This window comes from Mycobacterium colombiense CECT 3035 (assembly GCF_002105755.1).
GTDB classification, from domain to species: Bacteria; Actinomycetota; Actinomycetes; order Mycobacteriales; family Mycobacteriaceae; genus Mycobacterium; species Mycobacterium colombiense.
In genome coordinates, this window is record NZ_CP020821.1 from 4,347,131 (window position 1) to 4,404,801 (window position 57,671).

Annotated in this window: 46 protein-coding genes and 5 pseudogenes (2 of these 51 running past the window's edge); 31 read left to right on the forward strand and 20 right to left on the reverse strand. The window is 69.1% G+C overall.

The features are described from left to right. The 9 genes in view from B9D87_RS20425 to B9D87_RS20465 are tightly spaced (at most 53 nt apart) and all read left to right on the forward strand, a layout consistent with a single transcriptional unit that may run on beyond the window. Positions 1–908: the 3' portion of a virulence factor Mce family protein gene (locus B9D87_RS20425; RefSeq protein ID WP_007769197.1), read on the forward strand. The gene continues 685 nt to the left of window position 1, outside the view; the window shows 908 of its 1,593 coding nt (coding positions 686–1,593); its start codon lies beyond the left edge, outside the window; the stop codon is at positions 906–908. Next, complete coding sequence (locus tag B9D87_RS20430; protein ID WP_007769194.1) at positions 905–2,518, forward strand: virulence factor Mce family protein; 1,614 nt, start codon at positions 905–907, stop codon at positions 2,516–2,518. Before B9D87_RS20425 ends, B9D87_RS20430 begins: the two co-directional genes overlap by 4 nt. 53 nt (positions 2,519–2,571) lie before the next feature. Continuing rightward, on the forward strand, positions 2,572–3,729 hold the full coding sequence (locus B9D87_RS20435; RefSeq protein ID WP_040629597.1) for a virulence factor Mce family protein: 1,158 nt from the start codon (positions 2,572–2,574) through the stop codon (positions 3,727–3,729). Continuing rightward, complete coding sequence (locus B9D87_RS20440; protein ID WP_007769189.1) at positions 3,723–5,273, forward strand: virulence factor Mce family protein; 1,551 nt, start codon at positions 3,723–3,725, stop codon at positions 5,271–5,273. The genes B9D87_RS20435 and B9D87_RS20440 overlap by 7 nt, the downstream gene beginning before the upstream one ends. Beyond that, positions 5,243–6,025, forward strand: a complete 783-nt coding sequence (locus B9D87_RS20445; protein ID WP_007769188.1) for an Rv1363c family protein — start codon at positions 5,243–5,245, stop codon at positions 6,023–6,025. Before B9D87_RS20440 ends, B9D87_RS20445 begins: the two co-directional genes overlap by 31 nt. Further along, on the forward strand, positions 6,022–6,993 hold the full coding sequence (locus tag B9D87_RS20450) for an RDD family protein (protein WP_007769187.1): 972 nt from the start codon (positions 6,022–6,024) through the stop codon (positions 6,991–6,993). Before B9D87_RS20445 ends, B9D87_RS20450 begins: the two co-directional genes overlap by 4 nt. Further along, positions 6,990–7,550: an Rv1363c family protein gene (locus B9D87_RS20455; protein WP_007769186.1), complete on the forward strand. Its 561-nt coding sequence runs from the start codon at positions 6,990–6,992 to the stop codon at positions 7,548–7,550. The genes B9D87_RS20450 and B9D87_RS20455 overlap by 4 nt, the downstream gene beginning before the upstream one ends. After that, a complete protein-coding gene (locus B9D87_RS20460; protein WP_040629448.1) occupies positions 7,517–8,260 on the forward strand; it encodes a hypothetical protein in 744 nt (247 codons plus the stop codon). The genes B9D87_RS20455 and B9D87_RS20460 overlap by 34 nt, the downstream gene beginning before the upstream one ends. 37 nt (positions 8,261–8,297) lie before the next feature. Further along, positions 8,298–8,999, forward strand: coding sequence for a YoaK family protein (locus B9D87_RS20465; RefSeq protein ID WP_007769184.1), 702 nt, complete (start codon positions 8,298–8,300; stop codon positions 8,997–8,999). On the opposite strand, the gene B9D87_RS20470 is transcribed toward B9D87_RS20465, so the two are convergent. From B9D87_RS20470 to B9D87_RS20485, 4 genes are all read right to left on the reverse strand, one after another. Then, positions 8,992–10,095 carry a phosphodiester glycosidase family protein gene (locus B9D87_RS20470; RefSeq protein WP_174320885.1) on the reverse strand — a complete coding sequence of 368 codons (1,104 nt, stop codon included), beginning with the start codon at positions 10,093–10,095 and terminating at the stop codon, positions 8,992–8,994. The two genes, B9D87_RS20465 and B9D87_RS20470, sit on opposite strands and share 8 nt — an antisense overlap. Before the next feature lie 83 nt (positions 10,096–10,178). Continuing rightward, positions 10,179–11,612, reverse strand: coding sequence for a YhgE/Pip domain-containing protein (locus B9D87_RS20475; protein ID WP_007769182.1), 1,434 nt, complete (start codon positions 11,610–11,612; stop codon positions 10,179–10,181). A gap of 51 nt (positions 11,613–11,663) precedes the next feature. Further along, a complete protein-coding gene (locus tag B9D87_RS20480) occupies positions 11,664–12,389 on the reverse strand; it encodes a pirin family protein (RefSeq protein ID WP_007769181.1) in 726 nt (241 codons plus the stop codon). 25 nt (positions 12,390–12,414) lie between these two features. Further along, positions 12,415–13,293, reverse strand: coding sequence for a helix-turn-helix domain-containing protein (locus B9D87_RS20485; RefSeq protein WP_007769180.1), 879 nt, complete (start codon positions 13,291–13,293; stop codon positions 12,415–12,417). A gap of 74 nt (positions 13,294–13,367) precedes the next feature. Here B9D87_RS20485 and B9D87_RS20490 point away from each other — a divergent pair, with 74 nt between their 5' ends. Next, a complete protein-coding gene (locus B9D87_RS20490; protein WP_080598490.1) occupies positions 13,368–14,501 on the forward strand; it encodes an NAD(P)H-dependent amine dehydrogenase family protein in 1,134 nt (377 codons plus the stop codon). A gap of 14 nt (positions 14,502–14,515) precedes the next feature. Here B9D87_RS20490 and B9D87_RS20495 read toward each other — a convergent pair whose 3' ends face one another. Together B9D87_RS20495 and B9D87_RS20500 are read right to left on the reverse strand one after the other, a co-directional pair. Further along, on the reverse strand, positions 14,516–15,925 hold the full coding sequence (locus B9D87_RS20495; RefSeq protein WP_007769176.1) for an alpha/beta hydrolase domain-containing protein: 1,410 nt from the start codon (positions 15,923–15,925) through the stop codon (positions 14,516–14,518). Between the two features lie 13 nt (positions 15,926–15,938). Next, positions 15,939–17,073, reverse strand: a pseudogene (locus B9D87_RS20500) (sigma-70 family RNA polymerase sigma factor). On the opposite strand from B9D87_RS20500, the gene B9D87_RS20505 reads away from it, so the two are divergent. The 4 genes from B9D87_RS20505 (at position 17,066) to B9D87_RS20520 (ending at position 21,380) form a co-directional block, all read left to right on the forward strand. Continuing rightward, entirely contained in the window at positions 17,066–17,860 is a 795-nt protein-coding gene (locus tag B9D87_RS20505; RefSeq protein WP_234010047.1) for an alpha/beta hydrolase, read from the forward strand. The pseudogene B9D87_RS20500 and the gene B9D87_RS20505 sit on opposite strands and share 8 nt — an antisense overlap. Positions 17,861–18,001: 141 nt before the next feature. Further along, positions 18,002–18,751: a DUF2786 domain-containing protein gene (locus B9D87_RS20510; RefSeq protein ID WP_007769164.1), complete on the forward strand. Its 750-nt coding sequence runs from the start codon at positions 18,002–18,004 to the stop codon at positions 18,749–18,751. After that, a complete protein-coding gene (locus B9D87_RS20515) occupies positions 18,748–19,260 on the forward strand; it encodes a TIGR04338 family metallohydrolase (protein WP_040629444.1) in 513 nt (170 codons plus the stop codon). Before B9D87_RS20510 ends, B9D87_RS20515 begins: the two co-directional genes overlap by 4 nt. After that, positions 19,257–21,380, forward strand: a complete 2,124-nt coding sequence (locus B9D87_RS20520; RefSeq protein WP_174320871.1) for a beta-glucosidase — start codon at positions 19,257–19,259, stop codon at positions 21,378–21,380. The genes B9D87_RS20515 and B9D87_RS20520 overlap by 4 nt, the downstream gene beginning before the upstream one ends. 42 nt (positions 21,381–21,422) lie before the next feature. On the opposite strand, the gene mymT is transcribed toward B9D87_RS20520, so the two are convergent. Continuing rightward, positions 21,423–21,569 (reverse strand): copper-binding metallothionein MymT, encoded by a 147-nt coding sequence (gene mymT, locus B9D87_RS20525; protein ID WP_040629595.1) that lies wholly within the window; start codon positions 21,567–21,569, stop codon positions 21,423–21,425. Positions 21,570–21,701: 132 nt separating this feature from the next. On the opposite strand from mymT, the gene B9D87_RS20530 reads away from it, so the two are divergent. Further along, a complete protein-coding gene (locus tag B9D87_RS20530) occupies positions 21,702–22,355 on the forward strand; it encodes an O-methyltransferase (protein WP_007769156.1) in 654 nt (217 codons plus the stop codon). A gap of 3 nt (positions 22,356–22,358) precedes the next feature. On the opposite strand, the gene B9D87_RS20535 is transcribed toward B9D87_RS20530, so the two are convergent. Then, positions 22,359–23,342 carry a nitronate monooxygenase gene (locus tag B9D87_RS20535; protein WP_007769153.1) on the reverse strand — a complete coding sequence of 328 codons (984 nt, stop codon included), beginning with the start codon at positions 23,340–23,342 and terminating at the stop codon, positions 22,359–22,361. A gap of 161 nt (positions 23,343–23,503) precedes the next feature. Between B9D87_RS20535 and B9D87_RS20540 the strand changes: the two genes are divergently transcribed. Beyond that, complete coding sequence (locus tag B9D87_RS20540) at positions 23,504–23,944, forward strand: SPW repeat protein (protein ID WP_044483380.1); 441 nt, start codon at positions 23,504–23,506, stop codon at positions 23,942–23,944. 69 nt (positions 23,945–24,013) lie between these two features. On the opposite strand, the gene ilvD is transcribed toward B9D87_RS20540, so the two are convergent. Continuing rightward, a complete protein-coding gene (gene ilvD, locus B9D87_RS20545) occupies positions 24,014–25,726 on the reverse strand; it encodes a dihydroxy-acid dehydratase (RefSeq protein WP_007769146.1) in 1,713 nt (570 codons plus the stop codon). A gap of 118 nt (positions 25,727–25,844) precedes the next feature. On the opposite strand from ilvD, the gene ricR reads away from it, so the two are divergent. The 5 genes from ricR (at position 25,845) to B9D87_RS20570 (ending at position 31,651) form a co-directional block, all read left to right on the forward strand. Next, positions 25,845–26,135, forward strand: a complete 291-nt coding sequence (gene ricR, locus B9D87_RS20550; protein WP_007769144.1) for a copper-sensing transcriptional repressor RicR — start codon at positions 25,845–25,847, stop codon at positions 26,133–26,135. Positions 26,136–26,281: 146 nt separating this feature from the next. Continuing rightward, positions 26,282–27,514, forward strand: coding sequence for an MFS transporter (locus B9D87_RS20555; protein WP_040629438.1), 1,233 nt, complete (start codon positions 26,282–26,284; stop codon positions 27,512–27,514). A gap of 117 nt (positions 27,515–27,631) precedes the next feature. Next, positions 27,632–28,672, forward strand: a complete 1,041-nt coding sequence (locus tag B9D87_RS20560) for a L,D-transpeptidase (RefSeq protein WP_040629436.1) — start codon at positions 27,632–27,634, stop codon at positions 28,670–28,672. A 143-nt stretch (positions 28,673–28,815) separates the two neighbouring features. Further along, positions 28,816–29,418: a TetR/AcrR family transcriptional regulator gene (locus B9D87_RS20565; protein WP_007769136.1), complete on the forward strand. Its 603-nt coding sequence runs from the start codon at positions 28,816–28,818 to the stop codon at positions 29,416–29,418. Then, positions 29,408–31,651 carry a molybdopterin-dependent oxidoreductase gene (locus tag B9D87_RS20570; RefSeq protein WP_007769132.1) on the forward strand — a complete coding sequence of 748 codons (2,244 nt, stop codon included), beginning with the start codon at positions 29,408–29,410 and terminating at the stop codon, positions 31,649–31,651. The genes B9D87_RS20565 and B9D87_RS20570 overlap by 11 nt, the downstream gene beginning before the upstream one ends. On the opposite strand, the gene B9D87_RS20575 is transcribed toward B9D87_RS20570, so the two are convergent. After that, the gene (locus tag B9D87_RS20575; protein ID WP_007769129.1) at positions 31,635–33,623 is read right to left on the reverse strand and encodes a M13 family metallopeptidase; all 1,989 of its coding nucleotides are present in this window, start codon (positions 33,621–33,623) and stop codon (positions 31,635–31,637) included. The genes B9D87_RS20570 and B9D87_RS20575 overlap by 17 nt on opposite strands. 41 nt (positions 33,624–33,664) lie before the next feature. Here B9D87_RS20575 and B9D87_RS20580 point away from each other — a divergent pair, with 41 nt between their 5' ends. Further along, on the forward strand, positions 33,665–34,348 hold the full coding sequence (locus tag B9D87_RS20580; RefSeq protein ID WP_007769126.1) for an Rv1363c family protein: 684 nt from the start codon (positions 33,665–33,667) through the stop codon (positions 34,346–34,348). Beyond that, positions 34,345–35,028 carry a hypothetical protein gene (locus B9D87_RS20585; protein WP_007769124.1) on the forward strand — a complete coding sequence of 228 codons (684 nt, stop codon included), beginning with the start codon at positions 34,345–34,347 and terminating at the stop codon, positions 35,026–35,028. Before B9D87_RS20580 ends, B9D87_RS20585 begins: the two co-directional genes overlap by 4 nt. Positions 35,029–35,034: 6 nt before the next feature. Here the strand turns inward: B9D87_RS20585 and B9D87_RS20590 are convergent, their stop codons facing one another. Both B9D87_RS20590 and B9D87_RS20595 read right to left on the reverse strand, forming a co-directional pair. After that, entirely contained in the window at positions 35,035–35,583 is a 549-nt protein-coding gene (locus B9D87_RS20590; RefSeq protein ID WP_040629432.1) for a hypothetical protein, read from the reverse strand. Further along, on the reverse strand, positions 35,580–38,624 hold the full coding sequence (locus B9D87_RS20595; RefSeq protein ID WP_007769120.1) for an MMPL family transporter: 3,045 nt from the start codon (positions 38,622–38,624) through the stop codon (positions 35,580–35,582). Before B9D87_RS20595 ends, B9D87_RS20590 begins: the two co-directional genes overlap by 4 nt. Before the next feature lie 351 nt (positions 38,625–38,975). Between B9D87_RS20595 and B9D87_RS20600 the strand changes: the two genes are divergently transcribed. Next, positions 38,976–39,527 (forward strand): hemophore, encoded by a 552-nt coding sequence (locus B9D87_RS20600; protein ID WP_007769118.1) that lies wholly within the window; start codon positions 38,976–38,978, stop codon positions 39,525–39,527. Here B9D87_RS20600 and B9D87_RS20605 read toward each other — a convergent pair. Beyond that, positions 39,524–40,693, reverse strand: coding sequence for a lysylphosphatidylglycerol synthase transmembrane domain-containing protein (locus tag B9D87_RS20605; protein ID WP_007769117.1), 1,170 nt, complete (start codon positions 40,691–40,693; stop codon positions 39,524–39,526). The genes B9D87_RS20600 and B9D87_RS20605 overlap by 4 nt on opposite strands. Before the next feature lie 169 nt (positions 40,694–40,862). On the opposite strand from B9D87_RS20605, the gene B9D87_RS20610 reads away from it, so the two are divergent. Continuing rightward, a complete protein-coding gene (locus B9D87_RS20610) occupies positions 40,863–42,011 on the forward strand; it encodes an AI-2E family transporter (RefSeq protein WP_007769115.1) in 1,149 nt (382 codons plus the stop codon). A 40-nt stretch (positions 42,012–42,051) separates the two neighbouring features. Here B9D87_RS20610 and B9D87_RS27600 read toward each other — a convergent pair whose 3' ends face one another. The 4 genes and pseudogenes from B9D87_RS27600 to trmB all read right to left on the reverse strand — a co-directional run bounded on the left by B9D87_RS27600 (position 42,052) and on the right by trmB (position 46,471). After that, positions 42,052–43,401, reverse strand: a complete 1,350-nt coding sequence (locus tag B9D87_RS27600) for an MMPL family transporter (protein ID WP_254425569.1) — start codon at positions 43,399–43,401, stop codon at positions 42,052–42,054. 521 nt (positions 43,402–43,922) lie between these two features. Further along, positions 43,923–44,912: pseudogene (locus B9D87_RS27605) on the reverse strand (MMPL family transporter); the annotation flags it as partial. A gap of 49 nt (positions 44,913–44,961) precedes the next feature. Beyond that, entirely contained in the window at positions 44,962–45,675 is a 714-nt protein-coding gene (locus B9D87_RS20620) for an NYN domain-containing protein (protein ID WP_007769111.1), read from the reverse strand. 13 nt (positions 45,676–45,688) lie between these two features. Further along, on the reverse strand, positions 45,689–46,471 hold the full coding sequence (gene trmB, locus B9D87_RS20625) for a tRNA (guanosine(46)-N7)-methyltransferase TrmB (protein ID WP_174320884.1): 783 nt from the start codon (positions 46,469–46,471) through the stop codon (positions 45,689–45,691). A 193-nt stretch (positions 46,472–46,664) separates the two neighbouring features. On the opposite strand from trmB, the pseudogene B9D87_RS20630 reads away from it, so the two are divergent. From B9D87_RS20630 to B9D87_RS20640, 3 genes and pseudogenes are all read left to right on the forward strand, one after another. After that, positions 46,665–47,758: pseudogene (locus B9D87_RS20630) on the forward strand (hypothetical protein). Further along, a pseudogene (locus tag B9D87_RS20635) lies at positions 47,755–49,319 on the forward strand (hypothetical protein). Before B9D87_RS20630 ends, B9D87_RS20635 begins: the two co-directional pseudogenes overlap by 4 nt. Before the next feature lie 137 nt (positions 49,320–49,456). Continuing rightward, a complete protein-coding gene (locus B9D87_RS20640) occupies positions 49,457–51,283 on the forward strand; it encodes a phosphoenolpyruvate carboxykinase (GTP) (protein ID WP_007769101.1) in 1,827 nt (608 codons plus the stop codon). A 17-nt stretch (positions 51,284–51,300) separates the two neighbouring features. Here the strand turns inward: B9D87_RS20640 and B9D87_RS20645 are convergent, their stop codons facing one another. Beyond that, complete coding sequence (locus tag B9D87_RS20645; RefSeq protein ID WP_007769098.1) at positions 51,301–52,410, reverse strand: sensor domain-containing diguanylate cyclase; 1,110 nt, start codon at positions 52,408–52,410, stop codon at positions 51,301–51,303. A gap of 243 nt (positions 52,411–52,653) precedes the next feature. Between B9D87_RS20645 and fadD4 the strand changes: the two genes are divergently transcribed. Together fadD4 and B9D87_RS20655 are read left to right on the forward strand one after the other, a co-directional pair. Next, positions 52,654–54,171, forward strand: coding sequence for a fatty-acid--CoA ligase FadD4 (gene fadD4 / locus B9D87_RS20650; protein WP_007769096.1), 1,518 nt, complete (start codon positions 52,654–52,656; stop codon positions 54,169–54,171). 3 nt (positions 54,172–54,174) lie between these two features. Then, positions 54,175–55,133, forward strand: a pseudogene (locus tag B9D87_RS20655) (enoyl-CoA hydratase/isomerase family protein). Here B9D87_RS20655 and B9D87_RS20660 read toward each other — a convergent pair. Next, on the reverse strand, positions 55,118–55,585 hold the full coding sequence (locus tag B9D87_RS20660) for a CD225/dispanin family protein (RefSeq protein ID WP_007769093.1): 468 nt from the start codon (positions 55,583–55,585) through the stop codon (positions 55,118–55,120). The pseudogene B9D87_RS20655 and the gene B9D87_RS20660 overlap by 16 nt on opposite strands. 129 nt (positions 55,586–55,714) lie before the next feature. Next, entirely contained in the window at positions 55,715–56,866 is a 1,152-nt protein-coding gene (locus B9D87_RS20665; protein ID WP_007769091.1) for an acyl-CoA dehydrogenase family protein, read from the reverse strand. Positions 56,867–56,977: 111 nt separating this feature from the next. Between B9D87_RS20665 and B9D87_RS20670 the strand changes: the two genes are divergently transcribed. Continuing rightward, positions 56,978–57,671, forward strand: partial view of a MaoC family dehydratase gene (locus B9D87_RS20670; protein ID WP_007769089.1) — the 5' portion only. Its footprint extends 323 nt past the window's final position; only the first 694 of its 1,017 coding nucleotides appear in the window; the start codon lies at positions 56,978–56,980; the stop codon falls past the right edge of the window.

Sequence of the window (57,671 nt, forward strand, 5' to 3'; positions counted from 1 at the left end):
ACGAGCGCGGCCAGGCCATCAACGCGCTGCTGGGCAACATCGCCGCGTTCTCCGAACAGGTCAAGGGCCTGATCAACGACAACCCGAACCTGAACCACGTGCTGGAGCAGCTGCGCACGGTGAGCGACATCCTGGTGCAGCGCAAAGACGACCTGGCCAACGGTTTCACCGAGGTCGGCAAGTTCCTGCCCTCGCTGAACGAGGCCATCGCGTCGGGACCGTTCTTCAAGGTGGTCCTGCACAACCTGGCCCTGTACCAGATTTCGCAGCCGTGGGTCGACGCCGCCTTCAAGAAGCGTGGCATCGACCCGGAGAACTTCTGGCGCAGTGCGGGGTTGCCGGCCTACCGGTTCCCCGACCCCAACGGCACCCGGTTCCCCAACGGCGCGCCGCCGCCGGCGCCGCCGGTGCTCGAGGGCACGCCCGATCACCCGGGTCCGGCCGTCCCCCCGGGATCGCCGTGCTCGTACACGCCGGCCAACCCGGGCGGCAACGTCACGGTGGGCGACGAGGGCCTGCCGCGGCCGTGGAATCCGTTGCCGTGCGCGGGTGCGACGTCGGGCCCGTTCGGTGGGCCGGGCTTCCCGGCTCCGGTCGACGTGATGACGTCGCCGCCGAACCCCGCGGGTCTGCCGCCGACGCCGGGCATCCCGATCGCGGGCCGGCCGGGTGACCCGCCGCCCGACGTGCCGGGCACACCGGTGCCGCTGCCGGCGCAGGCGCCCCCGGGCGCGCGCACCGAGAACCTCGCACCGGCCGGACCGGTGCCGCCGCCGTCGACGTTCGCGCCGGGATTCCCGCCGGGACCCGCGGCGCCGCCCGGGCCGGGCAACCAACTGCCGGCACCGTTCATCAATCCCGGCGGAGCCGGAGGCAGTGGCGCAGCGGGGGGAGGTAGCCAGAATTGAGCACCATCTTTGACATCCGCAACATCCGGCTGCCGAGGCTGTCTCGGGCATCGGTGATCATCGGATCGCTGGTGGTGATCCTGGCGCTCATCGTCGGCTACGTCGGCTGGCGGCTGTACGAGAAGCTGACCACCAACACCGTGGTGGCCTACTTCCCGGCGGCCAACGCGCTGTACCCGGGCGACAAGGTCCAGATCATGGGTCTGCGGGTGGGCGCGATCGACAAGATCGAGCCGGTCGGCGACAAGATGAAGGTCACCTTCCACTACGAGAACCAGTACCGGGTGCCGGCCAACGCCTCGGCGGTCATCCTCAACCCCACCCTGGTGGCGTCGCGGGCCATCCAGCTGGAGCCGGCCTACAAGGGCGGGCCGGTGCTGGCCGACAACGCGGTGATTCCCGAAGAGCGCACCCAGGTGCCGGTGGAGTGGGACCAGCTGCGCAACAGCATCACCAACATCATCTCCAAGCTCGGCCCCACACCCGAGCAGCCGAAGGGCCCGTTCGGTGAGGTCATCGAGTCGTTCGCCAACGGGCTGGCCGGCAAGGGCAAGCAGTTCAACGCCACGCTGACCAGCCTGTCGCAGGCGCTGACCGCGCTGAACGAGGGTCGCGGCGACTTCTTCGCGGTGGTGCGCAGCCTGGCGCTGTTCGTCAACGCGCTGCACAACGACGACCAGCAGTTCGTCGCGCTCAACCAGAACCTGGCGGACTTCACCACGCGGCTGGCGCATTCCGACAGCGACCTGTCCAACGCCATCCAGCAGTTCGACAGCCTGCTCACCACCGTGCGGCCCTGGCTGGACCAGAACCGCGGGGTGCTGGTCCAGGACATCAATAACCTGGAAACGGCGACGAACGCGCTGCTGCAACCGGATCCGCTGAATGGGCTGGAGACCGCGCTGCACGTGCTGCCGACGGCCGCGGCGAACATCAACCAGATCTATCACCCGTCGCACGGCTCGGTGGTGGCCATCCCGTCGATCACCAACTTCGCGAACCCGATGCAGTTCATCTGTAGTGCGATCCAGGCCGGCAGCCGGTTGGGCTACCAGGAGTCGGCCGAACTGTGCGCGCAGTACCTGTCGCCGATTCTCGACGCGATCAAGTTCAACTACCCGCCGTTCGGGTTGAACCTGTTCAGCACGGCCGAGACGCTGCCGAAGGAGGTCGCCTACTCCGAGGACCGGCTGCACCCGCCAAACGGCTATAAGGACACCACCGTCCCGGGCATCTGGGTGCCGGACACCCCGACGTCGCACCGCAACACCCAGCCGGGCTGGATCGTCGCCCCGGGCATGCAGGGGCAGCAGGTCGGGCCGATCACCGCGGGCCTGATGACGCCGGACTCGCTGGAAGAGCTGATGGGTGGGCCGAACATCGCGCCCGTCCAGTCGAACCTGCAGACCCCGCCGGGTCCGCCGAACGCCTACGACGAGAACCCGATCGTGCCGCCCATGGGGCTGAACGCTCCGGTGCCGATCCAGCCGCCACCGCCGGGGCCGGAGGTGATCCCGGGCCCGGTCGCTCCGACGCCGGCCCCGGTGTCCGTGCCCGCCCCGAACGCGGGCGGTCCGGCGGCACCCGCTGACTTTGGAGGTGGCCAGTGAGAGGCGCGACGAGCGCGTTTCGCGCGAGGAGCAAGCCGAACCGTCGGCTCGTTATCGCGCACCGGATCCGCCATCGGACCTGGCAAGGGCTGGTGCTGTTGGTCGCCGCCACGGTGCTGAGCTCGTGTGGCTGGAAGGGCATCTCCAACGTCGCGATTCCGGGTGGGCCCGGCAGCGGCTCGGGGGCCATGACCATCTATGTGCAGGTGCCCGACACCCTGGCGATCAACGGCAACAGCAAGGTGATGGTCGCCGACGTGTTCGTCGGCTCGATCAAGGCCATCCAGCTGAAGAACTGGATCGCCACGCTGACGCTGGGCGTGGACAAGCACACCAAGCTGCCCAAGAACGCCATCGCCAAGATCGGCCAGACCTCGCTGCTGGGATCCCAGCACGTGGAACTCGCCGCGCCGCCGAACCCGTCGCCGGAGATGCTCAAGGACGGCGACACCATTCCGCTGAAGAACTCGTCGGCGTATCCGACCACCGAGCAGACTTTGGCCAGCCTGTCGCTGATACTGCGCGGCGGCGGCATCCCGAACCTCGAGGTGCTGCAGAACGAGGTCTACAACATCTTCAACGGCCGCGGTGACCAGATCCGGTCGCTGCTCGGCAAGCTGGACACCTTCACCAACCAGCTCAACCAGCAGCGCGATGACATCACCCACGCCATCGACTCCACCAACCGGTTGCTGACCTACGTGGGCGGCCGGGCCGACGTCCTGGACCGAGTGCTCACCGACATCCCGCCGCTGATCAAGCATTTCGCCGACACCAAGAACTTGCTGATCAACGCCGTCGACTCGGTGGGACGCCTCAGCCAGTCGGCCGACCAGTACCTGTCGGAGGCGCGCGGTCCGCTGCACACCGACCTGCAGGCGCTGCAGTGCCCGCTGAAGGAGCTCGGCCGGGCCTCGCCGTACCTGATCGGCGCGCTCAAGCTGATCCTCACCCAGCCGTTCGACATCGACACGGTCCCGAAGATCTTCCGCGGCGACTACATCAACATCTCGCTGACGCTCGACCTGACCTACAGCGCCGTCGACAACGCGTTCCTCACCGGGACCGGTTTGTCGGGAGCCCTGCGGGCGCTCGAGCAGTCGTTCGGGCGCGATCCGGAGACGATGATCCCGGACGTGCGCTACACGCCGAACCCGAATGACGCGCCGGGTGGACCGCTGGTGGAAAGGGCGGACAGAAGCCAATGCTGACTCCCTTCATTCGACGCCAGCTGATCGCCTTCGGGGTCCTGACCGTCATCTCGCTGCTGGTGCTCGGGATCTACTACCTGCAGATCCCGAGCCTGGTGGGCATCGGCCGCTACACCCTGAAGGCCGACCTGCCCGCCTCGGGCGGCCTGTACCCGACGGCGAACGTCACCTATCGCGGCATCACCATCGGCAAGGTGACCGACGTCGAGCCCACCGAGCACGGCGCCCAGGCGACGATGAGCATCGACAGCCACTACAAGATCCCGATCGACGCCACGGCCAACGTGCACTCCGTCTCGGCCGTCGGTGAGCAGTACCTGGACCTGACGTCGAGCGGGAACCCCGGCAAGTACCTGGCCGACGGGCAGACCATCACCAAGGGCACCGTGCCCGCCGAGATCGGGCCCGCCCTGGACACGGCGAACCGCGGGCTGTCGGTGCTGCCGAAGGAGAAGATCGGCCAGCTCCTCGACGAGACGGCGCAATCCGTCGGCGGGCTGGGCCCCAACCTGCAGCGGTTGGTCGACGCGACGCAGGCGATCGTCGGCGACTTCAAGAACCAGATGACCGACGTCAACGACATCATCCAGAATTCCGGGCCGGTGCTGGACAGCCAGGCCAAGTCGAGTGACAACATTGAGCGCTGGGCACGCAACCTGAACAGGCTGGGCGCCCAGTCCGCGCAGGAGGATCAACACCTGAAAAGCCTGCTGCGCCAGGCGGCGCCGACGGCCGACCAGGTCAACTCGGTCTTCAGCGACGTCCGGGATTCGCTGCCGCAGACGCTGGCCAACCTCGAGGTCGTCTTCGACCTGCTCAAGCGCTACCACACCGGCGTCGAGCAGGTCCTGGTGTTCCTCCCGCAGGGCGCGTCGATCGCCCAGACGGTGGCCGCGCCGTTCCCGAACATGGCCGCGCTCGACCTGGCGCTGTCGATCAACCAGCCGCCACCGTGTCTGACCGGGTTCATCCCGGCCCCGGAGTGGCGTTCGCCCGCCGACACCAGCATGCAGCCGTTGCCCACGGGCACGTACTGCAAGATCCCGATGGACACCCCGGCGAACAGCGTGCGCGGGTCGCGCAACATCCCGTGCACGGACATTCCGGGCAAGCGGGCCGCGACTCCGCGGGAATGCCGCGACCCCAAGCCGTATGTGCCGGCGGGTACCAACCCCTGGTACGGCGACCCCAACCAGACCCTGACCTGCCCCGCGCCGTCCGCGCGCTGTGACCAGCCGGTGAAGCCGGGCATGGTGATCCCGGCGCCGTCGGTGGACAACGGGCTCAACCCGGCACCCTCGGACCGCGTCGCGGGCACACCCCCGCCCACCAGCGATCCGTTGTCGCGGCCGGGGTCGGGTACCGTGCAGTGCAATGGCCAGCAGCCCAACCCCTGTGTCTACAAACCCAGCGGGCCTCCCTCGGCGATCTACAGTCCCCAAAGCGGTGAACTGGTAGGGCCAGACGGAGTTAAATACTCCGTCGAGAACTCGACCAGAACAGGAGACGATGGATGGAAGGAGATGCTGGCACCAGCCGGCTGAACCCCATCGACACGGACGATTCGTTGGCGACGCAGGACAAGAACGAGGATACGGCGGCACCCGAGAACGGAGCCGGGCAAACCGGTCCGCAGGACGACGCCGAGGACGCGGTGCAATCCCCGGACGGCGCCGCCGGCGCGGGCGAGTCCGAGTCCGGTGACACCCCCGAGTCCGATGGCACCCCCGAGGACGATGCGGAATCCGGCGCGGCTGAGGCGGAAGCCGCCGAGCCCGCGGTGGCGACGCCGCGAGGCCCGTCGCGGGTGGGGCGCGGTTGGCTGGCCACGATCGCCGCGATCCTGGTGCTGTGCGCCCTCGCCGTCGGCGGGGGCGGCTACCTCGCGCTGCACTACCACCACCAAAGCCAGCAGATCGCCCGCAACGACTCCGCGGCGCTGAAGGCGGCAGTGGAATGCGTCTCGGCGACCCAGGCGCCGGACACCAACGCGATGACCGCGAGCGAGCAGAAGATCATCGACTGCGGCACGGACGCCTTCCGCTCGCAGGCGCTGCTCTACACCAGCATGCTCGTGCAGGCGTATCAGGCCGCGAACATCCACGTTCAGGTGTCGGACGTGCGGGCGGCCGTCGAGCGCAACAACCCCGACGGTTCGATCGACATCCTCGTGGCGCTGCGCGTCAAGGTGGCCAGCGACCAGAACCAGAGCGAATCGGGCTACCGGCTGCGCGTGAAGATGGCCTTCGCCGAGGGGCAGTACAAGATTTCCAAGCTCGACCAGGTGACGAAGTGACGGTGGTGGTCGAACAGACTGCACCGACGGCAACCCAGGAGTCACCGCGGGAAGCCTTGGCGCCCTGGCATTCTCGAGTTGGCGCATTCGCCGTCGACACGCTGCCGGGCATCGCCGTCATCACCACGATGGCGTTGGTTTCCGTCACCGTGCCGGCGGGTGGCCTCTGGTGGTGGACATGCATTTCCGTGATCGGGGTCGTCTTTACGCTGACCTGGGTCAATCGGTTGTTGCTGCATGCGGTCACCGGGTGGAGCTTGGGACGCGGACTGCTCGGGATCGCGGTGGTGGGGCGCAGCGGCGAAGCTGTAGGCCCGTGGTGGTTGCTCTTCAGGGACTTATTGCACCTGCTCGACACCGTCTCGATCGTGGGATGGCTTTGGCCCCTGTGGGATTCACGCCGCCGCACGTTCGCCGACATGCTGGCGCGCACCGAAGTGCGCCCCCTGGAACCGGGCACGGCGCCGGCCCACATCCGGCGCTGGGCGGCGGCCGCCGTGTCGAGCGCGGTCGCGCTGTGTCTGGCCGGGGCCGCGATCAGCTTTTTCGTGGTGTACACCACGGACCGGGCGACCGATCAGACCCGCGCCCAGATCGCCACGCAGGGGCCGAAGATTGTCGCCCAGATGCTGACGTATGACCCCAAGTCGCTGCACGACGACTTCGCCCGGGCGCTGTCGCTGGCGACCGACAAATACCGCCCCCAGCTGGCCGCCCAGCAGGACCTGGTGCAAAAGGGGCACCCGGTCATCAACGAGTACTGGGTCACCAACAGCTCGATCGAATCGGCGAGCCCGCACCGGGCGACGATGCTGCTGTTCATGCAGGGCCGGCGCGGCATCGGGCCCGAGCAGCGCTACATCAGCGCCACCGTGCGGGTGAACTTCACCAACGGCGGCGGAAACACTTGGCGCGTCGACGATCTCAACGTGCTGACCAAGCCGAAGCAGCCCGGGGGAGGAAAATGAGCCCCCGGCGCAGGTTCGCCCCCGACGAACGGCCCCTGCTCGTCGCGCGCCCGGTCGAGTCCGAGGCGCAGCGGCCGTGGCTGGTGCCGTTGGCCGGCACGGTCGCCGCGCTGCTGATGGTGGCGGCGATCACGGCCTGCGCGCTGATGCTCGGGTCGCATGAATCTCGGGTGCGGACCGCGTCGAAGGACCGCGAGGTGCTCACCTACGTCACCGGGTTCATGACGCAGTTCATTTCCATCGATCCCTTTCACGCCAACGACTACGTGAACCGGATCCTGGCGCAGGCGACCGGCGACTTCGCCAAGCAATACCAGAAGAACGCCAACGAGATCCTGCTCCAGGTCGCGCGGGCCGAACCGGCCACCGGCAGCGTCCTGGGCGCGGGGCTGGAGCGATGGAACGACGACGGCAGCGTCAGCGTCATGGTGGCCACCGCGATCACCACCAAGTCGCCGGATGAGAAGCAGGTCTTGGAGAACACCAACCGTTGGGCGGCGACCGCGACGCAGGAAGGGAACCAGTGGAAGATCAGCAACCTGCAGCAGGTGATGTGACCGCCGACGAGCGCCCGGCCGCCCCCGAGGCCGAGGCGGAGGGTGACGGCGTAGGCGACGAAAAGACCGACGCGACAACCGAATCCGACACCAGCGACGCGGTCGAGCCGGACGGCGACGAGGCCGAGGCCGCCGGCGAGGACGCGGAACAGACCACCGACGCCGCGGCGGCCGCCGGTGCGGGCGAGAAGCGGCGGGCCGGCAAGGCCTGGGCCATCGTGGCCGTGATCGCCGCGCTGCTGTTCGTGGGGTCCGCCGCGTTCGCCGGCGCGATGATGCAGCCGTACCTGGCCGATCGTGCTACCGCCGCAACGAAACTGAACGTGGCGCGGACCGCGGCCAACGCGATCACCACCCTGTGGACGTACACCCCGGAAAACATGGACACCCTCGCCGACCGGGCATCCCGCTATCTCAGTGGCGATTTCGAGGCGCAGTACCGCAAATTCGTCGACGCGATCGTGGCCCCCAACAAGCAGGCCAAGATCAGCAACAGCACCGAGGTCACCGGCGCGGCGGTCGAAATGCTGGACGACCCCAACGCTACGGTCATCGTCTACACCAACACGACCTCCACCAGCCCGCTGACCAAGAACGTCCCGTCGCTGAAGTACCTGTCCTACCGGCTGTTCCTGAAGCGGTCCAGCAACCGCTGGCTGGTGACCAGGATGACGACGATCACGTCGCTGGATCTGACGCCAAAAGTTTAACGGCGGCCGCGGGCGGTACCGAAATATACTGCAGCGCATGGCTGTCACGTCACCGGTATCCGAAAGATGGACGGTAGCGGCGCTGCTGCTGTTGACCTTCGCCACCGGATTGGCCGACTCGATCAGCATCCTGGCGCTCGGCCACGTGTTCGTCGCGAACATGACCGGCAACGTGATCTTCCTCGGGTTCTGGCTGGCGCCGAGCACCACCGTCGACCTGAATGCCGTCGCGGTGGCCCTGCCGACCTTCATCTGCACCACGGTCGTCAGCGGCCGCCTGTCGCGACACTTCGGCGTGCGCACCCGAACGTGGATCACCACCGTGCTGGCGACAGAGATCACCCTGCTGGCGACGCTGGCCGTGGTGGCGGGCGCGGGACTGCTGCGCTACCAGGGGAATTCGAAGCTGATCATGATCGGCATCCTGGCGGTGACCTTCGGCTTACAGCATTCGAGCGCACGCCAGTTCGGCATCCAGGAGCTCTCCACCACGGTCCTGACGTCGACGATCGTCAGCCTCGGACTGGACAGCCGCCTGGCCGGCGGCACCGGCGAACGCCACCGGCTGCGCATCGGCGTGGTCGCCACCATGTGTGCCGGCGCCTTCCTCGGCGCGACGATGTCGAGATACGTGATCGCGCCGGTGTTCGCGGTCGCCGCGGCGGTGATAGCCACGAGCCTGCTGATCTTCCGGTGGGCACCACCGGCGACGAAAACCGAAGCGGCCGTTGCTAGTTGAATGCCAGCCAGCTGGGCAGCGCGCGCTCATGTGAATCGCAGAGCACCTGGCGGGTGTCGCACGATCCGCGCGGTGATCCCGCGCCGGCCCACATGCCCCCGGTGTCGCGGCGCAACACGATGGCCGACGAGCCGCCGCCGTCGAGCAGCACCGCGTTGTCGCTGCCCAGGCCGCGGAACAGGTCCTGCATGTTGTCCGGGGTGTAGTTGCCGCCCTCGAAGATGTACATCTCGTCCTTTTGCCTGGCGTAGGCGATGGCCGTTCTGGCCGCGCTGGGCCCGCCGTCGTGCAGCTGCCCGGTGTTGCCGGGCGCCAGCAGCCCGATGCCCGAGACCGCGACGAACTTCTCGTTCTTGTTGAGCAGGTCGGCCACCACCGGGGTGGCGGCGTCGTAGTCGCTCTTGGTCCTGGGCCACACCACATAGGGGGCGCCGCCGGACGGCAGGATCATGGTGGACAGGGCGCTCCAGCTTTCGCCGCCACCGGACAGCCCCTGCTTGCCGGGATAGGCGGCGGTCCCGGTGACCGCCTGGTTGGCGCGGCCCTGCCCCTGGGTGTTGTCGACGAAGGCGCCCAGTGGTGAGCTGCAACCGGTCTGGCGCCACGAGCCGCCCTTCTGGCCGCGGACGTCGAAGAAGTTGGCGTTGATCGCGATGGTCGGCTGGCCCATGCGCTGCCAGGCCTGCAGCGGCGCATACAGCTCCGAGGCCTGCCAGAGGCCCTCGCCGGTGCGGGCGCCCGGATTGTTTTCGCACCGCGCCTGATCGCCCCGGTGCGTGTCGACCAGCAGGTGCGGCGACAGGCGTCCCGCCGCGTTCTTGATGATCATCAGGTGGCCGCCGTTGTTCATCTCATACCAGCTGCCACCGGCGTTGAGCATCGGCGCGGGATGGCCGGGGCCGAAGTTGTAGACCAGGTAGGAACCGCGGGTGCCGCCGATGGCGTTGGCGAGCAGGTCGCGGCCGTCGGCGGCGAGGGCAAGGGGCTGCCCGGAGGTGACGGCCAGCGCGACGCAGGCAACGACGGCGGCGCAGCACGCCACCAGCCGGCGGAAGCTGGCGCGTCGGGTCAGCACGATAGCCCTTTCCGCCAGGATCTAATGCAACACCAACATCATCAGTCTCAACAGTCACACTGTCAACAACATCACGATGCGATGACGGTCGGGCTACGCGCGAATTACGCCTGCTCGCTTGAACTTTCGGGCTCGGCACCGGCGGGCTCGGCCGCCTCGGTCCCCGTGGAGTCGGTGTCGGCGGCCGGGGTCACCGCTTCCGCGTGCTTGCCGCGGCGGGCCTGGTGCTGCGCCTGATGCTCCTGGGCGATCGCCAGCTCGACCGCACCCGGAATGCGGTGAAAACCCTTGCGGTCGTAGAGGTGTGTGACGATGCCGCCGAGCAGCAATCCGACGACGAGGCCGATCGTCGTCATGGTCAGCGACTGCGTCAGGCCGGCGTCGCCGTGGCCACCGAAGTACAGCAGCGACCGGGTCCCGAGGAAGACCTGGTGCATCGGCTCGAATGCGGCCAGCCAGCGGAAGAAGGACGGCGTCGCCTCCAGCGGCACCGTGGCGCCGGCCGACGGCAGCCCGAGGATCACGAAGATGAGCAGGCTGACCAGCATTCCGGCGGTGCCCAGCACCGAGAGCAGGGAACTGGACGTGATGCCGACGGCGGCGATAGCGAACACGCCGAACGCCCACAGCTGCCAGCTGTGATCGATGGGCATGCCCAGCCCGTCGGCGATCGCCAGATACACCGCCGAGGTCAGCAGCCCGAGCAGCACCATCATGGCCCACTTCAGCAGCAGCGTCTGAAATCTCGAGATCCTGACCTGCTCGGCGAACCGATAGACCGGGCCGAATTCGGCCGGCACATAGCCGAGCAACGCGTCCACCAGCGTGCTGACCACGATGCTGCCGGTGAAGCCGGCCAGCAACAGCAAGAGCGCATAGTAGAAGGCCGACAACCCGTTGCCGGTGCCGTTGGGCAGCGGGTTGTAGACGTTCGCCTGGATATCGATGGGGGCGCTCAGGCCCACCTGGACGGCCCCGGCCAACGGTGCGCCGCCGGTCTGCGCGGCCACCTCGGCGATAACCCGTTGCCCGGCCATGCCGTTGGCGATTCCCATCGCCGTGCTGAGGGTCTGGGCGGCGATGCTCGCCCCCAGGGTGCCGGCGCGCGGATTGGTCGACACCGTGATCGACGGCCGATCCACGCGGCCGGGCAGCACCGCGCTGGAAGGAAGATCACGCAGCTTCGACGAGAAGCTCGGCGGTATCAGCACCTGGCCGTACACCCGGCCGGTGTCCAGTTGGTGCCGGGCCTCGCCGCGGGAGAGGACGCGGACGTCGAACTTGTTCTTGTCCAACCCATTGACCAGCCGATCGGCGATCTGCGCGCCGCCGGGCCCGGCGTCCTCGTTCACCACCGCGATGGGGAAATGGCGCAGGTTGGTCGTCGGGTTCAGGATGCCGCCGAGATAGAGCGCGCACAACGCCGACATCAGCGCCACGGTGATGACCAGGGGTGCCGCCCAGAACCGCACGGTGCGGATCGCCTTGATGTTCCGGTCGGGGTTGGGCGCCGCGTGCTGCGGGTGCGAGGAAGGCATGCCGACTCCTGTCTGTCGTGCCCACTCTATGGGCTCCGGCCCGCCGTGGCCTCAGTCACCCAGCTTCGCGTGCATCTCCCAGATCAGCAGTTCCGACGGCGCGCTCGCCGACACGCGCCGTCCGTCCGCGTCGGTGAACCGCACCGCATCGCCCTCGTTCACCGCGCCGATTCCTTCCACGCTGACAGCGCCCCGGGACACGAATAGGTGCAGGTAGGGAGCCCGCGGGAGGTTAACCGCGGTGCCGGCCGGCAACCGCGTTGCGTGCAGCGCGGCGTGGCGGTTGTGCAGGGTGATCGCGGCGTCATGCGCCGGCATCCCTGACGCGACCGTGACGAGATTGCCCGTCAGCAGCTTGTCGTCGATCTCGTGCTGTTGGTAGCTCGGTTGCACACCGGCCTCGTCGGGCACCACCCACATCTGGACGAAATGCACCGGCTCACTGGGAGAGTCGTTGCGCTCGGAGTGCAGGATCCCACTGCCCGCCGACATGCGTTGGGCCAGGCCCGGATAGATCACCCCGCTGTTGCCCGCGGAGTCGCGATGCGACAGTTCGCCGCGCAGCACCCAGGTCACGATCTCCATGTCGCGGTGCGGGTGGTTGTCGAATCCCGTTCCCGGGGAGACGATGTCGTCGTTGTTCACCAGCAGCAGCCCGAAATGGGTGTTGTCCGGGTCGTAGTGGTCGCCGAAGGAGAACGAGTGCCGGGAGGTCAGCCATCCGGTGCTGGTGACGGCGCGGCTGGCCGCATCCCTGATCTCCGTGGTGGCGGGCATCGCCCCAGCCTAATCTCCGGTCGCGTCAGGGCACCGCCGCGGCGAGCATGCCCTGGGCGCGCCGCAGCGCGGCGTCGAGTTCCGGCGGGGTCAGTCCGGTGGCGTGGCCCAGGTGGATCTCGATCTGGTACTCCGGCTGGCCGTCCTGCCCGAATATCGGCAGCACCACGAATTCCGTTGTGGGCAGCTCGGTTTCGAGGACATCGGTGACCGATTGCAGGGTGACCATCGTCATCAGCGTGGTGAGTTGGCGGGTGACCTGCGCCGTCGGCTCCAGCGAGGCCAGCACGTCGGCCAGCCGAGTGTGCAGCGAGGAGTGGGTATCGTCGAACCGCCATGCGCCGTAGCCGCGGGCGCGGATGTCGGCCAGTACCCGCTGGTGCTCGGCGATTTCGGCGCGGGTGAGCCTGGGAGTCACGCGGTGCAACCACGTCTCGACGAAGTCGTCGTCGCGCCAGGCCATGGCGACCAGGCCGAACGGCGGGTCGATGGGGAAGCGTTGCCCCACGGCGTGCTCACCCTCGGTGCCATGACCGACCGCGTCGACGGTGGTCAGATGCCGCGCGCCGATCCTGGACATCGAGCATCCCGCGCCCAGCGTGTCGTGCAGGAAGCGCAGCGCGTCACGCCCACGGTCCAGCAGCGGGAACTGTTCGCGCAGCCCGTGGACCACCCCGAACAACCCGCTGCCCAGCACGTAGCGGCGATCGCCGCGGCGGGCCACCCAGGCCCGTCGCTCCAGTTCGGCCAGCACCAGGGCGCAGGTCGAGGTGCTGATCGCGCAGCTCTTGGCCAACTCGGCCGAGGTCAGGCCTGGCCTCGAATTCGCCAGGGCGGCAAGGACGTCCATCACCCGCGCGGTGGGCGGTGACTTGGCGCCCGTTTCGCCTCGCGTCCCGGCCATTGACGTATCCACCGCCGCCTCCCTACGATCCGTCCAAAATGCAAGGATATGCGTCCTAATATTAGGAGATTGTCGTGTTCAAGGTGGGAGTTTGGGGGCCGGGTTCGATGGGCGTGATCGCCCTGCGCGGGGTGATCGACCATCCGGAGCTGGAGCTGGTCGACGTCGTGGTGCACAGCGACGCGAAGGCCGGCCGCGACGCCGGGGAGTTGTGCGGCATCGCGCCGGTCGGCGTGGTGGCCACCCAGGATCCGGCGGCCCTGCTGGGCGGTGAGGCCGACGCGGTGGTGTACGCGGCCGGCGCCAACCTGCGGCCGCTGGATGCCGTCGAGGACATGGTGTCGATCCTGCGGGCCGGAAAGAACGTGGTGTCGTGCTCGGTGGTGCCGCTGGTCTTCCCCGACGCGGTCGACGCCGCCTTCACCGATCCGCTGCGCAAGGCCGCGATCGACGGCGGGGTGTCCTTCTTCACCACCGGCATCGACTCCGGGTTCGCCAATGACGTTCTGCCACTGGTCCTTACGGGCGTCTCCCGGGTTATCGAATCGGTGCGGGTGACCGAGATGTTCAATTACGCGACCTACCCGGACCGCTCCGCCGTCTACGAGATCCTCGGGTTCGGTCAGCAGCCGGACTACCCGGCCTTCGCGGCACAGCCGGGGATCTTCACGTTCGGCTGGGGGCCGGTGCTGCACCAGCTTGCCGCCGGGCTGGGCGTCAAGATCGACGACATCGAGGAGAGCAACGAGCGGATCGCCGCCACCGAGTCCTTCGACACCCCCACCGGTCACATCGCGGCCGGCACCATCGCCGCGATGCGCTCGACGCTCACCGGTTACGTGGACGGGAAGCCGACTTTCGTGCTCGATCACGTGACGCGCATGCGTGACGACATCGCCCCGGACTGGCCGCAGCCGCGCATTTCCATTGCGCCGAAGGACCTCGGCTTCGGGCGGGCGTCCGGGCAGGGGTTGTACCGGGTGGAGATCGAGGGCTCGCCCAGCATGCGCTGCGAGTTCGAGATGGCCGAGGACCACGACCACGACCTGGGGGCGCGCATCGCCGGCTCGTCGCGGATGGTCAACGCCATCCCGGCGGTGTGCGCGGCCCCGCCCGGGCTGCTGTCCGCGCTGGACCTGCCGCTGATCACCGGGACCGGCCTGGTGCGTCCGGTGCCGGGCCCGCCGCCGGACAGCCGGCTGTTCTAGCCGGGCAATCGGATCTAGGACCGCTCGCCGGGATACGTCGCGGCGGCCAGCTGCAGAATCTCGGCGCGGTCGGCCGCCAGGATGAACCCGGCGCCGATCGCCGCGTCGAGGGCCTCGCCGAAGCTGTCCAGGTACTGCGCGCTGCCACCGGGGTAGAGCCGCTGAATCGTGTTGGCGTCGAACATCTCTCCGGAGCCGAAGATCGCCGACATGATGCTCTCTTGGCCGCCCAGGCCCGATGTCCTGGCGATCGGCACGTCCACCCAGGGCGTCCTGATGCCGCCGCGGGCGATGCCGTTGCCGTCCGGAACGGGTTGTGGCACAGGGTTCACCCTGACCTCCAGCGGGTCGGCGCCCGGCGCGGCCTCACCGGTGGCGACCCAGGTGTTCAGCGCCGCGAGCGCCGCCTGCACCACGTAGTGGTGCTGCGGGCCGAAATTGATGTGATGCGCCAGTTCCTGGCCCATCAACGTGTTGGTCGGCGTGTAGCCGGCCACGATGGCCTCCAGCGGTGCCGAGCCGCTGTCGATGAACGCCACCTGGATCGTGTAATTGTCGGCGTGCGCGGCCCCGGCGATCTCCCAGACGCGCAGCCGGTCGTTGTCGGGTTGCCTGGCGAAGTAGTAGCCCTCGCGCGGTCCGCCGAACACGTCGGTCTCGGTGATGACCGTGAGTAAGGGGACGCGCAGTTCCGGGCGGAACGTCACCGCCTGCGTCGCTTGGGATTCGTCGAAGATCGAGCTGCCGTCCAGCGGCGCGGCCGGGCCGAACCGGGAGTGAACCAGGAATCCGTCGTAGCGGGGGGCCAGCGGGTCGACGGCGTTGATGTAGGTGGTGAGGAACATCGCGGACTGGGATTCGCCCACCGCGATGACGCGTTGCGCGGGCAGGCCGCGCAGGATCGCGCCGTGTCCGCCGTCTGTGATGAGCGTGCCGATCTGGGAGAAGATGTCGTAGGAGAACGCGTCGCCCGGGTGGTGCAGGTCCGCATATCGTTGCGGGTCTTGGCTTTTCAGTGACATGTCCACGGCGAGCAGGCTTTCGCCGCCCTCCACCCCTACCCGCTGGGCCGACACCGCGACGTAGGCGTAACCGGAGCGCAGGATTTCGCGATGCGCCATCATCCACACCGCGGCGGCGTCGATCCCACCGCTCACGTTGAGCCATTCGACGAGCACCGTCCCGTTGAACCGGGCCGGGTCGGACGGCGTCAGCGCCACGATGCGGGTGGTGTAATCGGCCGAGCCGGTAGGGGTTACGTCCCAACGGCCGTCGGGGCCCAGCTCGCTCACCGGGGCGTAGCGGCAGGCGGTGCCGGAGACGAAGAACTCCTCGACGACGTAGCCCACGTCGGCCAGGTCGAATGCGCTCAGCGGCAGCGCCGGATTGCCGGGGACGGGGGTCACCTGGGTGCCGTCGGTCATCAACGCAACCCTCTTACCTCGTGCTCGCGGACAGCGATCCGGGCAGCCCGAACTTCGCGAACAAGCTGTCGTCGAGAAACGCCACCACGTGGGATACCTTGCCGCCCCGCACATCCAGCACGTGCAGCTGAAAGGGCACGTGCACGTCGCCGGCGCGCATGTACATGGCCGCGGCCGGCTGGCCGTTGGCGATGAGCGGCAGCATGCGCATGTCGCCGCTGCCCTCCGCCGGGCACTGCTGATGAATCAGCGTGACGATGGCCCCCGCGCCCTGATACCAGCCGGTGTAGGGCGGCATCTCCCAGATCGCCTCGGCGGTGAACAGGTCGACCAGCCGATCGATGTCATAGGTTTCGAACGCGGCGATGTAGCGCGCCAGCAGGTCCTGGGCCTCGGCCGAATCCGGCTGCACCAGTGGGTCTTCGGAGCTGGGCCCGGCGGCCTCGAGCTGGGATCGGGCCCGCTGCAGCAGGCTGTTGACGGCGGTGGTGGTGGTGCCGACCGCGTCGGCCACCTCGGCGGAGCGCCATCCCAACACGTCGCGCAGCAGCAGCACCGCCCGCTGTCGGGGCGGGAGGTATTGCAGCGCAGCGACAAACGCCAACCGCACCGACTCCCGCGACCCGACGACGACGGACGGGTCGGCCGGATGCTCGGACAGCTCAGGCAGCGGTTCCAGCCACGGCACCTCGCGCCGCTCGACCAGCTCGGCGGTCGGGTCCGAGCTCGGACCGCCCAGGCCCACCGGCAAGGGCCTGCGCTGGCGGCCCTCCAGCGCGGTCAGGCAGGTGTTGGTGGCGATGCGATGCAGCCAGGTCCGCATCGAGGATTTGCCCTCGAAACGGTCGTAGGCCTTCCAGGCCCGCAGCAGGGTCTCCTGGACGAGATCCTCCGCGTCGTGCAGGGAGCCGGTCATCCGGTAGCAGTGCGCCAGCAGTTCGCGCCGATACGGTTCGGCGTGCGCGGAGAAGTCCGTGCCGGCCGCCGGGTCACCTTCAGAGTTCTGCGCGAGAAGGCTCATCCGCATGAGCCTACGCAGTGTCTGGGAGCCCGTCGCGCATCAGCAGCCATTACGCTGCCCTCAATGACTAGGACCTCCGAGTGAACCGCACCGAACGCAGTTTCGACGGGTTCGGCGGCGTGCGCATCGTGTACGACGTCTGGACACCCGACACAGCGCCGCGGGCGGTCCTGGTGCTGTCACACGGTCTCGGGGAGTATGCCCGCCGCTACGACCACGTCGCGAAGCGGTTCGGCGAGGCGGGCCTGGTCACGTATGCGCTCGATCATCGCGGGCACGGCCGCTCCGGCGGTAAGCGGGTGCTGGTGCGCGACATCCACGAGTACACCGCGGACTTCGACACCCTGGTCGGCATCGCCACCCGGGAACACCACGGCCTCAAGTGCATCGTGCTGGGGCACAGCATGGGTGGCGGCATCGTCTTCGCCTACGGCGTCGAACGTCCGGACAACTACGACCTGATGGTGCTGTCGGGGCCCGCGGTGGCGGCGCAGGATCAGGTTTCGCCACTGCTGGCGCTGGCCGCCAAGGTGCTCGGTGCCGTCGTGCCCGGGCTGCCGGCGCAAGAACTCGACGTCGACGCCATCTCCCGGGACCCCGCGGTGGTGGCCGCCTACAAAGACGATCCGCTGGTGTACCACGGCAAGGTGCCGGCCGGGATCGGCCGCGCCTTGCTGCAGGTCGGCGAGACCATGCCGCGGCGGGCGCCGGCCCTGACGGCGCCGCTGCTGGTGGTGCACGGGGAGCAGGACCGGCTGATCTCCGTCGCCGGCAGCCGCCGCCTCGTCGAGTGTGTGGGCTCTACCGACGTCGAGTTGAAGGTGTACCCGGGGCTCTACCACGAGGTTTTCAACGAGCCCGAGCGCGAGCAGGTGCTCGACGACGTGGTCTCCTGGATCACCGCTCGGCTGTGAGGCGGGGCGTGTCGGATCGCTTGAGTAGTTTGGCGGCATGACTCGCGCCGACGACGATGCAGAGCGAAGCGATGAGGAGGAGTGGCGCCATGACTCGCGCCGACGACGATGCAGAGCGAAGCGATGAGGAGGAGTGGCGCCTTGAGTGACGACAAGATGCTGGCGCGCATCGCCGCACTGCTGCGTCAGGCCGAGGGCACCGACAACACCCACGAGGCCGACGCCTTCATGTCCGCCGCGCAGCGGCTCGCCACGGCCGCGTCCATCGACCTCGCGGTGGCGCGGTCGCATTCCGCCCAGCGGTCGGCGGCGCAGACGCCGACGCAGCGCACCATCACCATCGGGGCGGCGGGCAGCAAGGGGTTGCGCACGTACGTGCAGCTGTTCGTGCTGATCGCCGCGGCCAACGACGTGCGCTGCGACGTGGCCTCGAATTCGACGTTCGTGTACGCCTACGGATTCGTCGAGGACATCGACGCCAGCCACGCGTTGTACGCCAGCCTGGTGGTCCAGATGGTCCGCGCGTCGGACGCCTACCTCGCCTCGGGCGCGCATCGTCCCACGCCGACGATCACCGCCCGGCTCAACTTTCAGCTCGCGTTCGGCGCGCGTGTCGGTCAACGGCTGACCGAGGCCCGCGACCAGGCCCGGCAGGAGGCCACCAACGACCGCCGCCGATCGCCGGGCACCGCTATCGCGTTGCGGGACAAGGAGATCGAGCTGGTGGACTATTACCGCGGTGCCTCGAAGGCGCGCGGCACGTGGCAGGCCAGCCGGGCGTCGGCCGGATATTCGTCGGCGGCGCGGCGCGCCGGAGACCGGGCCGGCAAGCGGGCGCGGCTGGGCAACAGCCCAGAACTCCCCGGGGCGCGGAGCGCGCTGAGCGGGTGACCGCGGGGAACTCCCCACGCCGGGATTCTCAACGCTCCAAGGTGTATGCGGCCGAGGAGTTCGTCCGGACGCTGTTCGACCGCGCCGCCCAGCACGGCTCGCAGATGGTGGAGTTCTTCGGCACCCAGCTGACGCTGCCGCCCGAGGGGCGATTCGGCTCGGTGGCCGCCGCGCAGCGCTACGTGGACGACGTGCTGGCCCTCCCGGCGGTGCGGCAACGCTGGCCGGGTGTTTCGCCGCTGCGGGTGCGCGGCCGGCGCGCCGCCAGCGCCGCGCACTACGAAAACCACGACGGCACAGGCATTATCGCGGTTCCCGATCGGGACACCGCCGACTGGGCGCTGCGCGAGCTGGTGGTGCTGCACGAAGTGGCGCATCATTTGTGCGAGGCCGAGCCGCCGCACGGCCCCGAGTTCGTTGCGACGATCTGTGAGCTGACGGAGCTGGTGATGGGACCGGAACTGGGGCACGTGCTGCGCGTGGTCTACGCCAAAGAGGGCGTCCGGTGAACTCCGCCGACCCCGACGCAAGGGCGCGTGAGGTCGAAGCCCGGTTGACCGATGACGAGCGGTTCGCGTTGCTGGTCTCGGTGATGGGCGCCGGTGACATGTGGCCGGTGCGCGACGAGCGCATCCCCCCTGACGCGCCGATGAGCGCGGGATACGCGCCGGGGGTACCCCGTCTCGGTGTGCCCGCGTTGTTGATGAGCGACGCCGGCCTGGGCGTCACCAATCCCGGCTTCCGCGCCGGCGACACGGCCACCGCGCTGCCCGCGGGCCTGGCGCTGGCCGCCAGCTTCAATCCGTCGCTGGCCCGGGCCGCGGGCGAGGTGATCGGCCGCGAGGCGCGCAGCCGCGGCTTCAACGTGCAGCTCGCCGGTGCGATGAACCTGGCCCGCGACCCGCGCAACGGCCGCAATTTCGAGTACCTTTCCGAGGATCCGCTGTTGACCGCCACGATGGCCGCCGAGTCGGTGGAGGGCATCCAGGGCCAGGGCGTCATCTCGACGGTCAAGCACTACTCGCTGAACTGCAACGAAACCAACCGGCACTTCCTGGACGCGGTCATCGATTCCGACGCGCACCGCGAATCCGACCTGCTGGCCTTCGAATTGGCGATCGAGCGCGCCCGGCCCGGGGCCGTGATGACCGCCTACAACAAGGTCAACGGCGACTACGCCGCCGCGAACGCCGTCCTGATCAACGACGTGCTGAAAGGCGCGTGGGGGTACCGCGGCTGGGTGATGTCGGATTGGGGCGGCACGCCGAGCTGGCAGTGCGCCCTGGCCGGCCTCGATCAGGAATGCGGAGCGCAGATCGACGCGCTGCTGTGGCAGGCCGAGTCCTTCGGGGCGCCGCTGCGCGACGCGTACGCCGACGGCAGGCTGCCCAAGGAACGCGTTTCGGACATGGTGCGCCGGATCCTGCGATCCATGTTCGCCGTCGGCGTCGACCGCGTCGACGCGGCGCCGGCACCGGACCTCGCCTCGCACAACGAGATTGCGCTGGACGTAGCGCGGCAGGGAACGGTGTTGTTGACCAACCGGGGCCTGTTGCCGCTGGCGGCCGGGTCGGGCACCCGCATCGCCGTCATCGGCGGCTACGCGCACGTGGGTGTGCCGGCCGGATACGGTTCGAGCACGGTCGTTCCCCCGGGCGGTTACGCCGGCGTGGTGCCGATCGGCGGTTCGGGCCTGGAGGCCGGGATGCGCAACCTGTACCTGCTGCCGTCGAGTCCGCTGCAGGAGCTGCGAAAACTGCTGCCGCGGGCCCAGATCGAGTTCGATCCCGGCGTCAGCACGGCCGAGGCGGTGCGGGCGGCCCGCGCGGCCGACGTCGCGATCGTGGTCGCGGTCCGCGCGGAGGGCGAGGGTTTCGACCTCGCCGACCTCTCGCTGCCGTGGGGCCAGGACGAGCTGATCGCGGCGGTCGCGGCCGCCAACCCCAACACCGTGGTGGTGCTGCAGACCGGCAACCCGGTATCGATGCCATGGCGCGGGTCGGTGAATGCCGTTGTGCAGGCGTGGTTTCCGGGTCAGGCCGGCGGCCGGGCCATCGCGGAGATCCTCACCGGGGCGGTGAATCCCTCGGGCCGGCTGCCGATCACCTTCCCCGTCGACCTCGCCCAGACGCCGCGCCCGCAGCTCCCCGGCGCGGGCGAGCCGTGGGGGACACCGACCACGATCGACTACGTCGAGGGAGCCGACGTCGGCTATCGCTGGTTCGCCCGACACCGTCATGACCCGATGTTCGCCTTCGGTCATGGGTTGTCCTACACCAGGTTTGACTACCGCGACCTTCAGGTCAACGGCGGTGAAACCATCAGCGCCAGTTTCAATGTCGTCAACGTCGGCGACCGGGCCGGGGCCGATGTACCGCAGGTGTACCTGACGGCGGCCGCCGGTGAGCCGTGTTTACGGCTGCTGGGATTCGAGCGGGTGGATCTCGCTCCGGGTGCGACTCGCCGGGTGACCGTCGAGGCGGACCCGCGACTGCTGGCCGGCTATGACGGCGGCGCTCAGCGTTGGCGGATCCGCCCGGGTGCCTATGCGGCCGCGGTGGGCGCGTCGGCGATCGCGTTGCGGCTGGAAGCCGCGGTCGAGCTGACCGGTCGTACGTTCGGGCGATAAGTCACGCGGACCTACGCCCGAACGCACGGCCGGCCCGGCGGGTTACTTGACGGGGGTCAGCGCGTCGCCGCACGTGCAGCGGTACGGCTCACCCGAACCCGAGCAGTGGCAGGGGACCTCGATGCGGACGCGGCAGCCGCAGCCTTCGTGGCCACAGGTCAGCTCGGTTCCGGCCTCGTAAGTTGTCATGTAATTCACCCTTTTCCTGTTGTGGTGATTCGCGCGGTGCGGGTCGACCGCACCCTCACTATATACCCCCCATGGGTATACCGTAAACAGTCGCGGCGGGTCCGATACCGACCAGGTCGTAGCGTGGGCCTCATGACCGAGAACCCAACCCCCAAAGACGTCGACGCATTCTTGGACCACACCGTGGTGGACGACGACCCGTCGCTGAGCGCGGCCCTGGCGGCCAGCGACGCGGCCGGACTGCCGGCGATCGCGGTGTCGGTGCAGCAAGGAAAGTTCCTGAGCCTGCTCGCCGGCGCCATCGGCGCGCGCAGCATCCTCGAGCTCGGCACGTTGGGCGGTTTCAGCACCATCTGGCTGGCGCGCGGCGCCGGCTCCCAAGGACGAGTCGTGACGCTGGAATACGAGCCCAAGCACGCCGAGGTGGCGCGGACCAACCTGCAGCGGGCGGGCCTCGCCGACCGGGTGCAGGTGGTCGTCGGCGCCGCACTGGAGACGCTGCCGACGGTGACCGGTCCGTTCGATCTCATCTTCATCGACGCCGATAAGGAGAACTACCCCGCGTACCTGGAGTGGGCGGTGCGACTGGCCCGCCCCGGCGCGGTGATCGTGGCGGACAACGTGATTCGCGAGGGGCAGATCCTCGACCCGGGATCCAATGCCCAAGCGCAGGCGGTGCGTAAAACGCTGCAGGCGATGGGCGAGCACCCGCGGCTGGACACCGCGGTGCTGCAGACGGTGGGCGCCAAGCGGTGGGACGGCTTCGCGTTCGCGGTGGTGCGGTAGGCCTCAGCGGGGTGCGAGGTCGGCGACGGCCCGCTCGGCGGACGTGAGTTCGCCTATCCGCAAGGCGGTTTCGCCGGCATACAGGGCCGCGCTGTCCAACCAGGAGTCGGGCACGCCGGCCACCGGCGCCAGCGGTGTGAAGAACGGGAGCGCGGGCGACTGCAGGCGCATCAGCGGTCCCGCGTCGAAGTAACCCAGCACCGACAGCGGGCGGCTGGCCGCGTTGAGGACCGCGGGCAGCGCCTTGGCCTTGCCGTCCGCGCCGCACCACCGGCGGGTGGCCGCGTTGGGCACCACACGGTGGCGCAGCGGCCAGCTCAGGCCGAACAGGTTGGTTTCGATGGTCTTGTCCGCCCGCAGGATTCGCTGCTGGTAAGCCCGATTCGCGTTGGCCTCGTGGGTCAGCAGGAATCTCGTGCCCGCGACGACACCGCTCGCGCCGGCGTCCAGCGCCGCGCGCGTGTCGGCGGCGGTGGCGATGCCACCGGCCACGAACACCGGACGGCCGCCGGCCGCGGCGAGGGCGCGCGGCAAGAAGTCCAGCGCCGCCATGATTCCCACCAGATGCCCGCCCGCCTCGCGTCCCTGGGCGATCAAAGCGTCGGCGCCCGCGGCGATCGCGGCACGCGCCTGCGTGTCGGTGCCCACCATCACGAAGACGAAGATCCCGGCATCGCGCAGGTGCTCGACGAGGCCGCGCTTTTCGCCGAACGCCAGCACGACGGCCTCCACCCGCGCGTCGACGCAGACCGCGACGTGCCGGCGATGAACGAAGGGCATCAACAGGTTTACCGCGACCGCCCGGTCCGGCGCGTGCGCGCGCACCCGCTCGATCGACGTTCGTAGCCGCTGGGGTGTGTCGATGCCCAGCGTGCCCAGGCCGCCCGCCCGGGCGACCGCGCCTGCCAATTCCGCGCCCGCCAGCCCGCCGCCCATGCCGGCCTGCCCGACCGGAACGTCCAGCCGCAGCCGGTCCGCGATATCCATGGCCTAAGACGTTACGCGCGTTGTCCATCCGGCCACGCCGGGCAGCGCCGCCGGGCTGCCGTTTTCGTTGCTGGCCAGCCGCGTGCGGGCGTAATCTTGACGACAGATGGATGGGTGCGACAACGCTCAAAAGGCTTGCCGCATAACAGAAAGGTCACAAAATGAGTACAGTCCATTCATCAATCGATCACCACCCCGATTTGTTGGCTCTACGTGCGCGTTACGAGCGCGTGGCGGAGTCGATGAGCGCGCATGTCACGTTCGGCCTGGCCCTGCTGACGGGCCTGTACGTGGCCGCATCGCCGTGGATCGTCGGATTCAATGCCACGGCATCGCTTGCCACGTCCGACCTGATCGTCGGGATCGCGGCGGCGTTCCTGGCTTACGGGTTCGCGACGACGCTGGATCGCGCGCACGGCATGACCTGGACGCTGCCGGTGCTGGGCGTGTGGGTCATCGTCTCGACGTGGATCCTGCCGGGCGTCGTGATGACCGCCGGCATGACCTGGTCGAATGTCGTGGCGGGTGCGTTGTTGGCGTTCCTGGGCTTCAACGCGACCTACTTCGGCATGCGCACCCGCGCGACGGGTACCCACGCCTGATCGCGAACTAGGTTAGGTCGCAAGGCGGTTCGCCCGCCCCGGGCCGATCAGCAAGGCCCGGGACGGTGATCAACCGCAGACTGCGCCGATGGCGGCGGAGCTGACCAGCTTCACGTACTTGGCCAGCACGCCCGTCTTGTAGCGCGGCTCCGGCGGAGTGAAATCCTTTCGCCGAGACTCGAATTCGGCCGGATCGGCCAGGACGTCGAGCACATGGTTGGCCACGTCCAGGCGGATCCGGTCGCCGTCGCGCAGGAACGCGATCGGACCGGCGTCGACCGCCTCGGGCGCGATGTGGCCGACGCACAGGCCGGTGGTCCCGCCAGAGAATCGGCCGTCCGTCAGCAGCAGCACGTCTTTGCCCAGGCCGGCGCCCTTGATGGCCCCGGTGATGGCCAGCATTTCGCGCATGCCGGGGCCACCTTTGGGTCCTTCGTAGCGGATCACCACCGCGTCGCCCTTGGTGATGGTGCCGTCCTCCAACGCGTCGAGCGCGGCCCGCTCCCCGTTGAAAACCCTTGCGGTGCCCTCGAACACATCGGAGTCGAAGCCCGCCGACTTGACCACCGCGCCCTCGGGCGCCAGCGATCCGCGCAGGATGGTGATGCCGCCGGTCGGGTGAATGGGATTGCTCAGGGCGCGCAGCACCTTGCCGTCCGGGTCGGGCGGGGCGATCTCCGCGAGGTTCTCGGCCACCGTCGCACCGGTCACCGTCAGGCAGTCGCCGCGCAGCAGCCCGGCATCCAGCAGCGCCTTCATCACCACCGGCACCCCGCCGATGTGGTCGACGTGGGACATCACGTGGCGGCCGAACGGCTTGACGTCGGCCAGGTGCGGGACCTTCGACCCGATCCGGCTGAAGTCGTCGAGCGACAGGGCGACGTCGGCCTCGTGGGCGATGGCCAGCAGGTGCAGCACCGCGTTGGTCGAGCCTCCGAACGCCATCACCACCGCGATCGCGTTCTCGAACGCCTCCTTGGTGAGGATGTCGCGCGCCGTGATGCCGCGGCGCAGCAGTTCGACGACGGCCGCACCGCTGCGCCGCGCGAACCCGTCGCGGCGGCGGTCGGTCGCCGGCGGCGCCGCGCTGCCCGGCAGCGACATCCCGAGCGCCTCGGCGGCGCTGGCCATCGTGTTGGCGGTGTACATGCCGCCGCACGCGCCCTCGCCGGGACAGATCGCGCGCTCGATGGCGTCGACGTCCTCGCGGGGCATCAGGCCGCGGGCGCAGGCGCCCACCGCCTCGAACGCGTCGATGATGGTGACCTCGCGCTCGCTGCCGTCGGACAGCTTGGCGACCCCGGGCAGGATCGAGCCGGCATACAGGAACACCGAGGCCAGGTTCAGCCGGGCGGCGGCCATCAGCATCCCGGGCAGCGACTTGTCGCAGCCGGCCAGCAGCACCGAGCCGTCCAGGCGTTCGGCCTGCATCACCGTCTCGACGCTGTCGGCGATCACCTCGCGCGACACCAGCGAGAAGTGCATCCCCTCGTGGCCCATCGAGATGCCGTCGGACACCGAGATGGTGCCGAACTCCAGCGGGTAACCGCCGGCCGAGAACACGCCCTCCTTGACCGCCTTGGCGAGCCGGTCCAGCGAGAGGTTGCACGGGGTGATCTCGTTCCACGACGACGCGACGCCGATCTGCGGCTTGGCGAAGTCGTCGTCACCCATGCCTACGGCCCGCAGCATGCCCCTGGCGGCGGCTTTCTCCAGGCCGTCGGTGACGTCACGACTACGCGGCTTGATGTCGGCACCTGCGGCCGGATCGGTGGTGGGCATTGTTCAAGTATGCGCTGGCCAGTCCCGATGCCCATTTCCGGGGTGATACCCCGACGGGGTATAAGCTGGAGTTCGGCGTGATGCCGCCGCACGGCGGGCGAATGGGCAGGGGAGACAGATGACGAACGACCACGGGTACTCGCAGCAGAAGGACAACTACGCCAAGCGGCTGCGGCGCATCGAGGGACAGGTGCGTGGCATCGCCCGGATGATCGAGGAAGACAAGTACTGCATCGACGTCCTCACCCAGGTCAGCGCGGTCAACAGCGCCCTGCGGTCGGTCGCCCTGAACCTGCTCGACGAGCACCTGAACCACTGCGTCACCCGCGCGGTCGCCGAGGGTGGCGACGAGGCCGACAACAAGCTCGCCGAGGCCTCAGCGGCCATCGCACGCCTGGTTCGTTCCTGATTTCGTTCTGCATCGGTGACGTAGTTGAGACCCGTGTCCCGGCCCTGATTCGGGGGGAGGGGTAGTTGCGGTCCGTACGGTAAGGCAGTGTGATCGCATTAGGCGCGACAACCCAGGAAGTGGGTAGTCCGGCCGATACAGACGCCATGACTGCCGAAACCAACGCTGCCGCGCGAACGTGGACCCCACGGATCGCGGCACAGTTGGCTGTGCTGGCCGCCGCGGCCTTCACCTACGTCACCGCCGAGATCCTGCCCGTTGGCGCGCTGCCGGCCATCGCTCGCGACCTGCATGTCAGCCTGTTCGCGGTGGGGACGCTGTTGACCTGGTACGCGTTCGTGGCCGCCCTGACGACGTTCCCGCTGGTGCGCTGGACCGCGCACTGGCCGCGGCGCCGCGCGCTGATGCTCAGCCTGACCTGCCTCACCGCCTCGCAGGTGATCTCGGCGCTGGCACCCAATTTCGCGGTGCTGGCCGCCGGGCGGGTGCTCTGCGCGGTCACCCACGGCCTGCTGTGGGCGGTCATCGCGCCGATCGCGACCCGGCTGGTGCCGCCGACCCATGCCGGGCGCGCCACCATGTCGATCTACGTCGGCACCAGCCTCGCGCTGGTGGTGGGCAGCCCGCTGACCGCGGCGCTGAGCCTGATGTGGGGCTGGCGCCTTGCCGTCGTGTGCGTCACCGTCGCGGCCGCCGTCGTCACCCTCGCCGCCCGGCTGATGCTGCCGGAGATGGTGCTCACCTCCGACCAGCTCGCCCACGTGGGCCCGCGCTCGCGACACCACCGCAACCCGCGGCTGATCCTGGTGAGCGTGCTCGCGATGATCGCGGTCACCGGACACTTCGTGTCCTACACCTACATCGTCGAGCTGATCCGCAACGTCCTCGGCGTGCGCGGCCCCAACCTCGCCTTCGTGCTGGCCGCCTACGGCCTAGCCGGGCTGCTGTCGTTGCCGCTGGTGGCGCGGCCGCTGGACCACCGGCCCAAGGGCGCCATCATCCTGTGCATCACCGGGCTGACGTCGGCCTTCGTCGTGCTGACCGGGCTGGCGCTCGGCGGCAGGAGCGGGGTGGCCACCGCGCTGATCGGGACCGCGGCCATCGTGCTGTGGGGGGCGATGGCCACCGCGGTCTCCCCGATGATGCAGTCCGCCGCGATGCGCAACGGGGCCGACGACCCCGACGGGGCGTCGGGGCTCTATGTGACCGCCTTCCAGGTCGGCATCATGGCCGGCTCGCTGGCCGGCGGCCTGTTCTACGAGCGCAGCGTCACGCTGATGCTGACCGCATCGGCGGCCCTGATGGCCGTCGCGCTCGTCGGCATCGTGGCCAACCGCCGGATGCTCGACGTTGCTCCGACAAGCTCACCCAATTCATAGCGGCCCAGGTCAACAGCGCAATCGACGCCCTTTCCGGGGCGCGGGCGGCCCGCGGTGACGGTAGCTGGCAAGGCCCTTGTGCCACACTGTGTCGAGAACTCGAGTGGAGGTATGCATATGTCGGGCTGGACGAGGGCCGCTACCTTGAAGGGCCTCTTCGCCGCTCTGAACGCCGCCGGCGTGGCGTCCGTCATGGGCTTGGTGCTGGTGCTGAGCGCGGCTCCCGCACTGGCGGACCCGGACCCGGCACCCGCCGACCCGGGCGCGGTCGCCGCCCCGCCCGCACCGCCGCCGCCACCGGACCCGTTGGCGCCCCCGCCACCGGCCGACCCGCTGGCAGCCCCGCCGCCGCCCAACCCGCTCGCCCCGCCGCCGTGGGTTCCGCCGGGTGCGCAACCCGCCGCGGGCCCGGCCGATGGGCAGAACAACACGCCGTTCACCGGCACCGCGCCGTTCGGGCCGCCGTCGTTCGTCCCCAAGGGCGGCTCGACCGTGGGCGTGGCCCAGCCGATCATCATCAACTTCCCCGGAACGGTCGAGAACGCCGACGCGGCGATCGGCGCCGTGCACGTCTCGTCGGTGCCGCCGGTGCCGGGCAAGTTCTACTGGATGACCCCGACCCAGTTGCGGTGGCGCCCAATCAATTTCTGGCCCGCGCACACCGCGGTCACCGTCGACGCCGGCGGCACCGTGTCCACCTTTCAGACCGGCGACTCGCTGATCGCGACGGCCGACGACGCGACCCATCAGCTGACCGTCACCCGCAACGGCACCGTGGAGAAGACCTTCCCGATGTCGATGGGCATGACCTCGGGCAATCACCAAACCCCCAACGGCACCTACTACGTGCAGGACAAGAAGGCGTCGGTGGTGATGGACTCCTCGACCTACGGGGTCCCGGTCAACTCGACCTATGGCTACAAGGTGACGGTGGAGGACGCGGTCCGCTTCGACAACGTCGGCGACTACGTGCACAGCGCGCCGTGGTCGGTGGATGACCAGGGCAAGCGCGACGTCAGCCACGGCTGCATCAACATCAGCCCGGCCAACGCCAAGTGGTTCTTCGACAACTTCGGTCCGGGTGACCCGATCGTGGTGAAGAACTCCAGCGGTGGCAACTACAAGAAGAACGACGGATCCGCCGACTGGATCAACTAACCCTCGCTCACGCGCGTAATCGCCCATCTCCGCTCGGGGATGGGCGATTACGCGTCTGAGGCCGCGGTAGCGGCGGCGAGGCTTCCGCTGACGGGCGAGTTATGTATAGCATCATACATAAGTCGTCATTCTGAGGAGCTGCGATGCGTGGTCCACGCGAGCGGATGGTCGTTTCCGCCGCGCTGCTGATCCGGGAGCGGGGGGCGCACGCCACCGCGATCTCCGACGTGCTCGAGCACAGCGGCGCGCCGCGCGGCTCGGCCTACCACTACTTTCCCGGCGGGCGCACCCAGCTGCTCTGCGAGGCGGTCGACTACGCCGGAGAGCACGTCGCCGCCGTCATCGCCGGCGCCGACGACGGCCTGCAACTGCTGGACACGCTGATCGACAAGTACCGCCGCCAGCTCCTCGACAGCGACTTTCGCGCGGGCTGCCCCATCGTGGCGGTTTCCGTCGAAGCGGGCGAGCAGCATGACGCCGAGCGCATGGTGATCGAGCGCGCCGCGGCGGTCTTCGACCGATGGACGGACCTGATCGCGGCGCGGTTCATCGCCGACGGCATCGCGCCGGAGCGGGCCCGCGAATTGGCGGTGCTGGCCACCTCCTCCCTCGAGGGTGCGATCGTGCTCGCGCGGGTGCGACGTGACCTGATGCCCCTCGACGTCGTCCACCGCCAGCTGCGCGACCTGCTCGCGGCGGCGTCCTCAGGCCGGGCGCTCGGAAAGGAAACCCACCATGACCGGTGAATGGCAATCCAGCGCGTGCATCCTGTGCGAATGCAATTGCGGCATCGTCGTCCAGGTCGACGACCGCCGCCTGACCCGCATCCGCGGTGACAAGGCGCACCCAGCCTCGCAGGGCTATACCTGCAACAAGGCGCTGCGGCTGGACCACTATCAGAACAGCGGTGCCCGGCTGACCTCCCCGCTGCGCCGCCGCGCCGACGGCAGCTACGAGGAGATCGACTGGGACACGGCGATCGTCGAGATCGCCGAGGGATTCAAGCACATTCGCGACAGCTACGGCGGCGACAAGATCTTCTACTACGGCGGCGGCGGGCAGGGCAACCACCTGGGCGGGGCGTACAGCGGCGCCTTCTTGAAGGCATTGGGCTCGCGCTACCGCTCAAATGCGCTGGCGCAGGAGAAAACCGGCGAGGCCTGGATCGACGGCCAGCTCTACGGCGGCCACACCAGGGGCGAATTCGAGCACGCCGAGGTCGCGGTGTTCGTCGGCAAGAACCCGTGGATGTCGCAGAGCTTTCCGCGAGCCCGGGTGGTGCTCAACGAGATCGCCAAGGATCCGGCCCGCTCGATGATCGTCATCGATCCGGTGGTCACCGACACCGCCAAGATGTCCGACTTCCACCTGCGGGTGCGACCGGGCACCGACGCGTGGTGCCTGGCCGCCCTGGCCGCCATCCTCGTCCAGGAAAACCTGTGCGACGAAACATTTCTCGACGACCATGTGCGCGGAGCCGATGCCGTGCGCGCCGCGCTGCGTGAGGTTCCGGTGGCCGACTACGCCCAGCATTGCGGAGTCGACCAGGAACAACTGCGCGCGGCGGCGCGGCGCATCGGCATGGCCGCCAGCGTCTCGGTGTTCGAGGACCTCGGCGTGCAGCAAGCACCCAACAGCACGCTGTGCTCCTATCTGAACAAGCTGCTGTGGATCCTCACCGGCAACTTCGCGAAAAAGGGTGGCCAGCACCTGCATTCGTCGTTCGCCCCGCTGTTCGGCCAGTTCTCCGGCCGCACCCCGGTCACCGGTGCCCCGATCATTTCCGGGCTGGTGCCCAGCAATGTGGTGCCCGAGGAAATCCTGACCGACCACCCGGACCGCTTCCGCGCCATGATCGTGGAAAGCAGCAATCCCGCGCACTCACTGGCCAACTCGGCCGCCTGCCGGGAGGCCTTTCAGGCGCTGGAGCTGATGGTGGTGATCGACGTCGCGATGACCGAGACCGCCAGGCTGGCGCACTACGTGCTGCCCGCCGCGTCCCAATTCGAGAAACCGGAAGCCACCTTCTTCAACCTGGAATTCCCGCGCAACACCTTTCATTTGCGCCGCCCGTTGATGGAGCCCCTGCCGGGAACTTTGGCCGAGCCCGAAATCTGGGCCCGCCTGGTGCGGGCGCTCGGCGTGCTGGACGACGCGGACCTGGCGCCGCTGCACGACGCCGCCCGAAACGGCCGGCAGGCCTACACCGAGGCGTTTCTCGCGGCCACAGCCAATCCCACAGTGGCGCAACTGCTTCCGTACGTGCTCTACGAAACCCTCGGGCCGACCCTGCCGGAAGGGCTACGCGGCGCGGCCGCGCTGTGGGGCCTTGCCCAAAAGACCGCCATGAGCTATCCGGACGCGGTGCGGCGCGCCGGGCACGCCGACGGCAACGCCCTGTTCGACGCGATCCTGGACACCCCGTCGGGGGTGACGTTCACCGTGCACGACTACGAGGACGACTTCGCGCTGATCAGCCACTCCGACCACAAGATCGCGCTGGAAATCCCGTCGATGCTCGACGAATTGAAGACGCTGTCCCGGATTCCACCCCGGCTCACCACGCCGGAATTCCCGATCGTGCTGTCGGTGGGGGAGCGGCGCGCCTACACCGCCAACGACATTTTCCGCGACCCGACGTGGCGCAAACGCGACGCCGAGGGCGCGCTGCGGGTCAGCGTCGAGGACGCCCAGACCCTCGGCCTGGTCGCCGGGGGCCGGGCGCGGATCAGCACCGCGGCCGGTAGCGCCGAGGCCACCATCGAGATCACCGAGACGATGATGGCCGGACATGCCGCCCTGCCCAACGGTTTTGGGCTCGATTACGTCGACGACGAGGGACGCACGGTCACCCCGGGCGTCGCCCCGAACGTGCTCACCTCGACCGAATGGCGCGATCCGTACGCAGGCACGCCGTGGCACAAGCACGTGCCCGCGCGGATCGAGCCCGCGCCGGTGGGCGTCAGTTCCAGATCTTGACCCGGCTGCCCGGCTCCAGGAACAACGCACCGGAGTCCGCGCCGTCGAAGGCGTCGTAGAACGCGTCCATGTTGCGCAGCACGCCGTTGCACCGGAACTCCGGCGGCGAGTGCGGGTCCACCGCAAGGCGCCGGATCGCCTCGGCCTCACGGGATTTGGTGCGCCACACCTGGGCCCAGCCGTAGAACACACGCTGCACGCCGGTGAGGCCGTCGATCACCGGCGCGGGCTGCCCGTTCAGCGACAACTGGTAGGCCAGCAGTGCGATCGACAAGCCACCCAGGTCGCCGATGTTCTCCCCGACGGTGAAGGCGCCGTTGACGTGATGGTCGCCGGTCAGGCCGCGCGGCGTGTAGGCGTCGTACTGCTCGATGAGAGCCTTTGTGCGGGCGCCGAATTCGGTCCGGTCGGCGTCGGTCCACCAGTCGACCAGGTTGCCGTCGCCGTCGTACTTGGCGCCCTGGTCGTCGAAGCCGTGGCCGATCTCGTGCCCGATCACCGCGCCGATGCCGCCGTAGTTGGCCGCGTCGTCGGCCTCGGCATCGAAGAACGGCGGCTGCAAAATCGCTGCGGGGAACACGATTTCGTTCATCCCCGGGTTGTAGTAGGCGTTGACCGTCTGCGGCGTCATGAACCACTCGTCTTTGTCCACCGGCCCACCGAGCTTGGCCAGCTCACGGTCGTGATTGACCGCGTACCCGCGCTGGTAGTTGCCGTACAGATCCTCGCGGTCGATCACCAGCGAGGAGTAGTCACGCCACTTGGACGGGTAGCCGACCTTGGCGGTGAACTTGTCCAGCTTGGCCAGGGCCCGCTCCCGCGTCTGCGGTGTCATCCACTCCAGGTCGCTGATGCTCATCCGGTACGCCGCCCGCAGGTTCGCGACCAGCTCGTCGATGCGGGCCTTCGCGCCGGGCGGGAAATGCCGCTGCACGTATAGCTTTCCGACAGCGTCGCCCATCAGGTTCTCCACCAGCGACACCGCGCGCTTCCACCGGTCCCGGATCTGCTCGGTGCCGGTGAGCCGGCGGCCGTAGAAGTCGAAGTCCGCGGACACCAGCTCGTCGGTCAGCCAGGCGGCCCGCGCGCGGATCAGCCGCCACCGCGCCCAGCTCTTCCACACCTCGAGGTCCTCGCTGCGCCACAACTCGGCGAAGGTGCGCAGGTAATCGGGTTGGCGCACAATCACTTCCGCAAGCGCCTCGGGGTTGGTGCCGAGTGCGCCGGCCCAGCCGGGCCAGTCGAAGCCCACCGACTCGTCGCGAAGCTCGGCGAACGTGCGCAGGTTGTAGGTGAGGTCGGCATCGCGGCGCTTCACCACATCCCAGTGCGCCTCGGCCAGCCTGGTCTCCAGCGCGACGATGCGGTCGGCGGTCTGGACATGGGCTTCGGAGTCGCCGCCGAACACCAGGCCGAACATCCGCGCGATGTGCGCGGGGTAGGCCTCCAGCACCTCGGCGTGCCGCTCCTCGCGGTAGTAGGACTCGTCGGGCAGCCCGAGGCCGGACTGGGTGAAGTGCACCAGGTAGCGGGCCGAGTTCTTGGCGTCGGTGTCCACGTACACCCCGACGCCGCCGCCCGCGCCGGTGCGCTGCAGCGTGCCGATCGCCCGGGCCAGCGCGTCGGCATCGGCGGCGTCGTCGATCACGCTCATCTCGTCGAGCAGCGGCCGCACGCCGCGACGCTGCACGGTGTCCTCGTCGAGGAAGCTGGCGTACAGGTCGCCGATGCGCTGCGCGTCGTCGTCGGCGGCGGCCGAACCCTGCTGGCTGGCCTCCACGATCAGGTCGCGCACCTGTTCCTCGGCGCGGTCATAGAGGTGGCGGAAGGCGCCGTCGGTGGCCCGGTCCGCCGGTATCTCGTATTCGGCCAGCCAGCGGCCGTTGACGTGGCCGAACAGGTCGTCTTGGGGGCGGATGCTTTCGTCGACAAAGCTCAGGTCGATGCCCGAGCGGATGGCCGTATTCGTCACCCCGCCATCCTTCCATCTTTCCCGGGTGCAACGATCGGGCCATGTCCGAGGGCGAGCGAACCGAACCACCTGCCGAACAAGATTCCGTTCACGTCGCCCCCGACCACGACTCGAGCGACGCCAAGAACGACGACGCCGACGATCACGGCGAGGACGTCGAATCCGAAAGCGGCGCCGTCTTTTCCCCCTACGGCATCGCGTCCGCGGTGCTCGGTGTGCTGTCGGTGGCCGCGGTGGTGCTCGGCTTCATCATCTGGTCCGACCACCGCGACCAGGTCGCCGAGCGCGGCTACCTGAGCCGCGCCATGCAGACCGCCGCGGATTGGGCCAACGTCTTGATCAACATGAACAGCGGCAACGTCGATGCCAGCCTGCAGCGGCTGCACGACGGGACGGTCGGCGAGCTCAACACCGACTTCGACGCCGCCGTGCAGCCCTACAAGGCGGTCGTGGAGAAGCTGCAGTCCAAGAGCGCCGGCCGGATCGAGGCGGTGGCGGTCGAGACCGTGCACCACGATCTGGACACCCAGCCCGGCGTCTCGAGGCCGGTGGTCACCACCAAGCTGCCGCCGTTCGCCAGCCGCACCGACTCGGTGATGGTGATCGCCACCTCGGTCAGCGAAAACGTCGGAGCCAAGCCGCAAACGGTGCACTGGAACCTGCGGCTGGACGTCTCGAACGTGGACGGCAAGCAGATGATCTCCGGATTGGGGTCGATCCGATGAGGAACGTCTGGCGGCTGTTCGCCTTCGACATCCTGGCCCCGCTGGCCGCCATCGCGGCCCTGCTGGCCATCGGCCTGGTGCTCGGCTGGCCGCTGTGGTGGGTGTCGGCGTGCTCGGTGCTGATCCTGCTGATCGTCGAAGGCGTGCTGGTCAACTTCTGGCTGCTGCGCCGCGATTCGGTCAGCGTCGGCACCGACGACGACGCCCCGGGCCTGCGGTTGGCGGTCGTGCTGCTGTGCACGGCGGCGCTGGCCGCGGCGGTGGCCACCGGCTACACGCACTGGACGCGGACGGACAACGACTTCACCAACGACTCGCGCCAGGTCGTGACGGTCGCCACCGGCATGGCGGAGGCGATGGCGTCGTTCAGCCCCACCGCACCGACCGGCTCCATCGACCGGGCCACGGCGATGATCGTCCCGGAGCACGCGGCCGCGTTCAAGGAGCAGTACAGCAAGTCCAGCGCCGATCTGGCCCAGCACAACGTCACGGCGCAGGCCACCACGGTGTCGGCCGGGGTCGAGGCCCTCGGGCCGGCGGCGGCAAGTGTGGCGGTGATCCTGCGGGTCACCCAGAACACCCCGGGGCAGCCGCCCAGTCAGGCGGCGCCGGCGCTGCGGGTGACGCTGACCAAGCGGGGCAGCGACTGGCTGGTCGCCGACGTGCTGCCGGTCAGATAGCTGGGATCAGTTGGCTTCGGCGGAGCGGGCGGACTTCACCTTGACGAAGCGGTCCGACAGCCGGCGGATGCGGATCATCAGCGCGGCCGTCGGGCTGGTGCTGCCGTCGAGGTAGCCGTCCAGCTCCTCGGCCGTCACCCCGATGCGAGACGCGAACTCCTGCGGCGCCAGCCCCGACCGGTCGATCAGGAGCCGCACGTGGCGCGCCACCTCGGCGCGCTCGTTGGCCTCCAGGTGCGTGCGGGCACGCTCGAGCACCTCCCACAGCGCCTTGGCGATGCCGTATGGCCGGGTGCCTTCGAGGACCTCCTCGACCTGGCGGGCGGTCCGCCCGTACGGGTCGCGCTTGAGCGCGCCGGCGATGCGCTTCCAGGTCGCGATGTCACCACCCTGCAGGGCGGACCGGATGGCCGCGGTCGGCCAGAACTCCACCGGCTGGTCAGGGTCCTGGAAGGACCCGGAGGGGCCTCCAGACGGACCATTGCCGCGTGAACGCTGATCGGGGCCCGGCCGGTGCGGCGGCGGTGCGGGGCGTCGGTCGGGTGCCAACGTCACCTCGCCTCCTCCAGCATCGCTACGGCCACGGACAGGCAGCGCTGCCTGATTGTCTCCCAGTCCGCGTTAGCGTCGGCTTCAGGTCCCTGGTCTTCCGGGTAATCGCAGGGTTCGGGATCTGCGAGTCGACGGACCAACTGGGTGGCAATCCACTGCCGCCTGGATGATTTACAACAGTAATACCTGTCCATTCCGGCCAGCACCACCGCGGCGGTCTCGGGCTCCAACGCATCGACCATGTCTGCGAAATCGGCGTAATCGCGCCGACTGTTACGGCTCATGATCAGGTAGCCCTTGAGCCGCAGGGTCTCGGCACCCGTCGGCACTCGCAGCCGGTCGCCGGTGGGCAGCTGCACGTTGGTGGTCTCCACCGGGCTGCGCCGCTCGTATCTCGGTCCGTCGCCGGCGGTGTCGGTGTCGCTTTCCAGCGCGTCGATCGCGACCGACAGGCGCCCCCGCCACAGGGTCACCGGGTGCACGGGTCGGTCCGCCCCGGTGATGGCCTTGGCGATGCCGTTGCGCGAGGCCAGGCCGCCGACCAGCTTCTTGGCCGCCAGCGAGCCGTTGGTGTGGCCGTTGCTGCCAGGCTTCCTGTCGGCGGCGCCCACCCCGACGCTCACCTTCTCCTCACCGAGGGCGACCTGGTGGGGGATCTGCGCGGGTCCCAGGCCGCGGGTCTGGTCCTCGTCCGGCCCGGACGCCGCCTGCGCGGCGGTGCGGCCACAGCCGGTGAACGCGAGCGGATCGGTGACGCAAATGGCGTCGGGTGCCAGGTGCTTGAGCTTCGCTGCGGACTTGAGCACCATCCGCAGGTCGGCGTTGGGCGCCACCAGCGCCGAGATGTCGTCGGGGATGACCACCACGTCGCCGAGGTCGACCTCGGGCAGCGGCCGGTCGAAGTCCACCGACGGCAACACCCGCGACAACCACGGCGGCAGCCACCAGTTCCACTGGGCGAACATCGCCATCAACGCGGGCACCATCACCAGCCGCACCACGGTGGCGTCCACGGCGATCGCGACCGCGCACGCCACGCCGATCTCGGCCACCAGCGGCATCCCGGCGAACGCGAAGCCGACGAACACCGCGATCATGATCAGCGCGGCGCTGGTGATAGTGCGGGCGCTGGTGCTCACGCCGTAGGCCACCGCGTCGCGGGTGTTACCGGAATGCAGGAAGCGCTCCCGGATGCGGGTGAGCAGGAAGATTTCGTAGTCCATCGACAGGCCGAAGGTCATCGCGAGCACCAGCGGGGGCACGGTGCTGTCGATCGAGCTGATCTGGGCGAAGCCGAGGTCCTTCAGCCACCCCCACTGGAACACCATCACCAGGCTGCCGTAGGCGGCGGCGACTGACAGCAACGTCATCAGGACGCCCTTGAGCGCCAGGAAGACGGAGTGGACCGAGACCAGCAGCATCACGAACGCGATGGCCGCGACGATGGCCAGCACCAGCGGCTCGGTCGCGGATACCTGGTCGTCGAAGTCCTTGATCAGCGCGGTCGGCCCGCCGACGTCGACGCGCGCCGTGCCCGCCTCGGGAATCTTGGGCAGCTGCGCGCGCATCCAGCCGACGGTCTCACGGGCCTTCATGTCCTCGGGGTCCACCGACAGCACCGCGGACAGCAGCGCGCTGCCGTTGTCCTCGGCGAACTGGGGCGGCGACACCGAGACGATGTTGGGTGCCTGCGACATCCGCTGGCGGATCGCGCCGACGGTGTGGCTGTGTTCGGGGGAGGCGGCGCCGCCGTCGGGGAAGTTGATCAGCACCCGGATGGGGCCCAGCGCGCCGGGGCCGAGGGCCTGGGCCGCGGCGCCCACGCCGGCGCGGATTTCGTGCGACGAGTCGAACTGCCGCAGCAGGCTGTTGCCCAGCACCATCGACGACGCCGGCGCGGCCATCACGAGCAGCACCAGCGATGCCGCCAGCGCGGACACCCACGGCCGGCGCATCACCCAGCCGATCCAGCGGTTCCAGAATCGGGACTGGGTGCTTTCGGGCCGCCGCGACCAGTGCAGGAAGCCCGACCGCTTGGCGGCCGCACGCCCGAACGTCGCCAGGGCCGCGGGCGTCAACGTCGTCGAGGTCAGCATGGCGACCGCGACGGCCAGGATGGCGCCGGTGGCCATCGACTTCAGCGCCGGGGTGTTGATCACGTAGATGCCGGTGAGGGAGGCGATCACCGTCATGCCGGACAGCACCACGGCCAGCCCGGAGGTGGCCATCGCGGCGTCGACGGCTTCGCGGTGCTGGCGTCCGGTGCGCAGCTCCTCCCGGAATCGCATCAGGATGAACAGTGAATAGTCGACGGCCAGCGCGATGCCGAACATGGACACCGTCGAGGTCACGAACACCGACATGGTGGTGTAGGCGGACAGCAGGTAGACCAGGCCCATAGTGACCACGACCGTGCAGATGCCGAGGGCCAGCGGGATGGCGGCGGCGGCCAGCGAGCCGAACACCGCGAGCAGCACGATCAGGATGACCGGCAGATTCCACTTCTCGGCGGCGGCGATGTCGTGCTTGGTGTTGGCCGCGGCGGCGGCGGACAGCGCGCCCTGCCCGATGACGTAGAGCCGCACGCGGCCGTTCGCCGTCTGCCCGGGCTGGTCGCCCTTGATGCCGACCTTGGTGCGGAGCTGCTTGGCGACGTCGCTGGTGTTGCGGGAGTCCAGCCGCACCGACAGCACGTAGGGCCGGTCGGGCTGCGGGGGCCGCTGGGCGGGGTTGGGGATCTCGGCGGTGCCGGGGATGCCGCCCGCGATCTGCCGCAGCTGCGCGACGGCGTCGTTCATGTCCTGGTAGCTGGCGTCGGGCCGGGGCGCGGCCACCAGCGCCAGCGACGATCCACCCTGGTCGTGGTAGAGATCCTCGAGCTGGTCGTGCACCGCGAGCGACTGCGATCCGGCTACGTCGAACCCGCCGCCGGTCAGGTTGCCCGACTGCGTCAGCGCCAGGTAAACCGCAGGAACCAACGCCAGCAACCAGCCCGCGAAGACCAACCAACGGTACTTACGCAGGCTGCGGCTGAGGCGGATCATCAACTGCTGGATTTTGTCGCTCCCCGGTTCTCGCGTGACGCGTGCTGGCGACGATACCGCAGCAGGCTGTGGAATATCTGGGCTTATCTGGTTCCTGAGCTGCGGCGACGGCGTTGTTGCCAAGACGCTGCGAAGACGTTGTGAACCGGTGACCGCGCGGGATTTCGGTCACATATCGCCACCCGGCTCCCTTCGGACTGGCAGGGGTGATATCGGCGGTGGCAGGATGTCGGATGGCCCGCGGGGCCCCCGGGGGATTCGGGGACGCCTTCGTTGCGTGGGGCCGGTCTTATCGCAGTCGTTTGCGAGGCGCCGATCCGGCGGTCCATCGCAAACCCTAAGGAGTTGTCCATGACGAGAGCCACCGCTGGACGGGGTCGCAGAATCTTCGCCGGGCTGATCGCCGCCACCGTGCCCGGCGTGGCCGTCGCGGTGCTCGCGGGAGCCCCGGCGACCGGCGCCAACGACCCCTGCGCGGCCAGTGAGGTCGCCCGGACGATCGGCTCGGTGTCCAAGTCGATGGGCGACTACCTGGATTCGCACCCGGAGACCAACCAGACGATGACCTCGATGCTGCAGCAGCAGGCGGGGCCGCAGTCGGTGAACGGGCTGAAGTCCTACTTCGAGGCCAACCCCAAGGTCGCCGGGGACATGACGTCGATCGCGCAGCCGCTGACCACCCTGTCGACGCAGTGCAAGCTGCCGATCTCGATCCCGCAGGCGATGGGCCTGATGCAGCAGGCGCAGGGCGCGGCCGGTGGGCTGCCCGCGCTGCCCGGGAACCCCGCAGGCGCATCGCCGCTGGGCGGAACCACCGGCGGCGCTCCTGCCGCCGTGCCGCAGCCGGCACCGTCCGCGACCAACCCGCTGCCGGGGCCCTCGCGCGGCAACACCGTCGGCTAACTTTCGGGCTCCGGATTCCGGTCGGGCGGCAACGGCCCCTGCAGCGCGGTCTCGGTCGGGTCGGCCGGGGGGTCACCCTGCAACGGCACGATCGGTAGCGGACCCGTGATCGGGTCCTCGTCGGAGTCGGCGACGTTCTCGGTGCGGAACACGAAGAAGAACACCACCCACCCGATCGCGGAGATCAGCAACCAGCTGATCAGCCGGTAGATCAACATCGCCGAAATCGCGTTGGGCAGCGACATCCCGCTGGACACCAGGCCGGGCACCAGCACCGCCTCGACGATCAACAGCCCGCCGGGCATCAAGGGGATCGTGCCGACCGCGCGGGCGGCCGCGTAGGCCACCGTCAACCCGGCCACCGAGGCGTGGTCCCCGGCCGCGTACGCGGCGAAGCCCAGGCAGGCCACGTCGGCGATCCAGTTGAACATCGACCAGCCGAACGCCACCCCCAGGTCGCGCCGGCCCAGGCTCACCGACTCCAGCTGCATCAGCGTCTCGCGCCACTTGTCCAGTCCGGTGTCGGCCGGCCGGCCGCGCACCGAGTTGACCCACGCCAGCACCCGGCTGCCGATGCCGTCGATCAGCTCCGGCCGCGACGCGACGGCCTGGGCCAGCAGCAGCAGCGCGACGAACCCGCCGAGGGTGAACAGCAACGAGAACGGGTTGTTCTTCGCGCCCAGCAGGAAGGCGCCGCCCAGGCCGAGCAAAGCCAAACCCACCGCCTGCAGCACACCCGACATGACCAACTGCCACGACGCCACCACGGTCGAGGCGCCCCACAGCCGCTGCTGCCGGAACAGGAACGTCGCCGACAGCACGGGGCCGCCGGGCAGCGTGGTGCTCAGCGAATTGGCGGCATAGAACGCGGCCTCGGAGCGCAACTGCTTGACGTGCACCCCGGCCGACCTGAGCAGCGTGCGCTGGATCTGAGCAAAGCTGTGCATCGACGCGGCCGCCGCCGCCGCGGATGCGATCAACCACCACCAGTTCGCCTCGTACAGGCTCATCCAGGCCTTGGCCAGCTGATCCCAGCCCAGCGAAACCTCGACGGCAAGCACGACGGCTACCGCGGCGAGGATCACCCAGCGCACCCACCAGTACTTCCCGCGCGGGGTTTCTTCGCGCGGGAAGTCGAGGTTGCGGGCGGGTGCGTCGTGCGGCACGTGATTTAGGGTAACGGTGCAGGTGGCGCGGCGATCGCCGCGCACCGCCCACCGTGTCTGGGAAGTTCCGGGGTCGTAACCCGATCGTGCCGACGGCGGCGGGTCCAGCCGACGCGCAGCGGCTGTCCAGGCACGTTTGAGGGTGCGCCGCGGCGGATAGGCTGGCCAAATGTCAGCAAACGCCGACGACGCGTCGGTCGAACCCCTCGTCCGCAAGACCGCCGCCTGGGCCTGGCGCTTGCTGGTCATCCTGGTCGCCGCGCTTGCCCTGTTGTGGGTGGTGCAGAAACTCGAAGTCATCGTGGTTCCGGTGCTGGTGGCGCTGCTGTTGAGCGCGCTGCTGGTGCCGGTGGTCGACTGGCTGGACAAGCGGGGCCTGCCCCGCGGCGGCGCCGTGGCGCTGGTGCTGCTGGGTGGCTTCGCGATCCTGGGCGGCATCCTGGCGTTCGTCATCCTGCAGTTCATCGACGGCCTGCCCGGACTGACCGAACAGGTGACGCAGAGCATCGAGTCGACGCGCCGCTGGCTCATCCACGGGCCGGCGCACCTGCGCAACGAACAGATCGACAGCGCCGGCAACGCCGCCATCGAGGCGCTGCACAACAATCAGGCGAAGCTGACCAGCGGCGCGCTCTCCACCGCGGCCACCGTCACGGAGCTGGTCACCGCCGCGGTGCTGGTGCTGTTCACGCTCATCTTCTTTCTCTACGGCGGCCGCAACATCTGGCAGTACGTACTGCAGATCATCCCAACCGGCGTCCGGAGCAGGGTGCGGGAAGCCGGCAACGCCGGATACGGGTCGCTGATCGGGTACGTGCGGGCCACCTTCCTGGTAGCCCTGACCGACGCCGCCGGCGTCGGCACCGGGTTGGCCATCATGGGCATCCCGCTCGCGCTGCCGCTGGCCTCACTGGTGTTCCTTGGCGCGTTCATCCCGCTGATCGGTGCGCTGATCTCGGGCCTGCTGGCCGTGGTGGTCGCCCTGCTGGCCAAAGGCATTGTCTACGCGCTGATCACGCTGGGCGTGCTGATCGCGGTCAACCAGATCGAGGCGCATCTGCTGCAGCCGCTGGTGATGGGCCGCGCGGTCTCGATTCACCCGCTAGCCGTGGTCCTCGCGATCTCCACCGGCGGCGTGCTCGCCGGGATCGTCGGCGCCCTGCTGGCGGTTCCGACGGTGGCGTTCCTCAACAACGCGCTGCAGGTGTTGTTGGCGCCGGATCCGTCCGCCGAAGCCGAGAAACAGACCGAGGAGGCGGACGACAAGAACGTGATCCTGCAGGCCGAGCCCGACGAACCCGAGCACGAACCCGGCTGAGGCCCAACCTTTTCGGGGCTGACCGCGCGGGTGCGCCTACCTACAGCCGTCCCTCGCGGCGAAGTAGATCCGCAGCGGACAGGCCGCCGCCGGAGCGCCGGCGTTGCCGCGCCGGGTCGCCGTTCTCGCCCTGTCCGCGCGCGTTGGCCTGCTCGGTGGCCGCATTGGGGTCGGTCCCTTCCGGGCGCAACTTCGGCAGGGCGGTGGTGGGTTCGACCTCGTCGTTGTTGTCGTCGGACCGGTTGCCGGGAACCGGGATGGCCCGCGTCTGGTCGCCCGACGGCGGTGCCGCCGGACCCGGCGCCGGGGGCCGCTGCGCAGCCTGTGGCGCGGAATTCGCGGGGCGCGGTTCGGCCGGCCGGTCACGGCCCGGCGCGGCGAAGCGCGTCGTCTTGGCTTCGGTCGGCTGGCTGGGCCGGGCCGGGATGCGCGTGGTGCTCGCGGCCGGTTCCTGCGCGGGCCGCGGATCCGTCGGGCGTGCGGGCCGCGACGGCTCCAGCGCTCCGGGGTGCGTCGGGTCGTGCGGGGGCCGCGGCGCCGCGGCGACCAGGCTGGCCGCAACCGGCGGCCGCGCGGGCCGGCCGTTGAGCGTGGGCCGCTTGCGCTCGTCGGGCAGGTCGATCTCGCCGAGGCCGATCTTGTTCTGCAGTCGCCGGGCCCAGCGCGGCGCCCACCAGCAGTCGTCGCCGAGCAGCTTCATCACCGACGGCACCAGGAACATCCGCACGACGGTGGCGTCCAGCAGCAGCGCCGCCATCAGACCGAAGGCCAGATACTTCATCAGCACCAGGTCGGAGAAGACGAACGAACTGGCGACCACGGCCAACACCAGCGCGGCCGCGGTGATCAGGCGCCCGGTGGTCGCGGTGCCGATCCGGATGGCCTCGGTGGTCGACATGCCACGCTCGCGCGCCTCGACCATGCGCGACACCAGGAACACCTCGTAGTCGGTGGCCAGACCGAAACCGACCGCGACGACCAGCGCGATCACCACCACCATCAGCGGGGTCGGCGTGAAGTTCAGGACACCCGACAAGTGCCCGTCGACGAAGATCCAGGTCAGGATGCCCATCGTCGAACCCAGCGTGAGCGCGCTCATCAGCACCGCCTTGACCGGCAGCACCACCGAGCCAAACGCCAGGAACATCAGCAGCAGGGTGGCGCTGAGCAGCAGCACCAGCATCAGCGGGCCCTTCTCGGCCAGGCTGTGGATGCTGTCCTGCTCGAGCGCCGGCGTGCCGCCGACATAGAGGTTCAGCCCCTTCGGGGGGCCACCGACCGCAGTTCGGCGAGCTTCTTGGCGGCGTCGTTCTTGTTGACCAGACCGTTCTGGATCACCCGGACCGAGTCGTCCTTGGGCACCGTCGTCCCGTTCGGGCCGGCGACGCAGGGGTTACCCGCGATGGTCGGGCAGGGCCGCTCCTGCCAGGTCTTGTCGGTAAACCCGCCGATCCCTGAGATGCGGTTGCGGATGTCGGCGACCTGCTGGTCGGTCACCTTGCTGCCGTTGGTGCTCTGGATCACCATGGTGAGCTGCTCGGTGCGGTAGCCCGGGAACTGCTTGTCGAAGTGTTCCTGCGCCAGGCGCACCGGATTGTCCGGGGGAAGATACTTCTCGCTCATGCCGCCGAACGACAGGTTGCCCAGCGGGATGACCAGCAGGATCATGCCGACGGCGATCGGGATGGCGAAGGCCAGCGGCCTCTTCATCACCCAGTTGACGAGCTTGCCCCAGAACCCGGCCTCGACCTCTTCGCGGGTCTTCGTCTTCTGCAGCCGGTCGGCGAGCCAGTTCAGGTAGGCGCGCGAATACTTCCAGTTCCGCAGGAACGGCACCCGGAACGCGGTACGCACGCCGAGCGCGTCGACGTGGCGGCCGAGGATGGCCAGGCACGCCGGCAGGAACGTGATCGACAGCAGCGCGGCAAGTCCCACGGCGGCGAAGATCGCGTAGGTGAGCGAATGCACGAAGCCCTGCGGCAACACCAGCAGGCTGGCACTGGACGCGATGATCAGCACCGCGGAGAAGGTCACGGTGCGTCCGGCCGTCATCACGGTTCTCCGCACCGCGGCCTCGGTGTCGTAGCCCTCGGCTATCTCCTCCCGGAACCGGCTCACCACGAAAAGCCCATAGTCGATGGCGATACCGAGGCCGATCAGCGAGACGACGGGCTGGGCGAAATAGTGCACCGGCCCGAATACGGCGACCAGGCGAAGGATGCCCAGCGAGCCCGCGATGCTCAGCCCGCCCACGATGGCCGGCAGGCCGGCGGCGACCGCGCCGCCGAACACCAGGAACAGGACCACCGCCACCATCGGCACCGCCAGGACCTCCATGCGGCGCTGGTCGGTGGCGATGGTGCCCGTTAAGGCATTGGCGATCGGCTCGAGGCCGGCCAGTTGCACCGTGCCGCCGTTGAGCTTCTGCAGCTCCGGCTGGATGGTCTTGTAGTTGTTGAGGATGCTGTCGTCGTCGTTGCCCTTCAGCGGGATGGACACGAACGTGTGTTTCTTGTCCTCGCTGACCATCCCCTTGATGACGGGGTTGGTGCTGTCCGGCGCCGCCAGCCAGCCGGCCCAGCCGACGACCTGGTCGGGGTGGTCGGCCTTGAACTTGTTGAGCTCGCCGATGATCTTGTCCCGCCACGCCGCATCGTCGACGGTTTTCCCGTTGGGGGCGGTGAAGGTGGCCACCACGTGGCTGGTGCGGTCGCGGCCGTAGGTCTGGTCGCCCAGCACCGAGGCCTTAACGGATTGGCTGCCGTCGTCGTAGAAGCCGCTCTGTGTAACATGCTTGCCCAGGCTGATTCCGAAGACGCCGCCCAGCAGACACAGAGCTACCGTGACCCCGATCACGATGTACCGGTACCGGTACACAGTTCGACCCCACCAGGCGAACACGCAAGCTCCTTACTGGATCGTTAACGACCCGCGCATTGGTTTTCCAGTGTCACACACGCGCGGTCAGCAGCGCGGAGAGCGGCCGGAACGGCTGCAGCCACGCACCCTGGTCAGGCAGCGAATCTAGGCCGATCCGCGGCAACGGCTCCCGGAAGACGCCAGCGATGTCCTCCAGATCAACGAAGTCCAAGGTATCCGACGCTAGCGCCCAACTCGCATGTTCGCGAAATCCGATCACCGCGACACTGACCCCGCTTCGTGCGATGTCTTCCAGCGGGTGACGAAACGCCTGGCCGTCGGCGGACGCCACCACCAGCGCCGCCAACCCCTCGGTGCGCCGCAGTTCGATATGGGCCAGCATGTCGCGGTCGACGTCGCTGTCCTCGTCGATCTTCGGCTTGGCGAAGACCGCAAACCCCACATTGCGCAGCGCGTCGACCCACGGCCGGACGACGTCGGCGCTGCCCGGCGCGATGTTGGTGAACACGGTGGCCTCCGGTTCCACCACGACGCCGGGCCGACCGGCGCTGACCTCCGCGGTGCGCGCCAACAGCCAGCGCCCCAGGGCGTCGAAGCGCGGGCGTTCCAGGGCCGTCGGGCGGCGGCCCAGGATGGAGCCAAGCCCCATGTCCAGGTTCGGGGCGTCCCACACCAGCAGCACGCGTCCCCCGGGCGGATTGAAGCCGCCCAGCTCTTCGCCGGTCAGCACGGCCGGCGGCGCGACGGGTTCGGCCCCCGCCGCGGTCTCTTCGGTCAGGCTCATACTCATCGCCTACTCATCGTCTAAGCCAAATGAATTCGGTGACGGCACTGCCCGCTTCTTGAGCCTTCGTCTCGTACTTGGTGGTCGGGCGCGCGGTCGAGATCGGCAGCGCGCTGCCGGGATCGACCGGCCGCAGCCGGGATTCGCCCGCGCCGACCTCGGCGATGTGCTCGGCGTAACCGGCGTGGTCCGTCGCAACGTGCAGCACACCACCAGGGAGTAGCCGGTCGGCTATCAAGCCAATCGTGCCGGGCTGCAGGAACCGGCGTTTGTGGTGCCGCGCCTTCGGCCACGGATCGGGAAAGAACACGCGCACGCCGGTCAGCGAAGCCGGCGCGATGAGGCGCTGCAGGACGTCGAGCGCGTTGCCGCGGATCAGCCGGATGTTGGTGACCTTGTCGCGGTCGATCGCGCACAGCAGCTGCGCCAGCCCGCGCTTGTAGACCTCCACCGCGACCACGTCGATATCGGGTTCTTCCTTGGCCATCGCCAGCGTGGATATTCCACTGCCGCAACCGATTTCGAGTACCACCGGTGCCTGCCGGCCGAACCAGGCGCGGGTATCCAGCGCGGGTTCGGAGCTGTCCGGTTCCTCGGGCGCGGCGCCCACCGACAACCCGAGCTCGGGCCAGCGCCGTTCCCAGGTCTGCCGCTGCGCATCGGACAGGGCAGATCGTCGCGATCGGAACGCCGTGGCCGGGAGATAGCGCTGGTCGGGGCGGTCCGAGCCCCCCGTTGGCGTGTCGGCAGACATCGCCACCCCGCGCTGCGCATGCATTTGTCCATGGTGGCCTATAAACCTCGGATGTAGCCGCCCCTGGTCCGGATTGATACCCAACAGTTGTCTTCAACTGGTAACTCATTAACGGTGGCTCGCTTCTTGGTGACGCGGGTGCCACCATTCGGTGGGACCGCTCGGCCCCGGCGCTGCATCCGGTAGCGGCGCCGCCGGCCGGGCACGGGGGTCATCCAGACCGAACAGGCGGGATATGAGGGGACAAGGACACCAGAGTTTCGTCGACGAGCTGGCGCGTTTCGCCGCCGGCCACGCCGACCCGCGCCTGACGGCGATCGCGCGGCGATCGGCCGCGCCCCTGCGCGTCGCGGTGCGCGGCCGCCGGGGGTCGGCTGCCACACGGTGCGCCGCGCCCTGGACGGCGCGGGACGCGCGGCGGGGATCGCCGTCGAAGGCCCGGGGTCCGAGCGCGACGCCGACGCGGTGGTCTACGTGCTCACCGAGGTGGTCAAGCCCGAGGACACCCAGGCGATCGCCCAGGACTCGGCGGCGGGGCGCCCGGTGCTGGCCGTGCTGAACAAGGCCGACCTGGCGGGCTCGCTGTCCGGCCGCGGCGACGGCCCGATCGCGGCGGCGCGCGCCAGGTGCACGGAGCTCTCGGCGCTGATCGGCGTGCCGCTGGAACCGATGACCGGTCTGCTCGCGGTCGCCGCCCTCGACGACCTGGACAGCGCCCAGTGGACGGCGCTGTCCGCGTTGGCCGCGCACCCGGGCACCGCGTGCTTCGACGGCTCCTTCGCCGCGTTCCTGGCCGCCGACGCCCCGGTGCCGACCGAGGTGCGCCGGCGCCTGCTGGACACCCTCGACCTGTTCGGCACCGCGCTGGCGGTGGCCGCGTTCCGGCAGGGCCGAACCCCGGCCCAGGTGCTGGCCCTGCTGCACCGGATGAGCGGCGTCGACGCCGTCCTGGCCACAATCGGCGCGCTGGGCGCCGAGGCGCGCTATCAGCGGGTGCTGGACGCCGTGGCCGAGCTCGAGGCGCTGGCCGCCGCAGGCGGCAGGCTCGCCGAGCGCATCAGCGGGTTCCTGTCCCGCGACGACACCGTGGTCGCGCGGATGGCGGCCGCGGTGGACCTTGCCGAGGCCGCCGGGCTGGAGCCGGGTGACCCGCAGCACCTCGACGCGCATCGCGACCCGTCCGCGCACCTGCCTCGGGCGGTGCGCTGGCAGCGCTACAGTCGCGCGTCGGCCAGCGAACTGCACCGCGCCTGCGGCGCCGACATCGCCCGCGGATCGCTGCGGCTGTGGTCCCAGGCCTGCGGGTCTCTGCCGGGGGCGTCCTGGTGAGCGGCGGGACAAGCGACGATCCCGTCGCCGCGGTGGACGCTCTGGTGGCCGCCGCCGGTCCGGGACTGGATCCGCCCGCGATTCAGCGCAGCGACGCGGTGCTGGTGACGGGCCCGTGGATGGCCGGGGTCACCGCGGTCGCCGACGCCCTGCGGAAGCGGCTGCCGCAGCACAAGTTCGTCGAGTCCACCGACCTGGAGCCCGGCGAGGCGCCGACGGTCGTGGTGTTCGTCGTGTCCGCGGCGGCCAACCTGACGCCGTCGGACTGCGCCCTGCTGGACGCGGCCACCGAGCACACCGACGCGGTCGTCGGTGTGGTGTCCAAGATCGACGTTCATCTCAACTGGCGCGACATCGTCGCCGCCAACCGCGACTCGCTGGGCGCGCACGCGCCCCGCTACGGGCGGGCGCCCTGGGTGGGAGCGGCGGCCCTGCCCGACCTGGGCGATCCCGACGTCGACGACCTGGTCGACGCCGTCTCGGCCCAGCTCGACGACCCCGAGCTGGCCCGGCGAAACAGGTTGCGGGCATGGGAATCCCGGCTGCAGACGGTGGCCCGGCGGTTTGACCGCGAGGTCGAGGGCCGGGCCGGCGGGCCCGCGTCGAGGCGCTGCGCGAGGAGCGCAGCGCCGCGCTGCAGCAGCGGCGTCAGGCGAAGAGCGAGCGCACCATCACGCTGCGCAGTCAGATCCAGCAGGCTCGGGTCGCGCTGTCCCACTCGGCGCGTAACCGGTGCGCGACCGTGCGCACCGAACTGCAGGAGTACGCGGCGGGTTTGTCGCGGCGCAACATGGCCGGCTTCGAGGCGGTCACCCGTGACCAGCTGGACGGGGCGATCGCCGAGGTGAGCGAAGGCGCCGACGCGCAGCTGGCCGAGGTGGCGCAGGCGATGGATGTGCCGATGGAGCTGCCGCCGCTCGAGCGGCTGCCGGCGGTCGACGTCTCGCCGCCGCCGCTGAAATCTCGCCGCCAGGAAACCTGGCTGATGATCCTGCTGGGCGTCGGGTTCGGCCTCGGGGTGGCGCTGACGCTGGGCCGGCTGATGAGCGGCCTGGCCTCGCGGCTGAACCCCGCGCTGGCCGTGGTGGCCGCCCTGGCGTGCGTGGCGATCTCGGTGGGGCTCACCTTCCTGGTGATCAACATCCGTGCGTTGCTGCACGACCGGGCGCTGCTGGACCGCTGGGTCGGCGACGTCACGGCGTCGCTGCAGTCGGTCGCCGAGGAGCTGGTCGCCACCCGGGTGCTGGTCGCCGAGTCGGTGTTGAGCAAGGCGCTGCTCGCTCAGGACGAGACCGAGAACGCGCAGGTGTCCGCCTCGGTGGGTGCCATCGACACCGAGCTGCGTGAGCACGCCCTGGCCGCGGCGCGGGCGTCGGCGGCGCGCGATCGGGAGATGCCCGCGGTGACGGCGGCCCTGGCGGCCGTGCGTGCAGAACTGGGGGAACCGGGTATACGAAAAGACGAAAGTCACCCCGAGAACGCCGACGGTGACGAGACCGAAAAACCCGCCCCGAGGAGCGAAGATGGCGACCCGTCCGGATCTTCTGAATCGTTGTTGTGAGAAGGCTTATACCTGCCCGAGACTCACCCGACAAGCTCCTCACGATAACCTGTAGTTAACGCCACCAATTCCTTAATTGTGTGGGCGAGAGCATAGCGAGCCACACCAGCCCGATACGCAGAATCCAGGAGAGTTCGATGACCTCAGCGACCATTCCCGGTTTGGACACAGCACCCACGAACCACCAGGGCCTGCTGTCATGGGTGCAGGAGGTCGCCGAGCTCACCCAGCCCGACCGGGTGGTCTTCGCTGACGGCTCCGACGAGGAGTTCAACCGGCTGGCCAACCAGCTGGTCGAGGCCGGGACGCTGAAGAAGCTCAACGAGAAGAAGCACCCCAACTCCTACCTGGCGCTGTCCGACCCGTCCGACGTGGCGCGGGTGGAGTCCCGGACCTTCATCTGCACCGAGCAGGAGGAGGGCGCCGGGCCGACCAACAACTGGATGGACCCGTCCGAGATGCGGTCCATCATGACCGACCTCTACCGCGGTTGCATGCGCGGCCGCACCATGTGGGTGGTGCCGTTCTGCATGGGCCCGCTGGGTGCCGAGGACCCGAAGCTCGGCGTGGAGATCACCGACTCCGAGTACGTCGTCATCTCGATGAAGGTGATGACGCGGATGGGCAAGGCCGCGCTGGAGAAGATGGGCGACGACGGGTTCTTCGTCAAGGCGCTGCACTCGGTGGGCGCGCCGCTCGAGCCGGGCCAGAAGGACGTCCCGTGGCCGTGCAACGACACCAAGTACATCACCCACTTCCCGGAGACCCGCGAGATCATGAGCTACGGCTCGGGCTACGGCGGTAACGCGCTGCTGGGCAAGAAGTGCTACTCGCTGCGCATCGCCTCGGCGATGGCCCACGACGAGGGCTGGCTCGCCGAGCACATGCTGATCCTCAAGCTCATCTCCCCGGAGAACAAGGCCTACTACTTCGCCGCGGCGTTCCCGTCGGCGTGCGGCAAGACCAACCTCGCCATGCTGCAGCCGACCATTCCGGGCTGGCGCGCTGAAACCCTCGGTGACGACATCGCCTGGATGCGGTTCGGCAAGGACGGCCGCCTGTACGCCGTCAACCCCGAGTTCGGTTTCTTCGGCGTCGCGCCGGGGACCAACTGGAAGTCCAACCCCAACGCCATGCGCACCATCGAGGCCGGCAACACCGTCTTCACCAACGTGGCGCTCACCGACGACAACGACGTGTGGTGGGAGGGCCTGGAGGGCGACCCGCAGCACCTGACCGACTGGAAGGGCCGCGACTGGACGCCCGAGTCCGGCGAGAAGGCCGCCCACCCGAACTCGCGCTACTGCACCCCGATGTCGCAGTGCCCGATCCTGGCCCCGGAGTGGGACGACCCGCAGGGCGTGCCGATCTCGGGCATCCTGTTCGGCGCCCGCCGCAAGACCACGGTGCCGCTGGTGACGCAGGCCCGCGACTGGCAGCACGGCGTGTTCATGGGGGCCACCATGGGCAGCGAGCAGACCGCCGCCGCCGAGGGCAAGGTCGGCACCGTGCGCCGCGACCCGATGGCGATGCTGCCGTTCCTGGGCTACCACGTCGGCGACTACTTCCAGCACTGGCTCGACCTGGGCAAGAACGCCGACGAGTCCAAGATGCCCAAGGTGTTCTTCGTGAACTGGTTCCGCCGCGACGAAGACGGCGGCTTCCTGTGGCCGGGCTTCGGCGAGAACAGCCGCGTGCTCAAGTGGATCGTGGACCGCATCGAGCACCAGGCTGGCGGCCAGGACACCCCGATCGGCATCGTGCCGACCGCCGACGACCTGGACCTGGACGGCTTGGACGTCGACGGCGGTGACGTGGCCAAGGCGCTGGCGGTCAACGCCGCCGAGTGGCGCGAGGAACTGCCCCTGATCGAGGAGTGGTTCGAGTTCGTCGGCGACAAGCTGCCCACCGGTGTCCGCGACGAGTTCGAGGCGCTCAAGCAGCGGCTGTCCGAAGCGGGCTGAGCCCGCTCGTCGGCTGGCTAGGCGCCGCGCCGCGAATCGGGGCTGGCCTTCTTCTCCGCGTACATCAGCTGATCGGCGCGCGCCAGCAGCTCGTCCACGGTGGCGGTGTCGGACACCGGCGCCCGCACCAGGCCGATGCTGGCCGACAGGCGGTAGGGCCGGTCGCCGGCCTGATTGAAGTTCCCGAACGCCTCGGCCAGGCGGTCCTTGAGTGACGCTGTGTCCCCGTCGTTTTCGGTGACCATCACGCAGAATTCGTCGCCGCCGATGCGCGCGAGGATGTCGGATTCGCGCCGAATGGCGCGCAGCACGTGGGCGACGTCCTTGATCAGGGCGTCGCCCACATCGTGGCCCTGCTCGTCGTTGACCTTCTTGAGACCGTCGACGTCGAGGAACGCGAGCACGCAGTTGTGGCCGAGATGGTGTGCCCCCCTGAGCTTTTGTTCGGCCAAGAGATAAAAGCCGCGACGATTGTTCAGCCCGGTCAGCTCGTCGGTCACCGACAGCCGGCGGATCTCCTCGTTGGCGTTCTGCAGCGCGGCGGTGCGGTCGCGGACGCGCTGCTCCAGTTCGGAGTAGACCTGGATGTTCTCCATGGCGATCGATGTCGAGTCGGCCAGGGCCTGCAGCAGGTGGACCTCTTGCTCGGACGGCTGATGCGTGGTGGCCCAGTAGTTTCCGATCGCGCCGATCGGATCCAGCTTGCGGATCGGGACCATCACCAGGCTCTTGACGAACGTCGGGCGGTACAGGGTGTGCGGGATGCGCGAGTCGCTATAGATATCGGGGATGACCGCCGCGTCGCGGTTGAGCATCGCCCACCCGCTGATGCAGGACCGGATCGGGAAGCGGCTGCCCTTCCACAGCGGGGCGATCGCGTCCTCGTCGGCGTAGTAGCAGCGGTCGTTGTCGCGCAGCACGAACGTGGCGCCGTCACAGCCGGTGAGTTCACGCGCCTGGGTGCGCACGATCCGCTGGATATCGGGCAGGCTGCGGGCCAGCGACAGCTCCTGGACCGCGTGCACCAGACGCTCCATGCCGTCGACATAGTCGGACACGGCGAATTTGCGGTTCGGCGCGCGAGGCGTGGCGAAGGCCGCAGGCTCCGATACCTGCTCGGCGGTCATGCGCGCCTCCGGTGCGAGAAGTGGCGTCCCCGCCAAGGCTAACTTCCACGGCCAACGGCAGTGTACTTAACTGCGTTATCCCCGGCGACTTTGCCGGTGCTGGGCCGCCGTCCGCCGAAATCCCCGGGACCGCTGGCCGCACCGCGGCCCGAGCGGTTCCGCGGCGGCCCCGCGCGGGTTTGCTGGCGCGGGGTACGGCGACCACTTAACACCCGTCAAGTTTGGCGGCGGTACAGTCTGCGCATGCAGATCCGCCCGTATGTCGGCGCCGACAAACCTGCTGTCATCCTGTACCCGTCCGGAACGGTCGTCACCTTCGACGACCTCGAGGCCCGTGCCAATCGGCTGGCGCACCGGTTCCGCGAGGCGGGCCTGCGCGAGGGCGACACCGTCGCCATCCTGATGGAGAACAACGAGCACATCCACGCGGTGATGTGGGCGGCTCGACGCAGCGGTTTGTACTACGTGCCGATCAACACCCACCTGACCGCGGCAGAGGCGGCTTACATCATCGACAACAGCACCGCGAAGGCCATCATCGGCTCGGCGGCGTTGCGCGACACCCTCGCCGGCCTGGGCGAGCAACTGCCGGGCGGGCTACCGGAGTTGCTGCTGATCGCCGACGGTGACCTGCCCGGCTGGGAGCGTTACCCGGAATGCGTTGCGGGCCAGCCTGATACCCCGATCGACGACGAGATCGAGGGCGACCTGCTGCAGTACTCGTCGGGCACCACCGGCCGGCCCAAGGGCATCAAGCGCGAATTGCCGCACGTGCCACCGGCCGAGGCGCCCGGCATGATGTCCGCGCTGGTTGGTTTCTGGATGACGCCCGACTCGATCTACCTCAGCCCGGCCCCGCTGTACCACACGGCGCCGTCGGTGTGGTCGATGAGCGCGCAGGCCGGCGGCATCACCACGGTGGTGATGGAGAAGTTCGACGCGCAAGGATGCCTGGACGCGATCCAGCGGCACCGCGTCACGCACGGCCAGTTCGTCCCGGCGATGTTCACCCGCATGCTGAAACTGCCTGAGCAGGTTCGTCATTCGTACGATCTGACCAGCCTGCAGCGGGTGATGCACGCCGCGGCCCCGTGCCCGGTGGAGATCAAGAAGCAGATGATCGACTGGTGGGGGCCCATCGTCGACGAGTACTACGCGTCCTCGGAAGCGCACGGGTCGACACTGATCACCGCCGAGGAGTGGCTGGCGCATCCGGGTTCGGTCGGCAAGCCCATGGGCGGCGCCGTGCACATCCTCGACGAGCACGGCAACGAGCTGCCGCCCGGACAGGCCGGGGAGATCTACTTCGAGGGCGGCTACGCCTTCGAATACCTCAACGACGCGGCGAAAACCGCCTCATCGCGCGACAAGCACGGCTGGGCCACCGTCGGGGACATCGGCTACCTCGACGACGAGGGCTACCTCTACCTGACCGACCGGCGCCACCACATGATCATCTCCGGCGGGGTGAACATCTACCCGCAAGAGGCCGAGAACCTTCTGGTCACCCACCCGAAGGTGCTCGACGCCGCGGTGTTCGGGGTGCCCGACGACGAGATGGGCCAGCGCGTCGTGGCGGCCGTGCAGACCGTCGACCCGGCCGACGCCACCGACGCATTCGCCGACGAGTTGACGGCGTGGTTGCGAGACCGGTTGGCGCACTACAAGTGCCCGCGATCGATCGACTTCGAGGCCCAGCTGCCGCGCACCGACACCGGCAAGCTGTACAAGAACGGGCTGATCGAGAAGTACTCGGTGTGACCGATGCTCCGGGTGGTCGAGCTGTCGAGCGCGCCGCAGGACGGCCCGGCGTCGCCGCCCGGGGTGATCGTCGCCGTCGGCTCGGCCACCGACATCGCCGAGGACGAATTCTGGCTTGACGCAGCAACTTTCACGCTGACCGAGGACCCGTGCGGCGACCGCCGCGCGGTCACCGTCGATTCGGTGGCGGCGACGGTGGACGAGCTGACCGCCCGCTGCCGGCGCTGGCCGCACGCCAGTGGGATCTGCGACGACGTGTTGCGCGCGGTGGATCCGCGCGGCCCGACCCTATCGGGGGTGGTGGCGGAGTCGCTGGCGTACTCGACCCTGCAGGCCGGCCCGAGTTCGCGCGGTGGTTGCGGGATCGCGGCCCGGTCCGGATGCCCGAGATCCCCGACCCGGTGCGGGCGAGCCGCGACGGCGACGTCGTGCGCATCGCCTTCAACCGGCCGCAACGGCACAACGCGTTTTCCACCGATGCCCGCGCCGCGCTGTTGGAGGCCCTGACCGTCGCGCAGCTGGATCCCTCGGTCACCGGTGTCGTGTTGAGCGGCGCCGGCCCGTCGTTCTGCAGCGGCGGTGACCTGGCCGAATTCGGCACCTTCGCCGATCCGGCGAGCGCGCATCTGGCCCGTACCCGCTACAGCCCCGCCCTGGCACTCGATGCGCTGGCCGCCCGGCTCGGCCGCGCGTGCCGGGCCGAGGTGCACGGCCGGGTGATGGGCAGCGGCCTGGAGATGGCGGCGTTCTGCGGGTGGGTCAGCTCCCGCGACGACGCGGTGTTCGGGCTCCCCGAGCTGGCGTTGGGACTGCTGCCCGGGGCCGGTGGCACCGTCAGCGTCCCGCGGCGGATAGGCCGTTGGCGCACAGCGTATCTCGTGTTGTCAGGCCGCACCATCGATGCCGACACCGCGTCGGCCTGGGGGCTGGTCGACGAGATCTGTGGTCAGAAGCCCGAATAGGTGGTGGTGGTCGTGGACGGGATGGACGACACGATCGCCGCGAACATGGCGAACCACAGCACGACACCGATCACCGCGACGACGGCGCCCACGACCGCGCCGATGATGGCCCACTTCTTGGCGTTGTTGGCGGCCTCCTGCGCCTCGGCGTAGCGGCCCTGAGCCCACAGCCCGGACACCTTGGTGGAGTAGACGATCGACACGATCCCGAGAGGCAGGCAGCACAGCACCGTGCACAGGATCGCCCACACCAGATAGTTCTCGGGCTCCTGCCAGCCCGGCTGGGGCGCCGGCCATCCCGCGGGCGGGGGCTGGCCGTGCCACCCCGGCGGCTGCTGAGCCTGCCAGCCGACCGGCTGCTGGCCCTGCCATTCCGGTTGCTGGCCTTGCCATTCCGGCTGCTGTCCCGGCCATTCTGGCGAACCTCCGGGCGGCACGGGGGGATAACTCATGGCGGCTGCCTTTCCCTGTAATTCCCTCGGCTGGCGAACAGCTTTACTTCCATACCGGTTTGCCGGCCGGAGAAGTCAGGCAAATATACAGCAAACTTTGTTCTCGGGCCGTGAGATTCGTGAGCCGGATCAGATCCCGCCCCGCGTCACCAATTGCCGGGCAATCACATTGCGCTGGATCTCGTTGGTGCCCTCACCGACGATCATCAGCGGCGCGTCCCGGAAGTAGCGCTCGACGTCGTATTCGGTGGAATAGCCGTAGCCGCCGTGGATTCGCACCGCATTCAGCGCGATCTCCATGGCGACCTCGGAGGCGAACAACTTGGCCATCCCGGCTTCCATGTCGCATCGTTCGCCGCTGTCGTATCGCTCGGCGGCATACCGGGTGAGCTGGCGGGCCGCGGTGAGCTTGGTCGCCATGTCGGCCAGGTAGTTGCCGATCGACTGGTGCTGCCAGATCGGCTGGCCGAAGCTCTCGCGCTGCTGGGCGTAGGCCAGCGCATCTTCGAGCGCGGCGGTGGCAACGCCCAGGGCGCGGGAGGCCACCTGGATGCGTCCGGTCTCGAGTCCCTTCATCATCTGTGAAAAGCCCTCGCCCGCAATGCCACCCAGCAACGCCGCCCGCGGCGCCCGGAAGCCGTCGAACGACAGCTCGCAGGACTCGACGCCCTTGTACCCCAACTTCGGCAGGTCCCGCGACACCGTCAGGCCCGGCCCGTGCTCGACGAGCACGATCGAGATGCCCTTGTGGCGCGGCCTGGCGTCCGGATCCGTCTTGCACAGCAGGGCGATCAGCCCGGACCGGCGCGCGTTGCTGATCCAGGTCTTGGACCCGTTGATCATCAGGTGATCGGCGTCGCCGGGGTCGGGCAGCGCGGTGGTCGTCATGTTCTGCAGATCCGAGCCGCCGCCGGGCTCGGTCAGCGCCATGGTGGCGCGCACCTCGCCGCTGGCCATCCGCGGCAGGTAGGTCCGCTTCTGGTCCTCGGTGCCGAACAGCGTCAGCAGCTTGGCGACCACAGTGTGCCCGCCCATCGCACCGGCCAGGCTCATCCAGCCGCGTGCCAGTTCCTCGGTAACCCGCACATAGCACGGCATCGACACCGGTGAACCGCCGTACTCCTCCGGGACGGCCAGACCGTAGATGCCGATCCGCTTCATCTGCTCGATCCACGCCTCGGGATAGGTGTTGGCGTGCTCGACCTCGCGGATGCCCGGCTTGACGTCGCGGTCGACGAACGCCCGCACCGTGGCGACCAGCATCTCTTCTTCGTCGTTCACCTGTGATCACCCTTAGCCTTGATGGTGGCGCCCCGCTTCGCCCGGCTTCACCGCGCTCGCGATCACCACGAAGTTGACCCTCGATTCCACAGCCTGCCAGCATGGGTCGTTGTGACTAGTGACGGGTATGCGGGGATTCGCGAGGGCGGGCCGTACTTCGACGATCTCGCGGTGGGGCAGGTCTTCGACTGGGCGCCGTCGATGACATTGTCGTCCGGGCTGGCGGGCGCGCACCAGGCGATCGTCGGGGACCGGCTGCGGCTGGCGCTGGACGCCGATCTGTGCGGGGCGGTGACCGGCCTGCCGGCGCCGCTCGCGCATCCGGGGCTGGTATGCGACGTGGCGATCGGGCAGTCGACGCTGGTGACCCAGCGGGTCAAGGCCAACCTGTTCTATCGCGGCCTGGTGTTCCACCGGTTCCCGGTCATCGGCGATTCACTCTATACCCGCACCGAAGTGGTTGGGCTGCGGGCGAATTCGCCCAAGCCGGGCCGGGCACCGACGGGACTGGCGGCGCTGCGGATGATCACGATCGACCAGGCCGATCAGCTGGTGCTCGACTTCTACCGGTGCGGCATGCTGCCGGCCAGCCCGGATTTCACGCCCGACGACGCTCCACACGACGATCTGTCCGCCATCGGCACCGACGTGCCCGGGCCGGCCCACGATCCGACCGCGCAGTGGGACGGCGCGGTGTTCCGCGGCAAGGTGCCCGGCCCGCACTTCGACGCCGGCCTGGCCGGTTCGGTGTTGCGCAGCACCGCCGACGTGGTCAGCAGCGCTCCCGAACTCGCCCGGCTGACTC

Coding starts and splice junctions, on each gene's coding strand:
- B9D87_RS20475 (WP_007769182.1), bottom strand. CDS start 11,612: ATGCCTTCCTCGCACCCGCAGCACGCGGCGCCCAACCCCGACCGGAAC.
- B9D87_RS20580 (WP_007769126.1), top strand. CDS start 33,665: ATGTCCGAGGGCGAGCGAACCGAACCACCTGCCGAACAAGATTCCGTT.
- B9D87_RS20595 (WP_007769120.1), bottom strand. CDS start 38,624: ATGATCCGCCTCAGCCGCAGCCTGCGTAAGTACCGTTGGTTGGTCTTC.
- B9D87_RS20570 (WP_007769132.1), top strand. CDS start 29,408: ATGACCGGTGAATGGCAATCCAGCGCGTGCATCCTGTGCGAATGCAAT.
- B9D87_RS20640 (WP_007769101.1), top strand. CDS start 49,457: ATGACCTCAGCGACCATTCCCGGTTTGGACACAGCACCCACGAACCAC.
- fadD4 (WP_007769096.1), top strand. CDS start 52,654: ATGCAGATCCGCCCGTATGTCGGCGCCGACAAACCTGCTGTCATCCTG.
- B9D87_RS20620 (WP_007769111.1), bottom strand. CDS start 45,675: ATGAGCCTGACCGAAGAGACCGCGGCGGGGGCCGAACCCGTCGCGCCG.
- ilvD (WP_007769146.1), bottom strand. CDS start 25,726: ATGCCCACCACCGATCCGGCCGCAGGTGCCGACATCAAGCCGCGTAGT.
- B9D87_RS20445 (WP_007769188.1), top strand. CDS start 5,243: ATGGAAGGAGATGCTGGCACCAGCCGGCTGAACCCCATCGACACGGAC.
- B9D87_RS20585 (WP_007769124.1), top strand. CDS start 34,345: ATGAGGAACGTCTGGCGGCTGTTCGCCTTCGACATCCTGGCCCCGCTG.
- B9D87_RS20560 (WP_040629436.1), top strand. CDS start 27,632: ATGTCGGGCTGGACGAGGGCCGCTACCTTGAAGGGCCTCTTCGCCGCT.
- B9D87_RS20480 (WP_007769181.1), bottom strand. CDS start 12,389: ATGCCCGCCACCACGGAGATCAGGGATGCGGCCAGCCGCGCCGTCACC.
- B9D87_RS20555 (WP_040629438.1), top strand. CDS start 26,282: ATGACTGCCGAAACCAACGCTGCCGCGCGAACGTGGACCCCACGGATC.
- ricR (WP_007769144.1), top strand. CDS start 25,845: ATGACGAACGACCACGGGTACTCGCAGCAGAAGGACAACTACGCCAAG.
- B9D87_RS20440 (WP_007769189.1), top strand. CDS start 3,723: ATGCTGACTCCCTTCATTCGACGCCAGCTGATCGCCTTCGGGGTCCTG.
- B9D87_RS20455 (WP_007769186.1), top strand. CDS start 6,990: ATGAGCCCCCGGCGCAGGTTCGCCCCCGACGAACGGCCCCTGCTCGTC.
- B9D87_RS20485 (WP_007769180.1), bottom strand. CDS start 13,293: ATGGCCGGGACGCGAGGCGAAACGGGCGCCAAGTCACCGCCCACCGCG.
- B9D87_RS20645 (WP_007769098.1), bottom strand. CDS start 52,410: ATGACCGCCGAGCAGGTATCGGAGCCTGCGGCCTTCGCCACGCCTCGC.
- B9D87_RS20465 (WP_007769184.1), top strand. CDS start 8,298: ATGGCTGTCACGTCACCGGTATCCGAAAGATGGACGGTAGCGGCGCTG.
- B9D87_RS20535 (WP_007769153.1), bottom strand. CDS start 23,342: ATGGATATCGCGGACCGGCTGCGGCTGGACGTTCCGGTCGGGCAGGCC.
- B9D87_RS20495 (WP_007769176.1), bottom strand. CDS start 15,925: ATGACCGACGGCACCCAGGTGACCCCCGTCCCCGGCAATCCGGCGCTG.
- B9D87_RS20660 (WP_007769093.1), bottom strand. CDS start 55,585: ATGAGTTATCCCCCCGTGCCGCCCGGAGGTTCGCCAGAATGGCCGGGA.
- B9D87_RS20600 (WP_007769118.1), top strand. CDS start 38,976: ATGACGAGAGCCACCGCTGGACGGGGTCGCAGAATCTTCGCCGGGCTG.
- B9D87_RS20530 (WP_007769156.1), top strand. CDS start 21,702: ATGACCGAGAACCCAACCCCCAAAGACGTCGACGCATTCTTGGACCAC.
- B9D87_RS20610 (WP_007769115.1), top strand. CDS start 40,863: ATGTCAGCAAACGCCGACGACGCGTCGGTCGAACCCCTCGTCCGCAAG.
- B9D87_RS20565 (WP_007769136.1), top strand. CDS start 28,816: ATGCGTGGTCCACGCGAGCGGATGGTCGTTTCCGCCGCGCTGCTGATC.
- mymT (WP_040629595.1), bottom strand. CDS start 21,569: ATGACAACTTACGAGGCCGGAACCGAGCTGACCTGTGGCCACGAAGGC.
- B9D87_RS20540 (WP_044483380.1), top strand. CDS start 23,504: ATGAGTACAGTCCATTCATCAATCGATCACCACCCCGATTTGTTGGCT.